Here is a 47,977-nt window from a genome sequence, read left to right as displayed (position 1 = left end):
CATCCCCCCCGGTTAACAAAACATAACGTGGCGTCGATTGTCAGACATTAAAAAACACCGATAGGATAGGCCAGCTTCCGAAGGGGCTCTGGATTGCGGGTTTCAGGACTATGCTCTGAAACAGCCGGTCCAGACACGCACCCTTGCGGCGCCCAGAAAGGTTGAACGACCTAACAATAATAATGGGGGAAGGTTTATGAGTGAGCCTGTCATGGGTGTGGGTATCTGCCGCCCGCCGGCACTACGCAAATTCGCGTTGCTGGCCACAGCGCTCTCGCTGTTGGGCTCTGCCATGCTGTCGGCGCCTGCGCTGGCCGCGTCGGCGCCAGCATCCGACGTTGTTTATTCCATTGAATCTGCCAAGGCTGCCAAAAGCCTGATGCTCGATGTCGTCCACGCCGGCAAGCGCCTGGTGGCGGTCGGGGATCGTGGGCACATCCTGTACTCCGATGACCAGGGCGCTACCTGGGCCCAGGCCAAGGTCCCGACCCGGGCCCTGCTGACGTCGGTGTTTTTCGTCGACGACAAGCATGGCTGGGCCGTCGGCCATGACGCGCAGATCCTCGCCAGCGAGGACGGCGGCGCGACCTGGACCAAGCAATTCGAAGATCTGAAACGCGAATCGCCGCTGCTCGATGTCTGGTTCAAGGACGTCGACAGCGGCTTTGCCGTGGGCGCTTACGGCTCGCTGATGGAAACCACCGACGGTGGCAAGCATTGGGAAGACGCCAGCGACCGCCTGGACAACGAAGACCAGTACCACCTGAACGCGATTGCCGCGGTCAAGGACGCCGGGCTGTTCATCGTCGGCGAGCAGGGCAGCATGTTCCGCTCCGCGGACTGGGGCCAGACCTGGGAGAAGCTCGAAGGTCCGTACGAAGGCTCGCTGTTCGGCGTGATCGGCACGGCGCAGCCCAATACGCTGCTGGCCTACGGACTGCGCGGCAACCTTTACCGTTCCACGGATTTCGGCACCACCTGGGACCAGGTCGAGCTCAAGGCTGAACGTGGCGACCTGGAGTTCGGGCTGTCCGGCGGCACGCTGCTCGATGACGGTTCCATCGTGATCGTCGGCAACGGCGGCTCGGTGATTCGCAGCAGCGACAATGGCGAAACCTTCAAGGTGGTCAACCGTCCGGACCGTATTTCGGTCTCGGCAGTGACGGCGGCAGGCAATGGCAATCTGGTTCTGGCCGGGCAGGGCGGCGTTCGCGTCACTTCGCCGAACGGCACCGAGTCGGGCAAATGAGCCGGGTTAATAATAAGAAGGCGGAGCTATGACTTCCTTGAGTACTCATCACCAGGACAAGGCGACGTTCCTCGAGCGCCTGATCTTCAACAACCGCCCGGCAGTGATCACGATCTGTCTGCTGGTCAGTATTTTCCTGTTCTGGCAGGCGACGCTGATCCGTCCGTCCACCAGCTTCGAAAAAATGATCCCGCTGGAGCACCCCTTCATCCAGAAGATGATGGAGCACCGCAACGATCTAGCGAACCTGGGCAACACCGTGCGGATCTCGGTGGAAGCCACCGATGGCGACATCTTCTCCAAGGAGTACATGGAGACCCTGCGTCAGATCAACGACGAGGTGTTCTACATCTCCGGTGTCGACCGTTCCGGCCTCAAGTCGCTGTGGAGCCCGAGCGTTCGCTGGACCGAAGTGACCGAAGAGGGCTTCGCCGGCGGCGAAGTGATTCCGCAGAGCTACAACGGCTCCCAGGCCAGCCTCGACTTGCTGCGCAACAACGTACTCAAGTCCGGTCAGGTCGGGCGGTTGGTGTCCAACGACTTCAAGTCGAGCATCGTCGACATTCCGTTGCTGGAGTCCTACCCGGACCCGCAGGACCAGGGCAAGCTGCTGGCGCTGGACTATCGCCAGTTCTCCCACGAGCTTGAGGACAAGATCCGCACCAAGTTCGAAGCGCAGAACCCGAACGTGAAGATCCACATCGTCGGTTTCGCCAAGAAAGTCGGTGACCTGATCGATGGCCTGGTGATGGTGGTGATGTTCTTCGGCATCGCCTTCGTCATCACCCTGATCCTCCTGCTGTGGTTCACCAACTGCCTGCGCAGTACCGTCGCCGTGTTGAGCACGACGCTGGTGGCGGTGGTCTGGCAACTGGGCCTGATGCACTTCTTCGGCTTCGGGCTCGACCCCTATTCGATGCTGGTGCCGTTCCTGATCTTCGCCATCGGTATTTCCCACGGCGTGCAAAAGATCAACGGGATCGCCCTGCAATCGAGCGAGGCGGACAACGCCCTGACGGCAGCGCGTCGCACCTTCCGTCAATTGTTCCTGCCGGGGATGATCGCGATCCTCGCGGATGCGGTGGGTTTCATCACGCTGCTGATCATCGATATCGGTGTGATCCGTGAGCTGGCCATCGGCGCGTCCATCGGCGTGGCGGTGATCGTGTTCACCAACCTGATCCTGCTGCCGGTGGCGATTTCCTATGTCGGCATCAGCAAGCGTGCCGTCGACCGCAGCAAGAAAGATGCGGTGCGCGAACACCCGTTCTGGCGCCTGCTGTCGAACTTCGCCAGTGCGAAAGTGGCCCCGGTTTCCGTTCTGCTGGCGCTGATCGCCTTTGGCGGCGGCCTGTGGTACAGCCAGAACCTGAAAATCGGCGACCTCGACCAGGGTGCCCCGGAGCTGCGTCCGGACTCGCGCTACAACAAGGACAACAACTTCATCATCAACAACTACTCCACCAGCTCCGACGTATTGGTGGTGATGGTCAAGACCAAGTCCGAAGGCTGCTCGCGCTACGAAGCCATGGCGCCGATCGACGAGCTGATGTGGAAGATGCAGAACACCGAGGGCGTGCAGTCGGCGATTTCCCTGGTGACCGTGTCCAAGCAAATGATCAAGGGCATGAACGAGGGCAACCTGAAATGGGAAACCCTGTCGCGTAACCCTGACGTGCTGAACAACTCTATTGCCCGCGCTGACGGCCTGTACAACAACAGCTGCTCCCTGGCGCCGGTGCTGGTGTTCCTCAACGATCACAAGGCCGAGACCCTGGATCGCGCGGTGCATGCGGTGCAGGAATTCGCCAAGGAAAACAACAAGGAAGGCCTGGAGTTCATCCTCGCTGCCGGTAACGCCGGGATCGAGGCAGCCACCAACGAGGTGATCAAGAAGTCCGAACTGACCATCCTGATCCTGGTGTACATCTGTGTGGCGGTCATGTGCTTGATCACCTTCCGTTCGTGGGCGGCGACCTTGTGCATCGTGCTGCCGCTGGTGCTGACCTCGGTACTCGGCAATGCCCTGATGGCCTTCATGGGCATCGGCGTGAAGGTCGCGACCCTGCCGGTCGTTGCGCTCGGGGTGGGTATCGGCGTGGACTACGGCATCTACATCTACAGCCGCTTGGAAAGCTTCCTGCGTGCCGGGCTGCCGCTGCAAGAGGCGTACTACCAGACGCTGAAGTCCACCGGCAAGGCGGTGTTGTTCACCGGACTGTGCCTGGCCATCGGCGTGTGCACCTGGATCTTCTCGGCCATCAAGTTCCAGGCCGACATGGGCCTGATGCTGACCTTCATGCTGCTGTGGAACATGTTCGGTGCGCTGTGGCTGTTGCCGGCACTGGCGCGGTTCCTGATCAAACCGGAGAAACTGGCGGGGCAGAAGGGCAACTCGTTGTTCGCCCACTGACCGTTTCGTTGCTCTGACACCGAAAGCCGCGACCTGAAAAGGCGCGGCTTTCGACGTTTCTGGCGGCGTAATTCGCAGCTGTCGACTCGACTAACGAACAGGCAGCAGGTCCAGGAACAGCCTTTGATCCCGTGGTGGGGTAATGGGGCTGTAGAGGTCGCGGATGATCACCTTGTTGTCCGGCCCGGCTTGGGCAATCAGATCCTTGAGGGTCATGAAGCGATGTTCGGGGCGTTTGAGGTGGGCGATGGTGTAGGTCGAGGGCGCGCTGTTCGCCTGGGCGTAGTGGAAATGCGCGTACCACAGCACCGTCTCCGAGTTTTTCTCCCGAATGGCGAATTCCGTCAAATAGTCTTTGGCGGCCGTCCGCTTGAGTGCCTGTACCAGCCCGATGTCCACCGCCTGGCGATCGCGAAGGTACTCGATGCTTTCCTGTCGGGGTCGTTGGGCCTTGTATCCCTCGATGCAATGTTGCTGGCCTTTGAGCCGGGTTTCGCTGGCGGTGTTGCGCAATGATTCAAGCTCGTTGCTGATTTGCGGATTGCCTGGCTGGGCGTGCTCCAGTTCGCTGGCCAGCGTTTCGATCCGTTCGGCCTGGTGTTCCAGCATATCGCTCCAGTCGCGGGGGTTGAGTTCATCCCGCCGTTGCGGATCACTGAGCTTTCTTTTCTGAAATTCGATTGAACGCTCAATGGCGGGGATTTCGTCGATCAGTCGCTGCCCCTCCGTGCGTAGCGCGGCAACAGTACGCGGTTGCGCGGCGTGCACGGGCCGCACCGGCGCGGCTTCGACAATTTCGACCCACCCCTCATTGGGGTGCTCCATGAACCGTCCACTGACCTGGAGGGTGACCGGGTTTCGGGTGACGATTGTCGGAAACGGCATGCCAGTGCTCGCCGGTTCCAGCTCTCCCACCAGGGCGCCGTTATCCCGTGACTTGAACACCCGTTTGGTCTTCGACGGTGCTTTGACGGGTTTGAGGGGGGCGGGCAATACCGGCAGAAATTCGTCCTCGCGCAGCAGATCGGCCAGTTCGCTCTCGGCATTGTCCCTTACGATCTCCAGACGCTCCATCAGCAGCGCCATATAGCGGGGTCGGATCAACGGCGACTCAAGCTCCAGCAGTGAAGTGTTGATCTGCAGGCGTCTTTTGTAGTGCCTGATCAGGTTGATCAGGACGTCCTTGCGCTCCTGGGAGGTAAAACCATCCGTGCTCAGCAGCTCCAGATGGGAGTCTTCGAGCGCTGACATGGCGCCCAGACGGTCTTCATGAACCTTGAGAAAGTACTGCTCCTGCGGGGTTTTCGCCTCGACGGTGGTGTCGATGCTCAAGATATTGAGTACGTCGAGCGACTCGAGGAAGGCGGTGACTCGGTTGGAAAACCTTCGGTCAGGATGGCTTTTGAGGTATTTCAGGCGTTGTGCCGGCCCGGTCTTGAAGTCCTGCGCAAGCTCTGTCAGAACCCCATCCTGCGTGATGATTGCCTGGGTATGTCGCTCGGAGGCGGCAAAAAGGTTTTCCAGAAGGTCGTACATGCGCTGGGCGGTTTCGATGTCATTGCTGTTGTGTTGCAACTCGATCAGCGACTCGCCTTGCTCGGAAACGAAGCTGGCCAGGTAGAGGGTCGCCAGCCGATAGATCCTCAGTCCGTAGGAGGACAGGATCGCGGTGTACTCGCCGATCGCTTTTGCCTCGTATTCGAAGCGCACGTCAACGTCCTTGAGTTGTCGATAGGCCTGGATCAAATCGCGACGGGCCTGGATCAACTGATCGACAATGACCTGATCTCTTTCCTGCAATACCTGGAAATCCAGTCGGCTGCGGGATCGATCAATGGCCTTGAGCCGATGGTCGCCCTGGAGGGCCTGATCCTCGGGCGATGCGCGAAGCCGTATGCGGGCGGTTTGCAGTTCGTTGTCGGCGCTGTCGTACGCGATTCTTGCGGCTTCCAGTTGCCGGTCCATTTCCTTTGCCTGTCTTGCCAGCGTCGATACGGTGCCACCGATTCGGTTGACCTCGACGGTGGCTTGCTCACGTTTCTTGTCTAATTCCGCCAGTTTGGCTTTGAGTCGATTCTTGGGACCACCGCCCTGCAGCTTCAGGCCCGTGTCCAGCGACCATCTGCCTTGTCCGTCGGTCTTGAGCTTGAAGCCGGGATGGAGCGGCTTTTCGGGGTGAATGATGTAAACGTCGCCGAACCCTGGAACGATACTGACCTTGAACAACAATCCGCCCAGCGAGGCATGCCATTGATGGTCGATACGGTACAGCCCCTTGAACATGCCGATTTCAACGGGGGCGGGCACCTGGACGGGCCAGGCGACCTTGAGCTCGAGCAATGCATTCAACAGGCGCTGGCTTGAGGAATCCCTGGCGGTGGAGTGAATGAAATCGATCCGGGTGTGGTCAGAGGCCGGCGGTTCTGCGGGCAAGCCGACCACACCTTGCTCGATGACGGCGGTCGCAGGAGCGACATCCTGGGGGGGACGACGCAGGCGGGCGAGGCGCGCTGGCTGCTCTGCCGGCCGGGGTGCTGGTGTCGAAAGCCCGGGCGGATGGGGTCGGGACGATACATGCAACAGGATCAATCCGACATTGAGCAGCAGATCGACCCAGGCCAGTTCCCTGGCGGTCGGGTCATTGCTGTGCAGCGCCGTCACATCGCTTTTCAGGGCGACGGCCAGCTGCAGCATCCAGCCGGCCAGCATCGCCGGGCCACGAAGCACTGGCAGGAGCAAGGCGTTGAACAGCAACCAGCCGCCCTCGCGCACGATGGCCCAGCGGTTTTCAGCGTTGGAAACCGACTCTCTGTCAGCCAGGTCAATGAGCGCCCGTGCGTTGCTGGCGTAGAGGTACTGCATCAGATTCCCGGTGGCCTGCGCCTGTACCAGCGAACCAGGTTCTTCATCGGTGCTGGAGCCCTGAGCCAACTGTGCGGGCTCCGGTTTTTCCCAACGGACGGTTTCGTCTCCCGGGCCGAAACGAAGGATGTGGGGGCTGTTGAATCCGTCATTGCTGTAGATCGGCCGGGCCCTGTCCGGCAGCCAACTCAGTACACTGTCTTGCAGGGGGCCGACTTGTGCAACGGCGTTGAGCAATGCTTCACGGCTGGAGAATTGCTGCAAGGCGTCCTGGTACACGGGCCGATACAGGATGTGCGGGCCGATGTCGGTGTCGCGCGGCTCAATGATGAACATGTTGTCGACGACATCGGCGGTCGCGCCGGCCTTGCGGGTAAAGGCAAGCGCGCGGACGACGATGTCCTGACCATCGACGACGCGCTCGGGTGCATGGGGGTGCAAGACGGCCTTTACATATCGGTATCCCTCGAAGCTCAGTCCGTGCTCGCCGCGGATCGTGTGTTCCAGCGCCTGAAGCGGCAGGTGTGCTTTGAGCGCCTGGCCAAACCGGATTTCGCGACGTTGCGATTCGCTGTTGTCTTCGAGCAGCAGGGTTTTGAGGGTATGCGGGTAACGTTCGCCGATGTTCACCCGGCTGATCAGCCCTTCGGTGCTGCTGAACAGACCTTTTTCACCCAGGATGTAGTCGGCGCTCAGCCAGGACGGGACGGCTTTGCCGGTCTTGTCCGTGATGGTCATGCTGCCCGAGGGCGTGGCGCTGAGGTTGTGGATGGCCAGTTCAGTCAGCGTCATGGGGACGCGGGTGATGAAACCGCTGCCCAGATCACCGGCCGCCACATGAAAATCGAGCAGCAGATCGCCAGGTTCGCAATCGGAATCTGGATGGTCCAGTCGCATCTGGTCACGCAAGGCGTTGTTGGTGAAATCATGCAGGTTTTCGATGCCGTCGAGGAAGGACTTGCCGCCTGTCTGTCGTTGCAACTGCGCCTGCTCGACCAGCAATTGACGATATTCGGTACGCTCGCTGTCGCTGGCGTCCTTGAGCCGTTGGGGCAGGGTCGCGCGTATTTTTTCGACAGATTGCTGGCCAGGTGCCGGAGCATGGCTGAAGTAAGGGGTCGGGTCGGTACTGGCCGCGAAGCGTTCTTCCAGTGCGCGAACCCCCTGGTCGGCGGGAAGCCGGATGGCGTCCAGGTTCTCCAACTGGCGCTCCAGCAGCAGCGCGGCCTGTGTATCGAAGATATTGCCATCGGGCTCGGAACGCTTGATGACGACTTTGTCGGCGATGAACTGGCGCTCCACCTCACGGCCCCATGCCTGATTGAACGCCTCCATGCTCGGGTACGACTCCAGACGACCTGAAACACGGTACAAAAAGACCCTGCTTTCTTGCACCACGAGCAGGTCCGGCGAGGTGAAGGACGTGCTTTCGCCGTTGCGTATCAAACAGGTTTCCAGGCAATAGGCATGCACAAAACCGTCAGGGTGGGGGATGGCCAGGCGCTCACGACGGTCGGGATATCGAGCCAGTTCGTAAAGTGCGGCCCTGTCATCTTGTTGAGCGGCGGGAAGAAGGCTCGCCGCACTGTTCAGACCGCTTGCCAGCAGGTCACCCAGCCATTGCCAATGGCTGACCCTGGTGTCGGGCGCCTGGTTCCAGTAGGCCGTCAAGGCATCCTGAAACCGGGTGCCCAGGGTCAACGCCAATGACTGGATTTTTTCCTGGATAACGCCCATGTCGGGACGCTTTGGCCCTTGCGCTTCGTAGGTCAGACGCGAAGGCGCGCGGTTGGTGAGGAAGTGTACGCGTCCGTCAATTTCTGCCGTGAGATTCAGCGATGTGTTGTTGCCCAGGTAGTCCAGGGCCACGTCGATCAATAGCTTGAGGTCCCATCCTCCCGTCCGGTTGGGAATGGCGAGCCGGGTGACATCCAGATCCAGGGCCAGAGGCGGGTAGTGCTCCAGGATACTGGCGTGAAGCATTTGTCCGGCGACCTGGCGCAACGTCGGTCGGCTGGCGAATCGACGGGCGACTGCTTGAGTGGGAGCGTCGCTGGTAGCGGGGCGTGTGGGTTGTTCCTGAGTCTCGTCCGGCGGGACGGTGGATTGATTCTGCATTTCGGATACCGTTCTGTAGCGAAAGAAGTGTCGTTTCGCTGCCAGAATGGCGAGTTTGTCGCGGGCGAGTGCGGTATCCGGCTACCACCGGAGTACTCGAATAGTGTGTTGCCTGGTGACCGGCCGAAATATCTCTCAGGGAAGCTCGGAGCCGAGTACGACATTCAGTGCGCTGCGGGCATCGTCCAGTTGCACCAGCGTCGCATGCCGCGCGCCGAGGGCATCGCGGTTTTCGATGGCGGTCAGGATTGCCTTGTGCCGGGGCAGCGCCAGTTCATGCAGGTTCGGCCGCTGGTTGGAATGCTTCAAGGCTTCGGCAATGGCCACCGAGAGCATGTTGCACAGGTTGGCCAGCAGGTCGTTGTGCGTGGCATCGGCGATGCGACTGTGGAAGTCCAGGTCTGGCTGCAACAGAGCCTCTGGCGTCGGCGCGGCTTCCATGCGCTGGTAGGCCTCACCGATGGAGGCAATGTCCGCCTCCGTGGCGAATTGCGCGGCGAGGGCGGCAGCGGCCGGTTCGATGATGCTGCGTACGCTGGTCAGCAGGTCAAAGAACTGATTCTGCGGACTACTCTGCATCAACCAGTGCAGCACGTCCGGATCGAGCATGTGCCAGTCCTTGCGCGGCTTGACCACGGTGCCGACCCGTGGGCGGGAATACACCAGGCCCTTGGCGACCAAGACCCGGGTGGCTTCACGCAGCACCGGCCGGCTGACCGCATATTCTTCGCACAACAGCGCTTCGGCGGGCAGTTTGTCGTCCGGCAGGAAACGTCCCGAGACGATCTGCATGCCCAGTTCCTGGACGATGCGCGAGTGCATGCTTTTGCGGTCGGAGGGTTTGCGGTAATCCATGGGGAGCGACGCGGTCCTGTGCGAATAGGTGTCGCGCATGATAGCAGGCGCGGCGGGATGCATCAGGCCTCAAAATCAGTGAGTATTTTGTGGCGAGGGAGCTTGCTCCCGCTCGGCTGCGCAGCAGTCGAAAAATCGGTGAATGCGGTATTTCTGGAAAAGCGCATGTTCCGGTTTTGGGGCCGCTTCGCAGCCCAGCGGGAGCAAGCTCCCTCGCCACAGTAGTTGATTCACACCTTCACGAGGGTGGTGTCAGTGGGAGTGACGCGGCACTTCAGCCCCGCGGCAACCGACCAGGAAGTCGAAGTCGCAACCCTGGTCCGCTTGCAGCACATGGTCGATGTACAGCTGGCGATACCCACCGACGATCAGGTTCTGCGGCGGTTGCAGGTCAGCCATGCGCGCGGCCAGTTCGGCGTCCGGAATATCCAGGTGCAAACGGCCGCTGGCGCAATCGAGTTCGATCCAGTCGCCTTCTTTCACTGCGGCCAGCGGTCCGCCGGCAGCGGCTTCCGGGGCGACGTGCAGGACAACCGTGCCGTACGCGGTGCCACTCATGCGCGCATCGGAAATGCGCACCATGTCGGTCACACCCTGGGCCAGCAGCTTGGCCGGCAGGCCCATGTTGCCCACTTCGGCCATGCCCGGATAACCCTTCGGCCCGCAGTTCTTCATCACCAGGATCGAGTCGGCATCCACGTCCAGTTCCGGGTCGTTGATCCGCGCCTTGTACATGTCGAAGTTCTCGAACACCACCGCGCGGCCGCGATGCTGCATCAGTTCGGGCGTGGCGGCGGACGGCTTGAGCACGGCGCCCAGCGGTGCCAGGTTGCCGCGCAATACACAGATGCCGCCGTCGGCCCGGATCGGGTTGTCGAGGGTGCGGATCACTTCGTCCTCGCCATAGATCGGCGCGTCCCTGGTGTTCTCGCCGATGGACTTGCCGTTGACGGTCAAGGCATTCGGGTTCGGGATCAGGTTGGCTTCACCGAGGCGACGCAGCACGGCCGGCAAGCCACCGGCGTAATAGAACTCTTCCATCAGGAAGCGCCCGGACGGTTGCAGGTCGACGATGGTCGGCATGCCGCGACCGATACGGGTCCAGTCATCCAGGTCCAACTCGACGCCAATGCGCCCGGCGATGGCTTTCAGGTGGATCACGGCGTTGGTCGAACCGCCGATAGCGGCATTGACGCGAATGGCGTTTTCGAAGGCTTCCTTGGTCAGGATCTTCGACAGCTTCAAGTCTTCACGCACCATCTCCACGGCACGCATGCCGGACATGTGCGCCAGCACATAGCGGCGTGCATCCACGGCCGGGATCGCCGCGTTGTGGGGCAGGGAAGTGCCCAGTGCTTCGGCCATGCAGGCCATGGTCGAGGCGGTGCCCATGGTGTTGCAGGTGCCGGCCGAGCGGGACATGCCGCCCTCGGCCGCGAGGAAATCGTCGATGCTGATGGTGCCGGCCTTGACCTGTTCGCTGAGCTGCCAGACCACCGTGCCGGAGCCGATGTCCTTGCCCTTGTGCTTGCCGTTGAGCATCGGCCCGCCGGTGACGACGATGGCCGGCACGTCGCAACTGGCGGCGCCCATCAGCAAGGCCGGGGTGGTTTTGTCGCAACCGGTCAGCAGCACCACGCCGTCAATCGGGTTACCGCGAATGGCTTCTTCGACGTCCATGCTCGCCAGGTTGCGGGTGAGCATGGCGGTAGGGCGCAGGTTCGATTCGCCGTTGGAGAACACCGGAAACTCCACCGGAAAACCGCCGGCCTCGATCACCCCGCGTTTGACATGCTCGGCAATCTGGCGGAAATGCGCGTTGCACGGGGTCAGTTCCGACCAGGTGTTGCAGATGCCGATGATCGGCTTGCCATGGAACTGGTGGTCGGCGATGCCCTGATTCTTCATCCAGCTGCGGTACATGAAGCCGTTCTTGTCGGCCGTGCCAAACCATTGGGCGGAGCGCAGGGTGGGTTTCTTATCAGACATGATCGGTTCTCTTATTGTATGACTATATTGTTCGAGGTGAGGCGTAACATAGGCGTAAATTGAGCGCTTTGGAAGTGTTGTTGAGTAAATAGTATTACTATATAGTCCGCTCAAACGGAGGAATGGCCCTGGCGAATTTTTCGCGAGAGGCGTCCCCCGAGGTTCTATAACAACAACAATCGGAGACCGATCTCATGAGCCAGGAACTGCGGCTTATCCGTCGCATCACGCTGAAACTGATTCCCTTCCTGATCCTGCTGTACCTGATCGCCTATGTGGACCGCTCCGCGGTGGGCTTCGCCAAATTGCACATGGGCGCAGACATCGGCCTGGGCGATGCCGCCTACGGTCTTGGCGCCGGGCTGTTCTTCATCGGCTACTTCCTGCTGGAAATCCCCAGCAACCTGATGCTCGACCGCTTCGGCGCACGCCGCTGGTTCGCGCGGATCATGATCACCTGGGGCGCCATCACCATCGGCATGGCGTTCGTCCAGGGGCCGAACAGCTTCTATGTGATGCGCTTTCTGCTCGGCGCCGCCGAAGCCGGGTTCTTCCCGGGCGTTCTGTACTACATCACCCAATGGTTCCCGGTGCGCCATCGCGGCAAGATCCTCGGGTTGTTCATCCTGTCGCAACCCATCGCAATGATGATCACCGGCCCGGTGTCCGGTGGCTTGTTGGGCATGGACGGCGTGTTGGGCCTGCACGGCTGGCAGTGGCTGTTCATCGTCATTGGCTGCCCGGCGATCCTGCTGACATGGCCGGTGCTGCGCTACCTGCCGGACGGCCCGCAGCAAGTGAAGTGGATGGACCAGGCGGAAAAGGACTGGCTGAGCGGAGAGCTGAAAAAGGATCTGGATGCCTACGGCCAGACCCGTCACGGCAACCCGTTGCACGCCCTCAAGGACAAGCGTGTCCTGCTGCTGGCGCTGTTCTACCTGCCGGTAACCCTGAGTATCTATGGCCTGGGCTTGTGGCTGCCGACCCTGATCAAGCAGTTCGGTGGCAGCGACCTGGTGACCGGTTTCGTTTCCGCGGTGCCGTACATCTTCGGGATCATCGGCCTGCTGATCATTCCGCGCAGTTCCGACCGCTTGAACGACCGCTACGGCCACCTCGCCGTGCTTTACGTGCTGGGTGCGATTGGCCTGTTCCTCAGCGCCTGGCTGTCGGTGCCGGTGCTGCAACTGGCGGCGCTGTGCCTGGTGGCGTTCGCATTGTTCTCCTGCACGGCGGTGTTCTGGACCTTGCCGGGCCGCTTCTTCGCCGGCGCCAGTGCGGCGGCGGGGATCGCCTTGATCAACTCGGTGGGCAACCTCGGCGGCTACCTTGGCCCATTCGTGATCGGTGCACTCAAGGAATACACCGGCAATCTGGCTTCGGGCCTGTACTTCCTGTCGGGGGTGATGGTGTTCGGGCTGATTCTGACTGGCGTCGTCTATCGCCTGCTGGAACGCAAACACGTCCTGCCAGCCGATCAATTTGCAGCAAGTGCACGCTAATCCAATGTAGGAGTGAGCCTGCTCGCGATAGCGTCGGCACATCCAATGTTGTCGGTGACTGATACATCGCTATCGCGAGCAGGCTCACTCCTACAGGGATCTGCGGTGTTTTGAAGGAATAGGAGAAAATTCATGCGTTTGGTTCAGTTCGAATTGAGTAACGGCGAACGCCGTGTCGGTGTGGTCGAGGCAGGGCTGGTCCGTGAAGTGCAGGATGCGCGCACCGTTCGCGATCTGGCATTGGCGGCGATCGAGGCGGGCGCAAGCCTTGAGCAACAGGTACAAAGCCTGGGGCTGGGCATCAGCCACGACTATACCGAACTGCTTACGCAGCGACGCATCCTGCCGCCGCTGGACCACGCGGACCCGGCGCACATGCTGGTCAGCGGCACGGGCCTGACCCATCTGGGCAGTGCGTCGGCCCGGGACAAGATGCACCAGCAAAGTGGCGACGAAACCGCGATGACCGACACCATGCGCATCTTCAAGTGGGGTGTGGAGGGCGGTAAACCGGTGGCAGATGAAGCCGGTGTGCAGCCGGAATGGTTCTATAAAGGCGATGGCAGCATCGTCGTCCGGCCCGGCCAGCCGTTTCCCCTGCCGCCGTTTGCCGAAGATGCCGGTGAAGAGCCGGAGATCGCCGGCCTGTACGTGATCGGTCACGACGGCAAGCCGTATCGCCTGGGTTTTGCCGTGGGCAACGAGTTCTCCGACCACGTCATGGAGCGCAAGAACTACCTGTACCTGGCCCACTCGAAACTGCGCAGCTGCAGCTATGGTCCGGAGCTGCGGGTCGGCGAACTGCCGCAGCATCTGGCGGGCACCAGCCGCATCCTGCGCGACGGCGAAGTGCTGTGGCAGAACGAGTTTCTCAGTGGCGAGGCGAACATGTGCCACAGCCTCGCCAACCTCGAATTCCATCATTTCAAGTACAGCCAGTTCCTGCGCCCGGGGGACGTGCACATTCACTTCTTCGGCACGGCGACCCTGTCCTTTGCCGACGGCATTCGCACGCAACCGGGTGACGTGTTCGAGATCACCCAGGCTGAATTCGGCGCGCCATTGATCAACGGCATCGCACCCGTCGCAGCGGCTTTCGAACCCGGCACCGTCGGCACACTTTGAGGAGTTACCCATGACCCGGATTCTTGGACACAACTACATCGGCGGCCAACGCAGCGCCGCCGGCAGCGTCAAGTTGCAGAGTGTCGATGCGACGACGGGCGAGGCCTTGCCCGACGATTTTTATCAGGCGACCCCGCAGGAAGTCGATGCGGCGGCCAACGCGGCGGCGGCCGCGTATCCGGCCTTCCGCAGCTTGAGTGCGGAGCGGCGGGCGCAGTTTCTCGAGGCCATTGCCGATGAACTGGATGCCCTCGGTGATGATTTTGTCGCTGTGGTCTGTCGCGAAACGGCGTTGCCCGCAGGCCGAATCCAAGGCGAGCGTGGACGTACCAGCGGGCAGATGCGCCTGTTTGCCAAAGTCCTGCGTCGCGGTGATTTCTACGGCGCACGGATCGACCGGGCATTGCCGGAGCGTCAGCTGCTGCCGCGTCCGGACCTGCGTCAATACCGTATCGGCCTGGGACCTGTGGCCGTGTTCGGTGCCAGCAACTTTCCGCTGGCGTTCTCCACCGCCGGCGGCGATACCGCCTCGGCGCTGGCCGCCGGGTGCCCGGTGGTGTTCAAGGCCCACAGCGGTCACATGGCCACGGCTGAATGGGTGGCGGATGCAATTATCCGTGCCGCCGAGAAAACCGGGATGCCGGCGGGCGTGTTCAACATGATCTACGGTGGTGGCGTCGGCGAGGCACTGGTCAAGCATCCGGCAATTCAGGCCGTGGGCTTCACCGGTTCGCTCAAGGGCGGTCGTGCCTTGTGCGACATGGCGGCAGCCCGTGCGCAACCGATTCCGGTGTTCGCCGAGATGTCCAGCATCAACCCGGTGATCGTGTTGCCCCAGGCGTTGCAGGCGCGGGCCGACACGGTCGCCCGGGACCTCACGGCATCGGTGGTTCAGGGCTGCGGCCAGTTCTGCACCAATCCGGGCCTGGTGATTGGCATTCGCTCAGCGTCATTCAGTGCCTTTGTGCAGCAAGTGGCCGGGATGATGGGTGATCAGCCGGCGCAAACCATGCTCAATGCCGGAACCCTGAGCAGCTATGGCCAGGGCGTGCAAAAGCTCCTCGCGCATCCGGGGATTGAGCATCTGGCCGGCAATCCGCAGCAGGGCAAGCAGGCACAGCCACAGTTGTTCAAGGCCGATGTCAGCCTGCTGCTCGATGGCGATGAAGTGTTGCAAGAGGAAGTGTTCGGCCCGACCACGGTGGTGGTTGAAGTGGCGGATCCTGTGCAACTGATGGCAGCCTTGAACGGCCTGCACGGTCAGCTGACCGCCACCGTCATTGGCGAGCCGGAAGACTTCGAGCAGTTCGTCGGGCTGACGGCGTTGCTGGAACAGAAGGTCGGACGCATCCTGCTCAATGGCTATCCGACCGGTGTGGAAGTCTGCGATTCGATGGTCCACGGCGGGCCTTACCCGGCAACGTCCGATGCGCGCGGTACGTCGGTGGGCACACTGGCCATCGATCGTTTCCTGCGCCCGGTGTGCTTCCAGAACTACCCGGACAGCCTGCTGCCGGATGCGCTGAAGAACGGCAATCCGCTGCGCATCCAGCGACTGGTGGATGGGCAGTCGTCCCGCGAGGCGCTGTAGCAGACAAGCACAATCCCTGTGGGAGCGAGCCTGCTCGCGAATGCGGACTACCCGTCAACATCTACATCGACAGGAATACCGCTATCGCGAGCAGGCTCGGTCCTACATTGGATCGGGACACAATGAGCTATCATTGCGTTTTTCTCATTTAAAGACTGATTGCCATGACTGCCCCAACCGACACCTTGCTCAATGCCCTCGAACACTGCGGAATGGTCGAAATCGACGGGCTGCATGCCTTCGAATTCGCCCTCGACGAGTTTGATAACCTGCACGTTGAATGCATGGATGGCCGTGCGGCCAAACACTGGGAGTTCACCCCGGCACAGATCCAGGCTGCAACCTTCGACACCATGCTGCAAAGCTGGTTGATCACCGGTGACTCGGGTGAACACCGTTTGGTGTGCCTGGCCGATGTCGTCAGCGGTGACAACGAAGATGACGACCAGGACGATGCGTAACCTCTGGCCACTGTTGATGGCCGGCAGCATCGGTGCCATGGGCGTCCAGGTCGCATCCGCCGATGACTATCAACTGCTGGTGGGCTCCTACACCGCCGGTCAAAGCCAGGGCATCTACCGCCTGGCTTTCGACAGCCGCACCGGGCAGATCGATGCCAGCCCCCTGCAAGTGATCAAGAGCGAAAACCCGTCGTGGCTGACCCTGTCGAAGGATCAGCGACACCTGTTCGTGGTCAACGAAAACGGCCCGGGCCAGGCCGATCCGGTAGGGCGCGTCAGCAGTTTTGCGATCGATCCCAAGACCCATGCGCTGAACCTGCTCAGCCAGGTGCAAAGCCTGGGCAACGAGCCGACCCATTCCAGTCTCAGCACCGATGGCAGCCATTTGTTTGTCAGCAATTATTCGGTGGCCGAAGACCCGGGCGGCACCCTCGCGGTATTGCCGGTGGCGGCCGATGGCAAGCTCAAACCGGTGGTACAGATGAGCAGCCACCCGGCGAGCCGGGTCAATCCCGAGCGCCAGGCCTCGGCCCACGTGCATTCGACCATCCCATCGCCGGACGGCAAGTACGTGTTCGTCAATGACCTGGGCGCCGACAAGGTGTTTGCCTACCGCTTCGACCCCAAGGCCAATCCAGAACTGCCGTTGACCCCGGCCACCCCGGCGTTCGTGCAACTGCCGCCGGGCAGCGGGCCGCGCCACCTGCTGTTCAGCGCCGATGGCAAACATGCCTGGCTGACCATGGAAATGAGCGCGCAAGTGGCGGTGTTCGATTACCACGACGGCCAACTCGAACAGACGCAGATGGTCGATCTGGCGGCTGGGCAACCGGTCCCGGACAAGGCTGCGGCGGCGTTGCATGCCTCGGCTGACGGCAAGTTCCTCTACGTCAGCAACCGTGGCACGGCCAATCAACTGTTGGTGTTTGCCATCGATCCGGTGACCGGCCACCTCAGTGAGCTGCAACGGCGGGCGGTGGAGGGCGATCATCCGCGGGAATTCAGCCTCGATCCGAGCGGCAAATTCCTGTTGATCGCCAACCAGAAAAGCAACCAGATTGTCGTCGTCGAACGCGACGCCAGGACCGGTCTGCTGGGCAAGACCGTGCAAAAACTGCCGATGGACGCCCCGAGCGACCTCAGGTTTTTGCTGCGTCAATAAGCCGCAGGCCCCGGTTGATGGGGCCTGCCTGCTTTTATTAATGACGCTGATATCTGGTACTGCTACAAAGCATTTCAAGGCACGAACCCTCGAGGGTTAAGTTTGCTTCACGGCCCCACCGGGCAAGCAAGCCAACTGAATCCGAGGAATACCGCCATGAACTTCAACATCTTCTCTGTCATTGCCGCTTCCGCCATTTCTGCCACCGTTGCGCTGCCAGCCAGTGCCAACGTTGAAATCAGCGACAAAAAAGCCCACACCCAGAGCTACACCCAGAAGTACCTGCAACAGAGCGCCAACTTCTACGCCGCGCTGGATCACAAAACCCAAGCCTGAACGTTCAGCCCTGCCTTTATGCAGGAGCGAAGTCACTGATGATCGAAGACCCTTATGTTGAAACACGGGTGTTGAAAACGATCAGAGTGATGTCGCTCCTGCATAACGCATTTGCGACAGCGTCACTTTGCCATCAATGTCGCGCTTGATATCACATTGCCATGTGTTTAAATTGACGCTGATTTTTTGACTCCTCCTCACGGCAAGGATCGGCAGCATGGTGACGCGTCTGGCATTGGTTCTACTGTTTCTCTATTCCACCCCCATTCTGTCGGCGGCCGACCCTGTTCCGGGTGAGCCGGAGGCTGCGCGCGAGCGCTTGATAAGTTTTATTGAAGGCTGAAATAGTCTGGCTTAATGATCAACGAGGCTGATGGTCACTATGGATAACCCTGAGTGGTTATCCAGGCTTTTTTGATCGATTCTGTGGGCATTGAAACATGCCTGCGGAGAACATCATGGCCAGCGCAATTCTCACTTCTGCCAAACACGGCGCCTATGTGGCGATCGGTCTTTACCTTGCCATGGTGCTGGTGGTCAGCCTTTCAGCCCAGTCGCAATCCACCTTCGAAGCACCGATCCAGGTCGCTCATCCCGGCATCCAGTTTGAACACCGTGGGCAAAACGCGAGCGTTGATCAGGCAGAACTCGCAGGAGTTGTCGGCGCATGAAAGGGCACAGACTCTGGGTCATCGCCTTCCTGGCGTTCATGACCAACGGATCTTCCCTGTTGGGAATCGGCCAGGGCTCGGCGGGCTCGGTGGCACGGGCCATCGAAGCCAATCACAACATTGCCCGCAGCATCGAAAACGCCAATGCCCAAGGCATGCTGGCCGGCAATCCGCCGATCAGGAATGAAGGCGTGGTTTTCGGGTCGTTCCAGGTGGATTGCTCGGCGATCGGGATGTGTGAGGTGTTGGCGTAAACCCACAGCTAACGGGTTCTTCTGTGGCGAGGGAGCTTGCTCCCGCTCGGCTGCGCAGCAGTCGTCAACCGGTTGATGTGGTTTACCTGAAGAGTTGAGTGCACAGGATTTGGGGCCGCTTCGCAGCCCAGCGGGAGCAAGCTCCCTCGCCACAGTGACGGTGTTCTTACTTGCGCATCACGCCCGTAAACAAGTCCGACTCCAAAAAACGCTGCAACCAGCCCTGCAACCGCCGATACGGCGTCTGCGCAAACCATTCGCGGTTTACATGGGCGAACTGGCGTACGAAGGGCATCAGCGCCACATCGGCCAGGCTTGGATGATCGGCGAGCAAGTAGTCGCGTCCCTCCAGCAACGCCTCCAGCCTTTGCAAAAACACCTCGCCCTCGGTGCGATAAACCTCCATCGGCTGCTCGGGATAACGTTCGGCGTATTTGTAGCGATTCAAATGCACCTTGAACACCTGATCGTTGTGTTCGATCAACGGGGCGATTTGCGCCGCTGCCACAGGATCGTCCTTGAGCAGCCAGTCCTGCGGGTCGTTCTGTGCCAGGGCCCAGCGCATGATGTCGAGGCTTTCGTCGATCACCCGGCCATCGGCGCTCAGCACCGGCACCGTGCCTTTGCCCGATAGCGCGAGCATTTCGGCGGGCTTGGCCTTCAGGCTGACTTCGACAATGTCCACGGCCACGCCCGAGTAGCGCAGGGCCATGCGTGCGCGCATGGCGTACGGGCAGCGGCGGAAGGAATACAGGGTGTTCATTTCACCTCCAGGGTGCTCAGGCCGTTGCCCTGGCGCTGGACCTGAATCTGCACCGGAATCCGTTCATGCATTTCCTGTACGTGGGAAATCACCGCGACCTTGCGGCCCTGGGCCTGCAATCCGTCGAGTGCGTCCATGGCCAGTTGCAGGGATTCCGGATCGAGGCTGCCGAAGCCTTCGTCGATGAACAACGACTCGATTTTCAACGTGCTCGACGCCATCGACGCCAGGCCGAGGGCCAGCGCCAGCGAGACCAGGAAGGTCTCGCCACCGGACAGCGAATGCACCGAGCGCAGTTCGTCGCCCATTTCGGTGTCCATCACCAGTAAGCCGAGCATGCTGCCGCCGCGCTTGAGGCGATAGCGGCGCACCAGTTGGCGCAGTTGCACGTTGGCGTGATGCACCAGCAGGTCGAGGTTATAGGCCTGGGCGATCTTGCGGAAGGTGTCGCCGGTGGCGGAGCCGATCAACGCGTTCAGGCGTGCCCAGCGTTGGTACTCGCTATAGGCATCGGCAATCTGCTGCGCCAGGGCCTGATTGGCGTTCTGTCGGCGCTGGTCCTCGGCCTGTTCGGCGCGCAGTTCGGCGCAGTGTTGCTCGCTGGTGGCGGCGAGGTTTTGCAGGTCGACCAGTGCACTGGCCAACTGCTCGACGTCAAGGTTGCCGTTTTGTTGAGCCTGATGATTGAGCAGGTGTTTGTTGCGCTCCTGCACCAGGACGCTGGCCTGTTCGATGGCTTTTTCGCTGTGCTGCAAGCGCTGGCGCAGTTCGCTGACCTGAGTGTCGTCGACGCGCAGCAGGACTTCGAGGCCACCGTCGTCCAGTTCGGGATGACGGGCACGCCAGTCGCCGATCTTGCCGGCGAGCTCACGTTCTTCGCCTTCCAGTGCGTGCAGGCGTTCCTGCTGTGCCTTGAGCTCGGCGGCGATTTGCACAGACTGCGTGAGGACGCTTTGCAGCGACTGCGCGGTGCTGGTTTCGGCGCTGCGCGCCTGTTCCACGGCCTGTTCCAGTTGCTGCTGCCAATGCTCGGCGCTGCTGTGTTCGCCGAGTAATTGCCCGAGCGTGTACTGGCTCGCCTGTTGCTGCTCGGCCAGACCGGTGAACTGCTGTTCGGCGGCGTGCAATTGCTGCACGCGGCTGTGCTGGCGATCCTGTTCTTTCTCCAGGTTTTGCTGGCGCTGTTGCTGCTCGGCCAGTTCTTCCTTTTGTTGCTCGAGTTGCGCCAGGCGCTCGACGATCTGCCGGTCGAGATGCATGAAGGTCGCGGCCGGTTCGACGCGCAGTGCTTGCAGGGTTTCGGCCGGCAGCAGGTTGGCGAATGCGCTGAGTTCTTCGTCCAGGCGCTGGCGGTCGTTGCCCAGTTCGCGCTGTTGATTGCTCAGGTGCTGGGCTGCTTGCTGGTGCGCGGTTTCAGCATGGCGCAGTTGCTGGGTCAGGCGCGCGGCATCCTGTTGCAGGGTGAGCAGCGCGCTCTGCCGTTGCTCGTCCTGGCTGATGCTCTGGTTAAGCTGGCTGTTTTGTTGGATGAGCCAGGCATCGCGTTTGGCGGCATCCTGGTTCAGCAGTTGGGTCGCCAGCGGATGCGCTTCCAGACTTGGGGCGAGGGCCTTTTGCTGGGTTGCCAGTTGCTCTTGCTGTTGCAGCAGTTCCTTTTGCTGGGCGATCAGCCCGCCGACCTCGGCACGCAGATCAGTGAGTTTTTCCTTGAGCAGGTCGACGGCCTTCTGCGCGTTGGCCTGTTCGCTTTCATCAAAGCGACCGAGGCTCTGCAGCAGGGCTTCCGGCTGATGATAGGGATGCTCGTTACTGCCGCAGACTGGGCAAGGCTGATCGTCCTGCAACTGCGCACGCAGCTCTTCGACACTGGCACTGCGCGCCAGACGCTGACGCTCCAGCAGTTCGCGCGTGACGTTGAGGGTCTGTTCGGCAACGCTCAGATCAGCCTTGGCCTTGACCCCGTCCTGGGTCAAACGTTCACGTTCCTGCTGCGCGGTGAGCTGGCGTTGTTGCAGCTCGGCGCTGCGCTTGTCCAGGTCCTGCTGGCTGGCCCACAGGCGTGCAAGGTCTTCGACGGCGCGCAGTTGCTTGCGGTTGTCCTGCAACAGGCTGCCCAGGATGCCGATCTGCTCGGCGACGGCATCCGGTTCGGCGCCGGCCTCCTTGAACAGCACTTCAAGTTGTTGCTTCTGCGCGGTGAGCGCTTGTTCAGTGTTCGCGGCGTTTTGTTCGAGGCTGGCCAGTTCGGCCTGGCCCTGATTCAACCGGTTGCCGATCAACATCAACTGTTGCAGGCGATCACGGTAGGCATTCCAGGCATCGCTTAACGGTGCCAGATGCGTGCTTTGCTCCAGCCCGCTGGCGATGCGCTGTAAGTCCCCGGCGCCACGGGCTTGCTGATCGAGCAAGGTCTGAATCGTGCCCTGGCCCTGGGTGCAGGCCTGTTGCGCCTGTTGCCTGGCTTCGGCGCTGAGGGCGGTGTCCTTGGCCAGGCGGGCGAGGGTGCTTTGTGCTTCGAAGGCCTGACGCAGCAACGGCGTGCTGTCGGCTTGCCGTTGTTGGGTTTCGCTCAAGGCGATCCGGGCGCTGCCGAGCTGTTGCTCAAGCTGCGTCTGACGCTCACCGAGTTCGCCATGCTGCTGCGTGTGCAAGGCAATTTGCGCCGCCAGGGGTGTCAGCAGCGCATCGACCTCGGCCTTACGAGCGAACTGGTGCCGTTGTGGGGCCAGCTGTTCGAGGCGGGTGAGCCTCAAGCGCTCACTGGCCAAGGCCTCCCAGTGGGTCTGTGCCGATTGCAGTTGTTCGCTGGCGGCCAGATGTTCGTCCTGCAAGCGACGCAGGTCCTTGAGCCAGGTGTCCTGCAGTTCAAGCTGTTTGAGCTGCGCTTGTTGGGTCTTGAGTTGCTGCTGCGCCTGGTTGAAGCGCTCATCCAGTTCCGCGCGGGCTTCGGGTGACAGCGGCGTCACACCGCTGGCCTGATCCTGCAGCAGCTTGTGCGCCTCGCGAGCCTCTTTGGTCTTGTCGAAGGCGCGACGACCGAGGCGGGTGTAGAGCGCCGTGTCGGTGAGTTTTTCCAGCAGTTCGCTGCGGTCGTTGTCATCGGCCTTGAGGAATGCGCTGAACTCGCTTTGCGCCAACATCACCGCGCGGGTGAACTGTTCGAAATTCAGCCCCAGCGCGGCTTCGAGCTGAGTCTTGTATTCGCCTTTCTGGCTGGCGAGCAATTGATCCTGATCGATGTCACGCAAGCTCTGGCGGCTGGCCTGCAGCTTGCCGGCGGCCTTGTCCCGGGCGCGATTGGCTTCCCAACGGGCGCGGTAGCGGCGACCGTCGACACCGACGAAATCCACCTCCGCGTAGCCTTCACCCGTGCCGCGACGCAGCAGGGTCCGCGGGTCGCCGGTAGCGATTTCGCCGTCGGCATCCGGTACCTTGGCGTCGCGGCCGGTGTTGTTCAGGCGCGGTACGGCGCCAAACAGCGCCAGGCACAGGGCATCGAGCAAGGTGCTTTTGCCGGCGCCGGTGGGCCCGGTGATGGCGAACAGTCCGGCACTGGCCAGGGGTTCAGCGGTGAAGTCGATTTCAAACGGCCCGGCCAGCGAGGCGAGGTTTTTCAGGCGGATCGCGAGGATTTTCATGGCTGTTCGCTCTCCATCTGCACATCCTGCAACAGCTCGGCAAAGTCCTTGAGGGTCTGCTCGTCGACCTCGCTGCCGTAGTTGTCCTGCCAGGCGCGGCTGAACAGTTCCTGAGGCGTGAGCTGGTCCAGTTCGATCAGCGTGCTGCCTTCGTCGGCACCCTCACGGCCGCCGTTGCCGGCGTATTCGGCGGCGATGCGCACCAGGCGCACGGCCTTGCCTTGCAGGGCGGTTTCCACTTGATTGCGCAGGTCGGGCTGCGGTTCGTCGAGGCGCACCCGTACCTCCAGCCATGGCTGGCGCTGGATGTCGGCCAACAGGTCGATGTTCGGCAGGTCCGCCAGTTGCAGCAGAATCTCGCTCAATGGCGCCGGGCCGATGCGTTGCAGGTTGACCGCGCGGGGGATCAGTTTCGGCTCGACGCTGACCAGGGTCTCGCCGTCGAGCTTGATGTCGAGAATCTGGTGCTGATAGCTGATCTCGGAGAACGACAGCGGAATCGGCGAGCCGCTGTAGCGGATGCGTTCCTCGCCGTTGACCTTCTGCGGCTTGTGCAAGTGGCCGAGGGCGACGTAGCTGATGCTCGGCCCGAACAGGCTGGCGGGCAGGGCTTCGGCGTTGCCGATGATCAGGCTGCGCTCGGAGTCTTCCGACACCGAACCGCCGGCCATGTGTGCGTGGCTGATGGCGATCAGCGCCTGGCCCGGCTGGCGCTTGGCGTTGGCCGCTTCGATCAGCCACTCGTGCACCTGACCAATCCCGCGCAAGTAGTTGTCACCCAAGTGCGCGCCGGTGACTTCCGCCGGGCGCAGGAATGGCAGCGCCAGGCACCAGCCGGCGATTTCACCACTGGCATCCGGCAAGGGCAGCAACAGGCGCTCGGCATCCAGTTGCCCGTCATCCAGCCACAACACACGACCGAGGGCATGGGTGCGCAAACGGCGCATCAAGGGCGCGGGCAGTTCGATCCGCGAGCCGGAATCGTGGTTGCCGGCGATCATCACGATGGTCAGCAACGGCTGCTGTTCGTGGGCGCTGACGATGAAGTCGTAGAGGCGTTCCTGGGCTTTGACCGGCGGATTGACCGTGTCGAAGATATCGCCGGCGATCAACAGCACATCCGGTTGATCCAGTTTCAACTGGCGCAACAGCCAGTCGAGAAAACAGCCGTGTTCGAAATCGCGATCCTGGCCGTGCAGGTTCTGCCCGAGGTGCCAGTCGGAGGTGTGAAACAAGCGCAAGGCGGACTCCGCTACGAAATAGGTAATGGCCGCGGGAAAAATGAAGGCGGCGAAAGGGGAGAGAGTTTACTGGTTTAAATGGCCGATCGCGCGATGGAATGTTTTGTGGCGAGGGAGCTTGCCTGTGGCGAGGGGGCTTGCCCCCGTTCGGTTGCGAAGCGGCCGTAAATCCTGACAGCTCGGTATGCCTGAAGGAATTAGGGGACCGCTTCGCGGCCCAACGGGGGCAAGCCCCCTCGCCACAAATGCATCTTTGTCTCTAGGTCGGTGTTTACTTGGGATAAAGCGGCGGCAGCCCACTGTCACCAACCGGGTCCTGCACCCGTTCAGCCATCGGGATCGCCTTGATCGCCCGCCACAACTCGTCACCTTGCCAGTACTGGCCGGTTTCGCTGTACAGCGCGCCGTTCAGGCCGTCGAGAGCGTTGGACAGTGGCACGAAGCGGGCGGCCATGTCGGCCAGGGTCTCCGGCTGCTGGCGGGCCCAGGCGTCGAGGGCCTGGCGGGTGGCGTGGGAGTCGTTGGCCTGGCAGGCGCGCTTGAGGTCGTCGAGCACGGTGCGCGGGCTGGGGCCGGTTTGAGCGACACGCGCCACCGCCGGTTGCCAGCGGCCACGCCACCAGAGGCCGAAGCCGAGCAGGGTGGTGCAGGCGAGGATCAGGGTGCTGATCTTCCAGCGCCAGAGTGCTTCGCTATCGGCATTGGCATCGATCGGTGCACCGGACGGGGTGTCGACCACCAGGCTCTGATTGGCCGCCACGTGCAGCGTGCGAGCGGGCAGGCTGCTGTGTTCCAGATGGTCCTCGAAGGTGTTCCACCAGATCACGTCGACAGTAGGCAATTCGATGGCGCCGGTCCGTGTCGGCACCAGGGCTTCGCGGTCTTCACGGCTGCCGACCAGGCCGCGTTCGCTGTTCTGGTTACCGAGTACCGGTTGATCCGGGTAGCGACGCAGGCCGCCGACATCGGTGCCGGGCAGCGGTGGCAGTTGAGTGCTGGACAAGCCTTCGGCGTTCACCGTCAGGCTGCGGGTCAGTGAATCGCCGACCTGGGAGTGATCCGGCTCCGGGTTCCAGCTTTCGCTCAGGGTCAGGCTGCGTGCAGGCAGCCAGGGGGCATCGGCTGGATAAGTGATGGGCTTGGCCTTGACCGTCAACAGCAGTTCGGCCGAGGTGACGCGCATCAGCTTGCCGGCTTTCGGCCCCTGGGCGGCGTTCTGTACGGGTTGCGGGTCGACCAGCGCGGCGTTGAAGACCTGCGCCGGAATGATCAGTTCGCCGCTGTGTTGCGGGTAGATCGCGTAGCGCATTTCGATCACGCCATGGCGCAGGCCGTCGATGTCCTTTTCGTAGGTGCGTGAGTCGCCCAATTGTTCGATGCGTGTGTCAGGTATCTGCAAGGGTGGCAGGCTGCTGTCGTCGTACAGCGACACCGAATGGTAGATGCGCAGGGTCAGGACCGCCTGAGCCTGTACGTACACGCTGGTTTGATCGAGGCTGGCATCAATGAACACTGCGGCCCGCTTGTTCGGGTTGTCCGGTGTTTCGCTCTCGACCACTTGCAGGGTGATCGGCTGGCTCTGCAGTTCGCCCAGTTGCAGTGACGGAATCACCACGCTGCCGTTTTGCCGGGGCAGAAGGGTGACGATCCAGCGGGTGGTGGCCTGGTTTTCACCGCTCAGGGTGTTCAACTGGTTGACCTGGCGTGTGCCGCGCACTTCGAACAAGGGCTCCAGCGCTGTCAGGTCAGGTTTGCCGAACTGAGTGACATCGCTGGATTCCAGGGTGAGCTCGACCGTCTCGCCCGAGCTCAGGCGACTGCGATCAACACTGGCGACCAGTTCTGCTGCCTGTGCCTGAACCGTGCAGAACAACAGGCCATGCAGCAGCGCGAGCAATAATACGGTGAAGCGGGTCATCGAGTTTCTTCCTGATCCTGATGTTGTTGCTGTTCGTACCAGAATTTGCGCCTGAGCAGTTCACCGGGGTCATCCGGGATCTGCCGCAGCCACTGCTCCAGTGCCTGGCGCTGTTCACCTTCGATGCTGTCGGTGGCCGGGCGCAAGGGCGGTGTGGTGTGTTGTTCGTCACCCAGTTCGCTGCCTGGTACCTCGTTGGTCCCCGGTTTCGGCCGTGTGGTGGGCGATTGTTCCTCACCCGGGCGAGGCGGTTGCCCTTCGGTTTTCGGTTCGCCGCTGCTCGAGGGCTGGGCGGCGGCACCGGGCGGTGGCTCCTGGGATTCGGTTTCGGGCCGGGCGTTGTCGGCTTCGTCTGGCTCGGGAGCGGGTGGCGTATTTTTCTCCTTGAGCAGACGTTCGACCAGCGCTTTGTTGGTCAGTGCCGGACGCAAATCCGGTTGACGTTCCAGAGCCTGTTCGTAAGCGTCCAGGGCTGCCTCCAGCTCACCGCTTTTTGCCAGGGCATTGCCTCGATTGTAGTGGGCGTGGGCGTCGTCGCCTTCGGCAAACCGCTCGGCGGCGCCTGCGTAGTCGCCGGCCTCATAGAGCGCCACGCCTTGCCACTGGTGGTTTTCGAAGCGTCGGGAGGCCTCCGCAGGGCGCTTCTGCTTGAGTAAATGCACGCCTTGTTGATCAGGGCGCAGCCATAGGTCTGCGAGGTCGAAGGCGTAGCTCGGTTGAGGCAGCGCCAATAGCAGCGGCAGGCATAGCAGCCAACCGCGACGTCCCGCGCAGGCCGCGAGCAGCAACAGTGGCAGCAGCAGCCAGTAACCCTGATCGGCCCAGGTGTCCAGGCGCAAGGTCTGACCGTCGTTGCGCAAGTTGCGTGGACCGTCGAGCAGGCCAAGGGCGTGCAGGTCGCTATCGTCCAGGCGCGCCTGGCGATAGCGGCCATCCAGGTCGTTGGCAAAACTTTTCAAACCAGGCTCGTCGAGGCGCGGCACGAGAATGGCGCCTTGTTCATCCTTGAGGAAGCTGCCGTCTTCCTGGGTGATGGGCGAGCCTTCGGCGGTGCCGATGCCGAGCATCAGGAATTGAGTCGATTTGCCGCTCAGCGCGCGACGGATGCCAAGCCGCTCCTGGTCGGTCAGGGACGAACCGATCAGCAGGATCCGGCCGTCGCCCAAAGCAGCCTGTTCGAGCAACGCCAGGGCCTTGAGCACCGCCAGATCGGCGCGGTGACCGGCCTCTGGCATCAACGACGGTTTCAGTGCATCCAACAGATTGCGGCTGGTGGAAAGATCATCTGATAGCGGTACCAGCGTGTGGGCACTGCCGGCGTAGACGACGATGGCGGTTTGCGCGTCGCTGCGAATCTGCAGCAGATCAAGCAGCTTGCGTCGTGCCTGTTCCAGTCGGTTGGGCGTGACGTCGGTGGCGAGCATTTCCGGGGTCAGCTCAAGTATCACCACCAGCGGGTCGGCGGGCTTTTGACTGGTCTGCTCGACACGCTGCCAGCTCGGTCCCAGCAGGGCGAGCACGGTCAACAGCCAAGCGAGGCCGAGGGCGATCCAGGGCAATTTACTGTCGCGACCACTGCCACCGCTGAGCAGTGCCGTATGAAAGGCTGGAGGCAGGATCATCTGCCAGCGCCCGGCGCGCTTCTTGCGGTGCCAGAGTTGCCAGAGCAGCCAGCCAAGCACCGGCAGCAACAACAGCCACCAGGGGCGGAACCAGTAAGGCCACAGCGCGCTCATCGGCGTCTCCGCAGACGCAGGCGTTTGAGGCGCTGGCGCCAGTCGGGCAGCAATTGCGTTTGCAAAAACAGATCCTTGGTAAACAGACGCTGCAACGGGTTGTCCGGCCAGAGTACGGGGGCCAGCAGCAGCATGCTCAACCACAGCGCCAGGGCTAGTGGCCAGTGGTACAGCGCTTGGACCGGGCGGGCCTGCGTCGGTTGCTGGGCCACGGGCTCCAGTTGGTCAAGGGTGTCCTTGATCGATTGCAGTTCCTTGCCATCGTGGGCGCGGAAATATTGGCCGCCGGTGGCTTCGGCGATGGCTTTGAGGGACGGTTCGTCGAGGTCCAGGCTCGGATTGAGGCCGAGAAAGCCGACCGTGCCACTTTGCTCCGGATCGGCGCCGATGCCGATCGGGTAGATTTTCACGCCTTCCTTGGCCGCCAGCCGTGCAGCGGTGAGCGGGTCGATCTCACCGCCATTGTTGGCGCCGTCGGTGACCAGAATCAGCACGCGGCTTGTTGCCGGACGCAAGCGCAGGCGCTTGAGGGCCAGGCCGATGGCATCGCCGATGGCGGTGTTTTTGCCGGCAATACCGATGCGCGCTTCGTCGAGCCAGACGCGCACGGTGTGGCGGTCGAAGGTCAGCGGGGCTTGCAGGTAGGCCTGGCTACCGAACAGGATCAGGCCGACCCGGTCACCTTCGCGGCTTTCGAGGAAATCGCCGAGCAGGTGCTGGACCAACGCCAGCCGGCTGACATCTTCGTCCTGCCACTGCATGTCAGGGAAGTCCATGGAGCCGGAAACGTCCACCGCCACCAGCAAGTCGCGGCCACTGGCGGCAATCGGCAAGGGTTCGCCGAGCCACTGCGGGCGCGCCGCCGCGACCAGCAGCAACAGCCATAGCAGTATGAAGGGTGCCTGCTGGCGCCATGCCGGCAGGTTGGCCCGGGCGCGACGCCCGGCGAGGCCTTCCAGATCGCTGAGGAAACTGACCTTGAGTGCCGGTTCACCACTGTCGGCCACCGGCAATACGATGCGCATCAGCCACGGCAGCGGCAGAAGGGCAAAAATCCACGGCCAGGCGAACTCAAACATGCTTGCGAATCCATGTGTCGACGGCCTGGGTCAGGCCGGCGATGGCCTTGTCGTCGAGTTTGCATTCGGGTTTGTAGGCGCCTTCGACCAGCACCATCCAGCGGGTCAGCCCGGCGGCCGGACAGCGGTTGTCGAGGAACGCCAGCCACTTGCGACCGTTGAGGGTATGGCTCTGGCTGTAGGGGTAATGGTTGCGGCACAGGCGCTTGAGCAAGCCGTTGAGTTGCTGCAGCCAGGCACCGGCCGGCGCGCCGTCGTAGGGTTTGGGCATCATTGCCAATTCGGCCAGTGCGGCCAGTCGCACCGGGTCAAGCGGCTGTTCCGCACGTACCACGGGGCGTTTGCGTGGAATGAAGCGCCGCAGCTTCCACAGGCCCAAACCGATCAGTGGCACCAACAGAACCAGCAACCACCAGCCCGGTGCCGGAGGCCAGAATTCCACCGGTGGCGGAGATATCAGTGGTTGCAGTTGATCAATGCCGCTCATCGACCTTTCCCCGGTTTCTGTGGGTTCAGGTATTCGCGCAATTGCTCTACCATCTCGCTCTGGGTGCTCAACGGCATCATCAGCACCCGCAGTTTCTGCGCGAGCAACTCCCAGCGCGCGATGCGTGCCTCGGCCTGGGCCCGGTAAGCCTGGCGCAGGTCGAAATTCAGCGTATCGAGTTCCAATTTCGCTCCACGCTCGGCGAAACGTAAAAGGCCAGCAGCGGGCAGGGCATGATCCAGCGGATCGGACACCGGCAGCAGCAACAGGTCGCAATGGCGCGACAACAGGCTCAACTGTTGCTCGGCGCTTTCCGATAGCGCGCGTTCATCGCAAATCACAATGACAAGGCTGCCCGGACGTGACACTTCCCGCGCTCGGCGCAAGGCAATGCCAAAGGCGTCGCGGTCCGGCTCGCCTTCGGTGGTCAGCGACTGGTTGACCCGCACCAGCCGGTTGAGTAACTGCAGCAGGCTTTGCTTGCTGCGCCGAGGCTTGATTTCGTAGTGCACATTGTCGCCATACACCAGGCCGCCGACCCGGTCGTTGTGCCCCAGGGCCGCCCAACCGATCAGGCTCGCGGCCTGGGCGGCGAGCACCGACTTGAACATCAGGCCCGAGCCGAAAAACAGCCGGCGGCTTTGTTCGACCATGATGAAAATCGGCCGCTCACGTTCTTCGTGGAACAGCTTGGTGTGAGGCTCCTGGGTGCGCGCGGTGACACGCCAGTCAATGGTGCGCACATCGTCGCCGGCCTGATAGACCCGCACCTGATCGAAGTCGACGCCACGCCCGCGCAATTTGGAATGGTGCAGGCCGATCAGCGGGCTGCGTTGGCTCGGCGTGGAAAACAGCTGTACTTCGCGCACGCGATGGCGCATCTCGATCAGGTCGGCGAGGCTGACACGGATGCCCGGTTCGGGCGGCAGGCTGGCGTTCATCAGGGTCAAGCGACGGCTACGACGTCGAGAATCCGCTGGACCACACGGTCCTGATCGATGCCAGCGGCTTCGGCTTCAAAGGAAAGAATGATGCGATGGCGCAGCACGTCGAACAGCACGGCCTGGATATCTTCCGGGCTGACGAAATCACGCCCGGCCAGCCAGGCGTGGGCGCGGGCGCAGCGGTCCAAGGCAATCGAGCCACGCGGGCTGGCGCCGTAGGCGATCCACTCGGCCATCTCCGGATCGAACTTGGCCGGGGTGCGGGTGGCCATGACCAGTTGCACCAGGTATTCCTCCACGGCGTCGGCCATGTACAGACCGAGGATTTCCTTGCGTGCGACAAATATCGTCTGTTGAGTCACCCGACGCTCAGGCTTCGTTTCACCGTTCAGGGCTTCTCCACGGGCTTGCTGCAGAATCCGGCGCTCAACGGTGGCATCGGGAAAGCCGATTTTCACGTGCATCAGGAACCGGTCGAGTTGGGCTTCCGGCAGCGGATAGGTACCTTCCTGCTCGATGGGGTTTTGCGTGGCCATCACCAGGAACAGCGGCGACAGCTCATAGGTGCTGCGCCCGACACTGACTTGCCGCTCGCCCATGGCTTCGAGCAAGGCCGACTGGACCTTGGCCGGGGCGCGGTTGATTTCGTCCGCCAGTACCAGGTTGTGGAAGATCGGACCTTGCTGGAACACGAAACTGCCGGTTTCCGGGCGGTAGATTTCCGTACCGGTAATGTCGGCCGGCAACAGGTCGGGGGTGAACTGGATGCGGTGGAACTGGGCCTCGATGCCTTCGGCAAGTTCTTTGATGGCCTTGGTCTTGGCCAGGCCAGGAGCCCCCTCGACCAGCATGTGGCCGTCGGCGAGCAGGGCGATGAGCAACCGCTCGATGAGTTTTTCCTGGCCGAGAATCTGCGTTGAAAGAAAGGTTCGCAGCGCCAGCAGCGCTTCACGATGTTCCATCGATGACTGTTCCTGCAAAAGGGTGGCCGAGAACGTTTGAAATACGCCAGGGCTGGGGGCGTTACTTTAATCCATCGCGGGCGCCGCCGACTAACGGCATTTTGCGCAAAGTGCGGGAAATGATTGGGGCAATTGGCGGTTTTTTATAGCGGGGGTGTGATTGGGTAGCTTTGCTGGCCCCATCGCGAGCAGGCTCGCTCCTACATTGACGGGGTACGACGATCAATTGTAGGAGTGAGCCTGCTCGCGATGAGGGCCGATCAACCATCTCAAATCTGGCTGATAAAGGTGCCAGTGCCTTTCAGAATGTTCTGCAAGGTTTCTTCCACTTCGGCCAGATCCACCATGTCCGGATCAAAAGTGATCTCCAGCACATCATCCCCATTCAGCGCATCGGCATCCGCCGCCGCAATTTCGATCTTCAGCAGGGAAGGGCTCAGGGTGACTTTCACACCGTCCAGGGTCGAGGGTTCGCCGTCGAGGGTGATTTCCAGCTCGTCTTCATCCGGGTAGCGGCTCATCAGGAACATTTCGCCCTGGTCGCTATGGCAGCAGAGCATGGCCATGTTGTCTTCTTCGTCGTCGCAAGGGTTGACGATCAAGAGGGCGGTGGTCATTTGCATATGAGAAGTCCTGGCGCTGGGAGCGGAGTTGGCGGGCGAAACGTGATTTTGCCAGTCTCGACGAAATTTTGCTGGACTGAGTTAAACCTAGCAGTTCTGCTAGTTGTTGTTTTCGTCACAACGATCGACAGTAGTGGGCGTTTGCTGATCCCGGTTTCGGAGGCTCGCCATGTCCAATACGTGGAAAACGCATTTGATCCATTATCGATACGACGCACTGGATCGCTTGGCCAGTCATGTTGAACTGAATAATCCAGAGTGTCAGCGCTTCTACTGCGACAGCCGTCTGGTCACCGAAATAGAAGGGAGTGAGCGACTTTCGATTGTTCAGCACGGCGATCAACTGTTGGCGCAGCAACAACGTCAGAGCAGTGACATCTCTAGCACGTTACTGGCCACCGATCTGCAGCGCTCTGTCTTTAATGCGCTTCAAGCGAGCTTACAGCAAACCACCGCCTACTCGCCCTACGGTCATCGCTCCTCCGCAAATGGATTGCTCAGTTTATTGGGTTTCAATGGTCAAAAACTGGATCCAGTGACCGGGCATTATTTGTTGGGAAATGGCTATCGATCTTTTAACCCTGTACTGATGCGATTTAACAGTCCAGATAATTTAAGCCCTTTTGATAAAGGCGGGTTGAATGCGTATGCGTATTGCGCAGGAGATCCGGTTAATAGGAACGATTCTACGGGGCATTTTTTTTCAGCGGTCGCGACTGCATTCACTAAAGTTAAAGCCCGATATCTATCGTTTGTATCCGGTGAACATGTAAAGCCGGTAAAAAATTTCACAAGGATTTCCGAAGGGTTGGTTGTTTTTGTAGATAGATACAAGGGTGGCCCTAGGCTCAATATCTATGGTCACGGGGCAGAAATAGGAGGAGTTCTGAAGGAGAAAAACATCCTCTTAGGTCCCAAAGGCCTTTCTGATCATATAAAAAGTACCGGTTTTCAGTTTGAGTCGTTTGATAGTGCTCGCCTGTTGACCTGTCATTCAGGCAACGGGTTTATACATGAACTGAATCCGTCGGCAGCACCATTCGGCCAACTGTTCTCTGACTATTCAGGGCTCCCCGTAAAAGCCTATAAGGGGACGTTTTTAGGGGGAGGGGTCACGTCTCGGATTCATCAATTAAAAGTCGGTGAGACCTCTGCCCGTATCGAGTATTTCAGAATCGATAAGAACCCTGAATCCAAGCCATCTAAATTGTTTGATGTGGTTTACGATCCCGTCAGCTTTCAACCTACAAAACACAAACAAAATCTTCGAACTAAATGATTTTAACGATGCAACTCGGATCGTCGTCGAGTCGTGGGATGTTGATGCAGCTCCCGCTAAGGAAGGTCTGAAGTAGTCACGCTTTTCTGGCTGACTTCAGCCTCCGCTGATTTTGAAAACGGCGAATCGACCAAAACGATCAGATCATCCGCTTATTTCTGAGCTTTTAGCCGCCGCGAGCACCTCGCAACGGTCATTTCCCACATTACAGGCGCACCTCTCCTGTACTGGTCAGTAAATGTCGGCGTGCCATCCACAGATTCGACAGAGCGAATAGCGTCACCAGTTGCGCGGTGTTTTTGGCCAGGCCACGGAAGCGCGTTTTCACAAAACCGAACTGGCGCTTGACCACCCGAAACGGGTGCTCGACTTTGGCGCGTACCTGGGCCTTGGCCTTCTCGATCTTGCGCTTGGCTTTGTATAGAGCGCTACGCTTACCCAGCTTCTTGTAAGTACTGCGGCGTGCCGCGATCTGCCAGATCACCTCGCGCCCATCATGCTCGGTACGTTTCTCGACGCCGGTATAACCGGCATCGGCGCAGACCACGTTCTCCGCACCGTGTAGCAGTTTGTCGACCTGAGTGACATCCGCCACGTTGGCGGCTGTGCCCACCACGCTGTGCACCAGACCTGACTCGTCATCCACACCGATGTGCGCTTTCATGCCGAAATAGTACTGGTTGCCCTTCTTGGTTTGGTGCATTTCTGGATCGCGTTTACCGTCCTTGTTCTTGGTCGAGCTGGGCGCATTGATCAGCGTGGCATCGACAATGGTGCCTTGGCGCAACGACAACCCTCGGTCACCCAAATAGCCATTGATCACGGCCAGGATGCCGGCAGCTAGCTCGTGTTTCTCCAGCAGTCGGCGGAAGTTGAGGATGGTGGTTTCGTCGGGAATACGCTCCAGATTCAGCCCGGCGAACTGCCGCAGGATGGTGGTCTCGTACAGCGCTTCCTCCATCGCTGGATCGCTGTAACCGAACCAATTCTGCATCAAATGTACACGCAGCATCGTCATCAACGGATAAGCCGGACGACCGCCTTCACCCTTCGGGTGGAACGGCTCGATCAGTTTGATCAAGCCGTTCCACGGCACCACCTGATCCATCTCGATCAAGAACAACTCTTTGCGGGTCTGCTTACGCTTGCCTGCGTACTCGGCGTCAGCGAAGGTCATCTGTTTCATCGGAAAACTCGGCGGGTGGAGTCCTGGTATTTTGCCAAAATCAGGAAGTCTTCTTCAGAATTTCCCTAAGAATTCGCCAGCCCAAGAACTGTATAAACCCAGGTCTGGATTTCTGGCACATCCGTGCCATAAGACGGACAAAAATCGCCAAATTTTTCGAGCGACTGCTAGTGTTGTTCGATGCGCATGCCTTGAACTGCGTACCGTTGACCGAATATGTCGCAGCATCGCAAGCACGGGCCTTGCCGCACTGGTTAAGCTGCGCAACGGATGAGCACCCGTAAAGACATTGCGCTGCACGCAGTCCAGTCGTTTTTGCAGATGCCCATTCACGGAAGGTGAATGTGACCCGAGTGTCCCGTCCAGCTTCACCCACCTGTCACCCTGTTTCCTCTGCCCGAGAATCAGGAACGGGGTGACGGGTAGCCCCGAACAGGGGTTTTGCACGCGACGCTTCCATCAATAACAAGCCCAAGCGGAGTACCACAGATGGCGTTCTTCACCGCAGCCAGCAAAGCCGACTTCCAGCACCAACTGCAAGCGGCACTGGCGCAGCACATCAGTGAACAGGCACTGCCACAAGTGGCGCTGTTCGCTGAACAATTCTTCGGCATCATTTCCCTTGACGAGCTGACCCAGCGTCGGTTGTCCGACCTCGCTGGCTGCACCCTTTCTGCATGGCGCTTGCTTGAGCGCTTTGATCACGCGCAGCCGCAAGTGCGCGTCTACAACCCCGATTACGAACGCCACGGCTGGCAGTCGACCCACACCGCGGTCGAAGTGCTGCACCACGACTTGCCTTTCCTGGTCGACTCGGTGCGTACCGAGCTGAACCGCCGCGGCTATAGCATCCATACCCTGCAAACCACCGTGCTGAGCGTTCGTCGTGGCAGCAAGGGCGAGTTGCTGGAAATCCTGCCTAAAGGCTCCCAGGGCGACGACATTCTGCAAGAGTCGCTGATGTACCTGGAAATCGACCGCTGCGCCAACACCGCCGAGCTCAATGTGCTGAGCAAAGAGCTGGAGCAGGTGCTCGGTGAAGTCCGTGTGGCCGTCGGCGATTTCGAGCCGATGAAGGCCAAGGTCCAGGAAATCCTGACCAAGCTGGACAACAGCCAGTTCGCCGTCGATGGCGACGAGAAGAGCGAAATCAAGAGCTTCCTGGAATGGCTGGTGGGCAACCACTTCACCTTCCTCGGTTATGAAGAGTTCGTGGTCAGCGATGAAGCTGATGGCGGCCATATCGTCTACGACAAGGACTCCTTCCTCGGCCTGACCAAGCTGCTGCGTGCCGGCCTGACCTACGATGACCTGCGCATCGAAGACTACGCCGTGAACTACCTGCGCGAACCGACCCTGCTGTCGTTTGCCAAGGCTTCGCACCCAAGCCGTGTCCACCGTCCGGCTTACCCGGATTTCGTGTCGATCCGTGAAGTTGACGCCGACGGCAAGGTCGTCAAGGAATGCCGTTTCATGGGCCTGTACACCTCGTCGGTGTATGGCGAGAGCGTGCGGGTGATCCCGTACATCCGCCGCAAGGTCGAGGAAATCGAACACCGTTCAGGCTTCCAGGCCAAGGCTCACTTGGGCAAGGAACTGGCACAGGTGCTCGAAGTGCTGCCGCGCGACGATCTGTTCCAGACCCCGGTGGACGAGCTGTTCAGCACCGTGATGTCGATCGTGCAGATCCAGGAACGCAACAAGATTCGCGTGTTCCTGCGCAAAGACCCGTACGGCCGTTTCTGCTACTGCCTGGCCTACGTGCCGCGTGACATCTATTCCACCGAAGTGCGCCAGAAGATCCAGCAAGTGCTGATGGATCGCCTGAAAGCCTCGGACTGCGAGTTCTGGACCTTCTTCTCCGAGTCCGTGCTGGCCCGCGTGCAGCTGATCCTGCGCGTCGACCCGAAAAACCGCCTCGACATCGACCCGCTGCTGCTGGAAAAAGAAGTGGTGCAGGCCTGCCGCAGCTGGCAGGACGACTACGCCGCGCTGACCGTTGAAAGCTTCGGTGAAGCCCACGGCACCAACGTGCTGGCCGATTTCCCGAAAGGCTTCCCGGCTGGTTACCGCGAGCGTTTCGCAGCCCACTCGGCTGTGGTCGACATGCAGCACCTGCTGAGCCTCAACGAAAAAAATCCGCTGGTGATGAGCTTCTATCAGCCGCTGGGCCAGGTGTCCGGCCAGCGCATGCTGCATTGCAAGCTGTACCACGCTGACACCCCGCTGGCGCTGTCCGACGTCCTGCCGATCCTGGAAAACCTCGGCCTGCGTGTGCTGGGTGAGTTCCCGTATCGCCTGCGCCACAACAGTGGCCGCGAGTTCTGGATTCACGATTTCGCGTTCACCGCTGCCGAAGGCCTGGAGCTCGACATCCAGCAACTCAACGACACGCTGCAGGACGCCTTTGTCCACATCGTGCGTGGCGAAGCCGAGAACGACGCGTTCAACCGTCTGGTACTGACCGCCGGTCTGCCATGGCGCGACGTTGCACTGCTGCGTGCCTACGCCCGCTACATGAAGCAGATTCGTCTGGGCTTCGATCTGGGCTACATCGCCAGCACCCTGAACAACCACACCGACATCGCTCGCGAGTTGACCCGGTTGTTCAAGACTCGCTTCTACCTGGCGCGCAAGCTGACCGGCGACGATCTGGACGACATGCAGCAACGCCTGGAACACGCGATCCTCAGCGCCCTGGACGACGTCCAGGTACTGAACGAAGACCGCATCCTGCGTCGCTACCTGGACCTGATCAAGGCCACCCTGCGCACCAACTTCTACCAGACCGACGCCAACGGCCATAACAAGTCGTACTTCAGCTTCAAGTTCAACCCGCACTTGATCCCTGAACTGCCGAAGCCGGTACCGAAGTTCGAAATCTTCGTTTACTCGCCGCGCGTCGAAGGTGTGCACCTGCGTTTCGGCAACGTGGCTCGTGGCGGCCTGCGCTGGTCCGACCGTGAAGAAGACTTCCGTACCGAAGTCCTGGGCCTGGTAAAAGCCCAGCAAGTGAAGAACTCGGTGATCGTGCCGGTGGGTGCGAAGGGCGGTTTCCTGCCGCGCCGCCTGCCACTGGGCGGCAGTCGTGACGAGATCGCGGCCGAGGGCATCGCTTGCTACCGCATCTTCATTTCGGGCCTGTTGGACATCACCGACAACCTGAAAGACGGCGCCCTGGTGCCACCGGCCAACGTCGTGCGTCATGACCACGATGACCCGTACCTGGTAGTGGCCGCGGACAAGGGCACTGCGACCTTCTCCGACATCGCCAACGGCATCGCCATCGAGTACGGCTTCTGGCTGGGTGACGCGTTTGCGTCCGGTGGTTCGGCCGGTTACGACCACAAGAAGATGGGCATCACCGCCAAGGGCGCGTGGGTCGGCGTACAGCGCCACTTCCGCGAGCGCGGCATCAATGTCCAGGAAGACAACATCACTGTGGTGGGTGTCGGCGACATGGCCGGTGACGTGTTCGGTAACGGCTTGCTGATGTCCGACAAGCTGCAACTGGTCGCAGCGTTCAACCACCTGCACATCTTCATCGACCCGAACCCTGAGCCGGCGTCGAGCTTCGCCGAGCGTCAGCGCCTGTTCGACCTGCCGCGTTCAGCCTGGTCGGACTACGACACCAGCCTGATGTCCGAAGGTGGCGGCATCTTCTCCCGTAGCGCGAAAAGCATTGCGATTTCCCCGCAAATGCAGGAACGCTTCGACATCTCGGCCGACAAGCTGACCCCGACCGAACTGCTGAACGCCTTGCTCAAGGCACCGGTGGATCTGCTGTGGAACGGCGGTATCGGTACTTACGTCAAGGCCAGCACTGAAAGCCACACCGATGTCGGCGACAAGGCCAACGATGCACTGCGCGTGAACGGCAACGAACTGCGCTGCAAAGTCGTGGGCGAGGGCGGTAACCTGGGCATGACCCAACTGGGTCGCGTCGAGTTCGGTCTCAATGGCGGTGGTTCCAACACCGACTTCATCGACAACGCCGGCGGCGTTGACTGTTCCGACCACGAAGTGAACATCAAGATCCTGCTGAACGAAGTGGTTCAGGCCGGCGACATGACTGACAAGCAACGTAACCAGTTGCTGGCGAGCATGACCGACGAAGTCGGTGGTCTGGTGCTGGGCAACAACTACAAGCAGACTCAGGCCCTGTCCCTGGCAGCCCGTCGCGCCTTGCCGCGGATTGCCGAATACAAGCGCCTGATGAACGACCTGGAAGGCCGTGGCAAGCTGGATCGCGCCATCGAGTTCCTGCCGGCCGAAGATGCAATCAACGAGCGCATCGCGGCAGGCCATGGCCTGACCCGTGCCGAGCTGTCGGTGCTGATCTCGTACAGCAAGATCGACCTCAAGGAGCAATTGCTGGGCTCCCTGGTGCCGGACGACGACTACCTGACCCGCGACATGGAAACCGCTTTCCCGCCAACGCTGGTGAGCAAGTTCTCCGCGGCCATGCGTCGTCACCGTCTGAAGCGCGAAATCGTCAGCACCCAGATCGCCAACGATCTGGTCAACCACATGGGCATCACTTTCGTTCAACGACTCAAAGAGTCGACCGGCATGAGCCCGGCGAACGTAGCCGGCGCTTATGTGATCGTTCGCGACATTTTCCATCTCCCGCACTGGTTCCGTCAGATCGAGAACCTGGACTACCAGGTCTCCGCCGACGTGCAACTGGAGCTGATGGATGAGCTGATGCGTCTGGGGCGTCGCGCCACGCGCTGGTTCCTGCGTGCCCGTCGCAACGAGCAGAACGCTGCCCGTGACGTCGCGCACTTCGGTCCGCATCTGAAGGAGTTGGGCCTCAAGCTCGACGAACTGCTGATCGGCCCGATCCGCGAAACCTGGCAGGCGCGTTACCAGGCCTACGTCGAAGCCGGTGTGCCGGAGCTGCTGGCGCGCATGGTGGCTGGCACCTCGCACCTGTACACCCTGTTGCCGATCATCGAGGCCTCCGACGTGACCGGCCAGGACCCGGCGGACGTGGCCAAGGCGTACTTCGCCGTGGGCAGCGCGCTGGACATCACCTGGTACCTGGCGCAGATCAGCGCTCTGCCGGTTGAAAACAACTGGCAGGCCCTGGCCCGTGAAGCGTTCCGCGATGACGTCGACTGGCAGCAACGCGCGATCACCATCTCGGTCCTGCAACAGGGCGACGGCACCCAGGACGTGGAAGCACGGCTCTCCCTGTGGATGGCGCAGAACGAAAGCATGATCGAGCGCTGGCGTGCCATGCTGGTGGAAATCCGTGCCGCCAGCGGCACTGACTACGCCATGTACGCGGTGGCCAACCGCGAACTGCTTGACCTGGCGTTGAGCGGTCAATCGGTAGTGCCTGCCGCTGTCGCCGTCGAGCTGGAACCAGCTGCCTGATCAGGCGTTGAATGAAAAAGCCCCGCATTGAAAGATGCGGGGCTTTTTTTTGTTCAAGAGGTAGCGATTGGTTTGAATACACGTCGATACATCAAGGATAAGGTGTCGAGAGTCTCGGTGAGACTGTATGCCTCTCGAGGATATTTAACTGGAATTTCACAATGTCTCCTGCACGGTCAGTAAAAGTAGAGTAGCGGTGGGTGTAGCTGTCCGTGCCCCCGTTTATTTGTTTCCTGATTATTCCTGCATTGCGAGCTTTCAAGTAAACAGTCGATGTGTCAGAGCTCAAATCATCGAGGGTGATGATGTTGTGATCAGCATCCAGCAAGTTGAATGACGCGGTGTTCGCTCCAGCGGGCGGAAGGGCAAGCAGACAACCCTCGTCGTTTCTGCTGATGTATTGTTGATAATAAGGGTTGCTGACTATTTTCATATTGTAATGGTCGTCGTAGCACTCGAAATGTACAACCACGGTGTTTTTGGTTCGGATGGAATACGCAACGCGAACCATTTTGTTAGTGGATGGGTCAAGAACGAATACGGGTGGACGATAGTCGCTTTGAGCTGTAAGGATTTGTTTCAGTATCGGTTCTCTATTGAAAAGCTTGTGTGGCTTGAATTCCTGAAGAAAAGTAATGGGGCTGCCACCGCAAGTAAGGCGTGCGATAAATGAGCGTTTTTCACCTGTGTTCATAAATAGTCCTTTATTTAATGTGTTGCATTCCCTAGGTGGACGCCCAGAATATCGCCAGTCAGATCGATCGCGCTGTAGTTAATTGTTTCGTGTGTTTTCGCAGCGCTATTTCGTGAACCTGCAATTACATTGATGTGGTCAGCCCCGTCGTTTGAAGAACAAGGCTGATCACCATAAATGTGCGCTCAGAAGGTCTTGCGGTTTGTTGCGGTTTCGGTTGACGAAAGGTTGTTTGTCGGGTGGGTCATCATACTGTTGAGCGACTGGTCAAACTTCTGCAATGCCCGTACCTGCACATTCTGTTGCTCGTTGATATCGGCAACGATCTCTTCGCTGCGCTTGTAGTCGGCCCATACCGGACTCAGCGCTTTGCCGTCATGACCTTGTGCAGTCCCGATGTAGTTGAAGTTGCGATCATAGAAGTCCGCGCTGACTTTGGACTCGACATCCGAACTGCGTGAGGTGATCAATTGGCTGCGGCTGTCGACGATGGCCACCACATCCGGTTTAGCGGCCTTGAGGCTTTGCATGTCCGGGTAAACCGTCACTGAACCAAACTGGCGTTGCAGCGAGGCCTTGACCCAGTCCACCGCCAGGTCGGGTTTCGAGGTGGCGACATAGGCATCGTGAATCGGTTGTACCAGCAGGCTCTGGCCGAAACCGGTGCCGGCGTTGGCCTGGTAGTCCTGAAGATAGGCACGGTTGGCCTGGGTGTTGCGGCTGTACACGACGCCCAGCGACACCTGGCTGCCGTTGGGGATGCGGGTCGCGTTGCTGCGGCCCACCGGTTCGGTGAAGACTCCGTCCAGTGAAGACACCGCGGTAGGTGCGGTAGGAATCGAACAGCCAGCCAGGAGAGCGGTCATCGTCAACGTACTGACAAGCGCAAGTTTCATGGTGTTTCTCCAGTGAAACAACTTGGTCGAAAGTTGAAGTTGCCGGCGATGTGCCGACGGAGACTCAAGACTAAACCCTGGATGATTTATTTAAATAGCCAATGTCCGCACTTGTCAGGCGACCAATAGTTTTGTTTGGTTTAAACGTCTTCGGTTAATTGCGTGAGGAAATAAAAAGGCCCGAATTCGCGATTTGAGCCTTTTTATTTATAGCTGTACGTTCAGCCATCAGTGTTCCAGTGGGATCAACACCTTCTGGTCGGGGGCCAATACCATGAACACCAGCAACTTTGCCGGCTGGGTCGCGCTGGCGTTTTTCGACACCATGTGCTCCGAACCCGCCGGCTCATACCAGAACTCTCCGGGCTTGTAGGTTTTCGCTGGCTGGCCCTTCACCTGGGAGGTGATTTCTCCGGAAAGGACATAGGCCATGGTGGTGCCGTCGTGTTTGTGGGCGATGGAAGACTGACCGGGTTGGTAGTCGACTTCGATCATCATCGCTTTTTGGCCAGGGATGTTCTTCAGCATTTCGTCCTGCAAAACGGTGACCTTTTCCGAAGGATCATGGGCAAAGGCCGATGTCGACACAGTCAGGGCCAGGGCAGCGAGGGGGGCAGCACAGAAACGCAACACGTTCATGGTTCTTTACCTGCGGTGGGTTAGTTGTCGAAAACAACAGTAGTCCGCAAGCAGTAGAGGTTAAACAGCCAATATTCTGGAAGGCGAGGGGACCAATTGCAGAAGGGCCAATGGAGAAAAAAAGATGGTGAGGGAGCAAGCTCCCTCGCCACAGGAAATGGTTAAACGATCGGAAAACTGTTGAAGTCCACGGCATTGGCCAACTGGCTATCGATCAGGCTGATAAAGCCCTGGACTTCCGGGCAGTTGAAATGCGATCGCATGGCCGCTTCCGATTGCCAGTGGGCGCTGACGGTCCAGCGATTGGTGTCCTCGGGGCAGCGGTCGACCATATAGGATTCACAGCCAGGAAGTTCACGCAGGGTTTCGACAATCTTCTGCAGTTGCTTACCCAGTTCATCCGAGCGGCCGGCGGCGGCCTGCACCTGTACGGTATTGATCACTTCATGGGACATTGCTCACACTCCTGAATCAGGTCGGACGAATCCTGCTCATTGAGGGATAACGCCTATGCAGGATAGGCCCGGCCCCCGGGACCGCCAATAGCCAATTGCCAGATAAAACCGCAGGCCAATCCGTCAGGCCACCTGCTGCAGGATGTCGCGCAAACGGTCCAGGGCGATGTCGATGTCGAGGGTTTCGATGGCGCCAAAACCGAAGAAAAGCCCGGCCTTTGGCGCTTGCTGATAGAAAAAGCTGTCGATGGCATAGAGCCCGACTTCGACTTTTTTCGCCAGTTCGATCACCAATGGAATATCCATCGGCACTTTGCACATCACCACCATGTGGAATCCGGCGGTGGACGGCACCGCCTCCAGCCAGGGCGAAAGATCGCCCGCCATCCGCATCAGGATCCGTTCGCGGCGCCCGGCATAGACCGTATGGCAGCGCCGGATGTGCTTGAGCAGGCAGCCTTCGGCGATGAACTTGGCCAGCGCCCATTGTGGCAGGGTCGAAGTGTGCAGGTCGGTGAGCTGTTTGGCGCGTACCACGGCCTCGAGGATCGCTGGCGGCAGGATCCCATAGCCGAGCCGCAGTTCCGGCAACAGGGTTTTGGAGAACGTCCCGACGTAGGCAACGATCCCCCGTTCATCCATGCTCTGCAGGGAATCGGTGGGGCGGCCTTCATAGCGGAACTCGCTGTCGTAGTCGTCCTCGATGATGATCGCACCCAGCTCATGGGCCTTGGCCAGCAGCGCTTCCCGGCGCGCCTGGCTCATGGGCATGCCCAGCGGGAACTGGTGCGACGGGGTGACATAGATCAGGCGAGTGCCGCGAGGAATCTGGTCCACCACAATGCCTTCGGCGTCCACTGGCACGCCAATCACCGTGGCGCCGTGGGTGCCGAACAGCAGGCGCGCCGGCGGGTAGCCGGGGTCTTCCATGGCGACCAGGCTGCCCGGACTGATCAGCACCCGGGCAATCAGGTCCAGCGCCTGTTGCGCGCCGTTGCACACCACCACATCCTCATCCTGACAATTGACCCCGCGGGAGAACGCGATGTGCTGCGCAATGGCGTTACGCAGCGCCGGCAAGCCCTCGGGCAAGCTGTATAAGCCCTTGGAACTGGAAATCTGGCGCAGTGCATGGGAGGTGCAGCGCCGCCAGTCATCCTGGGGAAACTGGCCCTTGCTGGTGGCGCCACCAATGAAGTCGTAGCGCAGCGAGCCTTCCAGGGTCGGATGACGCAGAAACACCGGAAGGTTGCGCCAGGACTCGATCACCTCGAAGCCGCCCAGCTCGGTATGGCTCTGTTTACGCTGCACCTTCGACGAGCGCGCGTTGACGTAGGTACCTTTGCCGACCACCCCGGTGAGGAAGTTTTCGTAGGTCAGCTGGGCGTAGGTGTCGGAAATGGTCTTGCGCGAAATACCCAGTTGTTCGGCCAGCAAGCGGCTGGGCGGCAGTTGCGTTCCGGCGGTCAGGCGACCGGACTCGATGGCGCTGCGCAGTTGGTTGTACAGCTGGCCGGCCAGGTCCTTGCGGCCGTTGATGACAACATGTAGTTCCATACCGGCGAGGCTCCGGGGTTGTTGAGGCGCGTGTGCGTCGCGCAAGATTACCCTTATCCGCTCGTGGTACAGAAGTTGTGCAGTGGAAAAACCGTCGATTGGTCTGGTGGCGGTGGTCCCCGGGGAAATCGCCCGATTGGATCTGTCATGCCTGCACGCCAGCGACTACCGTGAAGTTCACCTAACGGTTGCACGAGATCGATCCATGAACCCCCGTCTGGATTACTACAGCGCGTCCCCCAAGGCGATGAAAGCCATGATCGCCATGGAGGCCCTGACCAGCAGCCTGAGCATCGAGCAGGGCCTGCTGCATCTGATCAAGATTCGTGCTTCGCAGCTCAATGGCTGCGCCTTTTGCACCGACATGCACTCGGTGGATGCACGGCGCCTGGGCGAAAGCGACCGGCGTCTGTATTCCATTGTGGTTTGGCGCGACAGCAACTTTTTCAATCCCCGGGAAAGAGCAGCGCTGGCCTGGACCGAGGCGGTCACGTTGCTCTCCGAAGGCCATGTGCCGGACGATGTCTACGCGCAAACCCGGGAGCAGTTCAACGCAAGCGAAATGGTCGACCTGACCATCGCCGTCACCACCATCAATAGCTGGAATCGCCTGGCCGTGAGCTTCCGGCAGACACCCAGCGCCTGAGTCATTGTCACAGCAGCTTCATGAACGATCCGCAGGATGCACCTGTCAGTGTCAGATCGACAGGGAGTCCTCAATGTCATTCATGGAAGCCAGCACCCACCAGGGGGCTGCGGAGTATCGTGTCGCTTTCGATAAAAACGCGTCCTGGCGCCAGTTGGCGGCGGCTATCGACCCCGAACTGGCGCTGTGTTTCACCGTCAGCGCCCGTTGCGGTTGCTTCATGCAGGCCGCCCGCAGTCTCAACATCAAGGCCACCCGCCTGCGCAGGCAACTGGTACTGCTTGAAACGCAACTCCAGTGTTCGCTGTTCAACCATTCTGACAATGGTTTCAGCCTCAGCCGCGACGGCTTGCGCTTGCACGCCCAATTGATCGCCCTGGCCCATGAGCGCAATTTTCCGGTGATCCAGCAGCCGTTGATTCGCCTGGCCGTGGCGGATTCGATCCTGCATGACATTCTCGGACGTGACCTGGTTGCATTGCTGCGGCGCAACGCCAGCGTGCGCCTGGACATCATGACCCTCGACAGCGAATTGGCATTGCAGGCGGTCAGCGCCGACGTGGTGGTGTGGCTGGGCGAGAGCGGATCGCCGTTACCGGGGCCTAGCTTTGTCACCACAGAACCCCGGCACCTGGCGCAACTGGAATACCTGCCGCATATTGCCAAGCGCTACTCGCGGGTTGCTTCCAGGCCGGAATGCCTGGATGAACTGGCCGATTTTCTCCTGGTGCAATGGCGGCAGGACTGTCAGGTTGAGAGCTTCCGGCCATGGAATGCACTGGTGGACCAGCGCTTGGCCGGGGCGGTGCAACTGCAATCCAAGGAACTGATGCTGGAGATGATCCGTTGCAGTGCCTGCATCGGCCTGTTGCCGCACTACATGAGCCATTTCGACCGTGGGCTGATTGCCTTGCCGGGGCTGTTTGAACAGCCAATGCGGCGTCAGGTGTGGATGGCGGTCAACGCCCATTCCGGGGACGACGTGCAGGTACGGATGATCGTCGAGTTGATTGAAAACACCTTCAGCGAGCGCCGGGAATGGTTCGAAAGCTGAGCGCGATCAAAATGTGGTTCTCGCCACACTGGAAGGTAGCGTTATAGAGTGAACGGCCATGTCTGCTTCAAGGATGATTCACCCATGCCAGCCACCGAACCCGTTATCACCCTCGAACGCTTCAACGAATCCCACATCGAAGGCATTACGGCGCTGTACAACGATCCCGCAATCGCCCGTCAAACCCTGCAAATGCCGTTTCAGTCCACCGAACTCTGGCGAAATCGCCTGGCGCTGGATAACGAACGCCTGGTGAAAGTGGTGGCCCTGCATCAAGGCACGGTCGTCGGCAATATTGGCCTGGAGCAGTTCTCACGCATTCGTCGCAGCCATGCCGGCAGTTTCGGCATGGGCGTTGCGGTGGCGTGGCAGGGTAAGGGCGTGGGCTCGAAGTTGCTTGCGACGGCGCTGGATATCGCCGACAACTGGATGAATCTGCAGCGCATCGAGCTGTCGGTGTATGCCGACAACGAAGCGGCCATTGCCCTGTACCGCAAGTTCGGCTTCGAAACCGAGGGCCTGTTCCGTGATTACGCCGTGCGTGACGGCGTATTGGTGGACACCTTGAGCATGGCGCGCCTGCGTCGCCCGCCCAAGGGCAGGGTGCTGTGATCAGGCGAGTGTCCCGTGGATCCGCATTTCGATCTCTCAGAAAATGTCGAATGCATCTCTCTGACCCCCAGCCAGTACCGTTCGCGCTTTTAGTCGTACGTTGGCAACGCGCATCTGCCATTCTGAAACTCCGCAGTACTGCTTCAACCAAAGGACCACCGCAATGGACGACGTACAGCAACTGGGCGAGATGCTTCGTCACTACGCAGAAAGCGAAGCGCACAAGAAACAGCTGTTCGAGTCGCAATCGGCACAATGGGTAGCGCGCATCGCTGGACTGTTCGATCAAATCCAGCAGTGGCTGGAACCGGTCAAGGCGCCTAACCTGCTCGAAGTGAACCGCGAAGTGTATGTCGCGTTGGGGCCGAGTGTTCCGGTGGAGACCTCTCCATTCAAGACCGAAAAGCTCAGCATCCTGATCGCTGGCAAACCGGTGGAGTTCGTGCCGGAGGTGATGGGTGTCGGCGGGCAGATTTCCGTGTCGGTGATGGGCTTTACAGCAGCACGTTATGGCAGCGTGTCACTGGTGTGCCTGCCGCCATCCACTAGCTGGCAGTGGCGCAAGACCAATGGCTTGAAAGACCCGGACACTTTTGAGTTCGATGCAAACTTCCTGGCGCAACAACTGCAAAGCCTGATTCCCCGGGAGCGTACCTGAAATCTCGACATACAACCCTGTGGGAGCGAGCTTGCTCCCACAGTCATCGGTGCTACATCAAATATCGAGGGTTCCCCAATCCGGATTCGCCTCTTCCGGCGGCAGTGTTCTAACGGTTTTCCCGGTCGCCAATTCCACCCGTCGCGCCACTTCCGGGTCATCCGCAAACGGGATCAGGCTCGCATCGTCCAGGCTCTCGGCGGTCTGGTGGTGCAGACAATACTCGATGGCGAACCACAAAAATGCCACACCCAGAATGTTCAATATGACTTCAATCATCAGGCTAACCGCGCCTCGCGTTCGGCCATCGCCACGTCCGTTACCTGCACCGTGCGCCACACGTTGTAGGCCATCAGCAGCATGCCGCTGAGGAAGAACACCCCGCCGGCAAAGCGCACGACGAATCCCGGATGGCTGGCCTGCAAGGCTTCGACGAAGGAGTAGGTCAGCGTGCCGTCATCGTTGATCGCGCGCCACATCAGACCCTGGGTGATGCCGTTGACCCACATCGAGGCGATGTACAGCACGGTGCCGATGGTCGCCAGCCAAAAGTGCAGGTTGATCAGCGGCGTGCTGTGCATCTGATCGCGTCCGAATACCTTCGGCACCATGTGATAGGTCGCACCGAAGGTAATCATCGCCACCCAGCCCAGCGCCCCGGCGTGCACGTGGCCGATGGTCCAGTCGGTATAGTGGGAGAGGGCGTTGACGGTCTTGATCGCCATCATCGGCCCTTCGAAGGTCGACATGCCGTAGAAGGCCAGGGACAGCACTAGGAAACGCAGGATCGGGTCGGTGCGCAACTTATGCCAGGCACCGGACAGGGTCATCATACCGTTGATCATCCCGCCCCAACTCGGCGCCAGCAGGATCAGCGACATGGCCATGCCCAGCGACTGCGCCCAGTCCGGCAGCGCGGTGTAGTGCAAGTGGTGCG

38 protein-coding genes (1 of these 38 only partly in view) are annotated in these 47,977 nt (G+C 60.5%); 17 read left to right on the top strand and 21 right to left on the bottom strand.

Annotated elements, in window-relative coordinates; translation table 11 throughout:
• The first annotated feature begins 196 nt into the window (after nucleotides 1–196).
• Together KGA96_RS10140 and KGA96_RS10135 are read left to right on the top strand one after the other, a co-directional pair.
• Nucleotides 197–1,249, top strand: coding sequence for a WD40/YVTN/BNR-like repeat-containing protein (locus KGA96_RS10140; protein ID WP_046037186.1), 1,053 nt, complete (start codon nucleotides 197–199; stop codon nucleotides 1,247–1,249).
• Between the two features lie 28 nt (nucleotides 1,250–1,277).
• Nucleotides 1,278–3,662, top strand: a complete 2,385-nt coding sequence (locus KGA96_RS10135) for an efflux RND transporter permease subunit (RefSeq protein WP_046037185.1) — start codon at nucleotides 1,278–1,280, stop codon at nucleotides 3,660–3,662.
• A gap of 90 nt (nucleotides 3,663–3,752) precedes the next feature.
• Here the strand turns inward: KGA96_RS10135 and KGA96_RS10130 are convergent, their stop codons facing one another.
• From KGA96_RS10130 to KGA96_RS10120, 3 genes are all read right to left on the bottom strand, one after another.
• Nucleotides 3,753–8,642: a dermonecrotic toxin domain-containing protein gene (locus KGA96_RS10130; protein WP_223512687.1), complete on the bottom strand. Its 4,890-nt coding sequence runs from the start codon at nucleotides 8,640–8,642 to the stop codon at nucleotides 3,753–3,755.
• Nucleotides 8,643–8,777: 135 nt separating this feature from the next.
• Nucleotides 8,778–9,497 carry a FadR/GntR family transcriptional regulator gene (locus KGA96_RS10125; protein ID WP_046037183.1) on the bottom strand — a complete coding sequence of 240 codons (720 nt, stop codon included), beginning with the start codon at nucleotides 9,495–9,497 and terminating at the stop codon, nucleotides 8,778–8,780.
• Nucleotides 9,498–9,749: 252 nt separating this feature from the next.
• Nucleotides 9,750–11,486 (bottom strand): IlvD/Edd family dehydratase, encoded by a 1,737-nt coding sequence (locus KGA96_RS10120; protein ID WP_046037182.1) that lies wholly within the window; start codon nucleotides 11,484–11,486, stop codon nucleotides 9,750–9,752.
• 194 nt (nucleotides 11,487–11,680) lie between these two features.
• Here KGA96_RS10120 and KGA96_RS10115 point away from each other — a divergent pair, with 194 nt between their 5' ends.
• The 9 genes from KGA96_RS10115 (at nucleotide 11,681) to KGA96_RS10080 (ending at nucleotide 18,588) form a co-directional block, all read left to right on the top strand.
• The gene (locus tag KGA96_RS10115; protein ID WP_046037181.1) at nucleotides 11,681–12,988 is read left to right on the top strand and encodes an MFS transporter; all 1,308 of its coding nucleotides are present in this window, start codon (nucleotides 11,681–11,683) and stop codon (nucleotides 12,986–12,988) included.
• A gap of 132 nt (nucleotides 12,989–13,120) precedes the next feature.
• On the top strand, nucleotides 13,121–14,113 hold the full coding sequence (gene araD1, locus KGA96_RS10110) for an AraD1 family protein (RefSeq protein WP_046037180.1): 993 nt from the start codon (nucleotides 13,121–13,123) through the stop codon (nucleotides 14,111–14,113).
• A gap of 10 nt (nucleotides 14,114–14,123) precedes the next feature.
• A complete protein-coding gene (locus tag KGA96_RS10105; protein WP_223512686.1) occupies nucleotides 14,124–15,704 on the top strand; it encodes an aldehyde dehydrogenase (NADP(+)) in 1,581 nt (526 codons plus the stop codon).
• A gap of 164 nt (nucleotides 15,705–15,868) precedes the next feature.
• Complete coding sequence (locus KGA96_RS10100; RefSeq protein ID WP_223512685.1) at nucleotides 15,869–16,165, top strand: DUF5629 family protein; 297 nt, start codon at nucleotides 15,869–15,871, stop codon at nucleotides 16,163–16,165.
• Nucleotides 16,158–17,327 (top strand): lactonase family protein, encoded by a 1,170-nt coding sequence (locus KGA96_RS10095; protein ID WP_223512684.1) that lies wholly within the window; start codon nucleotides 16,158–16,160, stop codon nucleotides 17,325–17,327. Before KGA96_RS10100 ends, KGA96_RS10095 begins: the two co-directional genes overlap by 8 nt.
• Before the next feature lie 156 nt (nucleotides 17,328–17,483).
• Entirely contained in the window at nucleotides 17,484–17,663 is a 180-nt protein-coding gene (locus KGA96_RS10090; RefSeq protein WP_007979950.1) for a hypothetical protein, read from the top strand.
• Nucleotides 17,664–17,880: 217 nt separating this feature from the next.
• Nucleotides 17,881–18,006, top strand: a complete 126-nt coding sequence (locus KGA96_RS29630; protein WP_263286949.1) for a hypothetical protein — start codon at nucleotides 17,881–17,883, stop codon at nucleotides 18,004–18,006.
• Between the two features lie 115 nt (nucleotides 18,007–18,121).
• Entirely contained in the window at nucleotides 18,122–18,334 is a 213-nt protein-coding gene (locus tag KGA96_RS10085; protein WP_223512683.1) for a hypothetical protein, read from the top strand.
• Nucleotides 18,331–18,588: a hypothetical protein gene (locus KGA96_RS10080; RefSeq protein ID WP_223512681.1), complete on the top strand. Its 258-nt coding sequence runs from the start codon at nucleotides 18,331–18,333 to the stop codon at nucleotides 18,586–18,588. Before KGA96_RS10085 ends, KGA96_RS10080 begins: the two co-directional genes overlap by 4 nt.
• 166 nt (nucleotides 18,589–18,754) lie before the next feature.
• Here the strand turns inward: KGA96_RS10080 and KGA96_RS10075 are convergent, their stop codons facing one another.
• The 10 genes from KGA96_RS10075 to KGA96_RS10030 form a co-directional block, all read right to left on the bottom strand.
• Nucleotides 18,755–19,351: a glutathione S-transferase gene (locus tag KGA96_RS10075; protein WP_223512679.1), complete on the bottom strand. Its 597-nt coding sequence runs from the start codon at nucleotides 19,349–19,351 to the stop codon at nucleotides 18,755–18,757.
• Nucleotides 19,348–22,989, bottom strand: a complete 3,642-nt coding sequence (locus tag KGA96_RS10070) for an AAA family ATPase (RefSeq protein WP_223512677.1) — start codon at nucleotides 22,987–22,989, stop codon at nucleotides 19,348–19,350. Before KGA96_RS10070 ends, KGA96_RS10075 begins: the two co-directional genes overlap by 4 nt.
• Nucleotides 22,986–24,230 (bottom strand): exonuclease SbcCD subunit D C-terminal domain-containing protein, encoded by a 1,245-nt coding sequence (locus KGA96_RS10065; RefSeq protein ID WP_223512674.1) that lies wholly within the window; start codon nucleotides 24,228–24,230, stop codon nucleotides 22,986–22,988. The genes KGA96_RS10070 and KGA96_RS10065 overlap by 4 nt, the downstream gene beginning before the upstream one ends.
• Nucleotides 24,231–24,501: 271 nt before the next feature.
• Complete coding sequence (locus KGA96_RS10060; protein WP_223512671.1) at nucleotides 24,502–26,148, bottom strand: BatD family protein; 1,647 nt, start codon at nucleotides 26,146–26,148, stop codon at nucleotides 24,502–24,504.
• Nucleotides 26,145–27,884, bottom strand: coding sequence for a VWA domain-containing protein (locus KGA96_RS10055; RefSeq protein WP_223512668.1), 1,740 nt, complete (start codon nucleotides 27,882–27,884; stop codon nucleotides 26,145–26,147). The genes KGA96_RS10060 and KGA96_RS10055 overlap by 4 nt, the downstream gene beginning before the upstream one ends.
• On the bottom strand, nucleotides 27,881–28,963 hold the full coding sequence (locus tag KGA96_RS10050) for a vWA domain-containing protein (protein WP_223466940.1): 1,083 nt from the start codon (nucleotides 28,961–28,963) through the stop codon (nucleotides 27,881–27,883). Before KGA96_RS10050 ends, KGA96_RS10055 begins: the two co-directional genes overlap by 4 nt.
• Complete coding sequence (locus KGA96_RS10045; RefSeq protein ID WP_046037169.1) at nucleotides 28,956–29,450, bottom strand: DUF4381 domain-containing protein; 495 nt, start codon at nucleotides 29,448–29,450, stop codon at nucleotides 28,956–28,958. The genes KGA96_RS10050 and KGA96_RS10045 overlap by 8 nt, the downstream gene beginning before the upstream one ends.
• Nucleotides 29,447–30,391, bottom strand: a complete 945-nt coding sequence (locus KGA96_RS10040; RefSeq protein ID WP_046037168.1) for a DUF58 domain-containing protein — start codon at nucleotides 30,389–30,391, stop codon at nucleotides 29,447–29,449. Before KGA96_RS10040 ends, KGA96_RS10045 begins: the two co-directional genes overlap by 4 nt.
• A 5-nt stretch (nucleotides 30,392–30,396) precedes the next feature.
• The gene (locus KGA96_RS10035; protein WP_046037167.1) at nucleotides 30,397–31,356 is read right to left on the bottom strand and encodes an AAA family ATPase; all 960 of its coding nucleotides are present in this window, start codon (nucleotides 31,354–31,356) and stop codon (nucleotides 30,397–30,399) included.
• Between the two features lie 269 nt (nucleotides 31,357–31,625).
• Nucleotides 31,626–31,979 carry a hypothetical protein gene (locus KGA96_RS10030; RefSeq protein WP_223466941.1) on the bottom strand — a complete coding sequence of 118 codons (354 nt, stop codon included), beginning with the start codon at nucleotides 31,977–31,979 and terminating at the stop codon, nucleotides 31,626–31,628.
• 169 nt (nucleotides 31,980–32,148) lie between these two features.
• Between KGA96_RS10030 and KGA96_RS10025 the strand changes: the two genes are divergently transcribed.
• Entirely contained in the window at nucleotides 32,149–33,258 is a 1,110-nt protein-coding gene (locus KGA96_RS10025) for an RHS repeat-associated core domain-containing protein (RefSeq protein WP_223466942.1), read from the top strand.
• A gap of 205 nt (nucleotides 33,259–33,463) precedes the next feature.
• On the opposite strand, the gene KGA96_RS10020 is transcribed toward KGA96_RS10025, so the two are convergent.
• On the bottom strand, nucleotides 33,464–34,444 hold the full coding sequence (locus KGA96_RS10020; RefSeq protein ID WP_223466943.1) for an IS5 family transposase: 981 nt from the start codon (nucleotides 34,442–34,444) through the stop codon (nucleotides 33,464–33,466).
• 489 nt (nucleotides 34,445–34,933) lie between these two features.
• Here KGA96_RS10020 and KGA96_RS10015 point away from each other — a divergent pair, with 489 nt between their 5' ends.
• On the top strand, nucleotides 34,934–39,829 hold the full coding sequence (locus KGA96_RS10015; RefSeq protein ID WP_223512665.1) for an NAD-glutamate dehydrogenase: 4,896 nt from the start codon (nucleotides 34,934–34,936) through the stop codon (nucleotides 39,827–39,829).
• Between the two features lie 91 nt (nucleotides 39,830–39,920).
• Here the strand turns inward: KGA96_RS10015 and KGA96_RS10010 are convergent, their stop codons facing one another.
• From KGA96_RS10010 to KGA96_RS09990, 5 genes are all read right to left on the bottom strand, one after another.
• The gene (locus tag KGA96_RS10010; protein ID WP_223466947.1) at nucleotides 39,921–40,523 is read right to left on the bottom strand and encodes a hypothetical protein; all 603 of its coding nucleotides are present in this window, start codon (nucleotides 40,521–40,523) and stop codon (nucleotides 39,921–39,923) included.
• A gap of 185 nt (nucleotides 40,524–40,708) precedes the next feature.
• Nucleotides 40,709–41,419, bottom strand: coding sequence for a hypothetical protein (locus tag KGA96_RS10005; RefSeq protein WP_046037163.1), 711 nt, complete (start codon nucleotides 41,417–41,419; stop codon nucleotides 40,709–40,711).
• Between the two features lie 228 nt (nucleotides 41,420–41,647).
• Entirely contained in the window at nucleotides 41,648–42,058 is a 411-nt protein-coding gene (locus KGA96_RS10000; protein WP_046037162.1) for a cupin domain-containing protein, read from the bottom strand.
• A 161-nt stretch (nucleotides 42,059–42,219) separates the two neighbouring features.
• Nucleotides 42,220–42,513 carry a putative quinol monooxygenase gene (locus KGA96_RS09995; RefSeq protein WP_046037161.1) on the bottom strand — a complete coding sequence of 98 codons (294 nt, stop codon included), beginning with the start codon at nucleotides 42,511–42,513 and terminating at the stop codon, nucleotides 42,220–42,222.
• A gap of 123 nt (nucleotides 42,514–42,636) precedes the next feature.
• On the bottom strand, nucleotides 42,637–44,070 hold the full coding sequence (locus KGA96_RS09990) for a PLP-dependent aminotransferase family protein (RefSeq protein WP_223466949.1): 1,434 nt from the start codon (nucleotides 44,068–44,070) through the stop codon (nucleotides 42,637–42,639).
• 205 nt (nucleotides 44,071–44,275) lie between these two features.
• On the opposite strand from KGA96_RS09990, the gene KGA96_RS09985 reads away from it, so the two are divergent.
• The 4 genes from KGA96_RS09985 to KGA96_RS09970 all read left to right on the top strand — a co-directional run bounded on the left by KGA96_RS09985 (nucleotide 44,276) and on the right by KGA96_RS09970 (nucleotide 47,040).
• Nucleotides 44,276–44,716 carry a carboxymuconolactone decarboxylase family protein gene (locus KGA96_RS09985; RefSeq protein WP_223466950.1) on the top strand — a complete coding sequence of 147 codons (441 nt, stop codon included), beginning with the start codon at nucleotides 44,276–44,278 and terminating at the stop codon, nucleotides 44,714–44,716.
• Between the two features lie 73 nt (nucleotides 44,717–44,789).
• Nucleotides 44,790–45,770 (top strand): LysR family transcriptional regulator, encoded by a 981-nt coding sequence (locus tag KGA96_RS09980; RefSeq protein ID WP_223512662.1) that lies wholly within the window; start codon nucleotides 44,790–44,792, stop codon nucleotides 45,768–45,770.
• A gap of 84 nt (nucleotides 45,771–45,854) precedes the next feature.
• On the top strand, nucleotides 45,855–46,382 hold the full coding sequence (locus tag KGA96_RS09975) for a GNAT family N-acetyltransferase (RefSeq protein ID WP_046037157.1): 528 nt from the start codon (nucleotides 45,855–45,857) through the stop codon (nucleotides 46,380–46,382).
• A gap of 163 nt (nucleotides 46,383–46,545) precedes the next feature.
• On the top strand, nucleotides 46,546–47,040 hold the full coding sequence (locus KGA96_RS09970; RefSeq protein ID WP_046037156.1) for a hypothetical protein: 495 nt from the start codon (nucleotides 46,546–46,548) through the stop codon (nucleotides 47,038–47,040).
• Between the two features lie 57 nt (nucleotides 47,041–47,097).
• On the opposite strand, the gene KGA96_RS09965 is transcribed toward KGA96_RS09970, so the two are convergent.
• Both KGA96_RS09965 and ccoN read right to left on the bottom strand, forming a co-directional pair.
• The gene (locus KGA96_RS09965; RefSeq protein WP_046037155.1) at nucleotides 47,098–47,319 is read right to left on the bottom strand and encodes a hypothetical protein; all 222 of its coding nucleotides are present in this window, start codon (nucleotides 47,317–47,319) and stop codon (nucleotides 47,098–47,100) included.
• A protein-coding gene (gene ccoN / locus KGA96_RS09960; RefSeq protein ID WP_223512659.1) for a cytochrome-c oxidase, cbb3-type subunit I crosses the window boundary here: on the bottom strand, nucleotides 47,319–47,977 show its 3' end. It continues 769 nt past the right edge of the window; the window shows 659 of its 1,428 coding nt (coding positions 770–1,428); its start codon lies beyond the right edge, outside the window; the stop codon is at nucleotides 47,319–47,321. Before ccoN ends, KGA96_RS09965 begins: the two co-directional genes overlap by 1 nt.

Source organism: Pseudomonas sp. GL-R-26, assembly GCF_019947365.1.
Classification (GTDB): Bacteria; Pseudomonadota; Gammaproteobacteria; order Pseudomonadales; family Pseudomonadaceae; genus Aquipseudomonas.
Note: the sequence above shows the minus strand (reverse complement) of the source record. Positions and strands in the feature narration are given on the sequence as shown.

What these genes read in the sequence shown, in the direction of transcription:
- KGA96_RS10040 (WP_046037168.1), bottom strand. Translation starts at nt 30,391, where the DNA reads ATGAACGCCAGCCTGCCGCCCGAACCGGGCATCCGTGTCAGCCTCGCC.
- araD1 (WP_046037180.1), top strand. Translation starts at nt 13,121, where the DNA reads ATGCGTTTGGTTCAGTTCGAATTGAGTAACGGCGAACGCCGTGTCGGT.
- KGA96_RS10115 (WP_046037181.1), top strand. Translation starts at nt 11,681, where the DNA reads ATGAGCCAGGAACTGCGGCTTATCCGTCGCATCACGCTGAAACTGATT.
- KGA96_RS10130 (WP_223512687.1), bottom strand. Translation starts at nt 8,642, where the DNA reads ATGCAGAATCAATCCACCGTCCCGCCGGACGAGACTCAGGAACAACCC.
- KGA96_RS10080 (WP_223512681.1), top strand. Translation starts at nt 18,331, where the DNA reads ATGAAAGGGCACAGACTCTGGGTCATCGCCTTCCTGGCGTTCATGACC.
- KGA96_RS10070 (WP_223512677.1), bottom strand. Translation starts at nt 22,989, where the DNA reads ATGAAAATCCTCGCGATCCGCCTGAAAAACCTCGCCTCGCTGGCCGGG.
- KGA96_RS10055 (WP_223512668.1), bottom strand. Translation starts at nt 27,884, where the DNA reads ATGAGCGCGCTGTGGCCTTACTGGTTCCGCCCCTGGTGGCTGTTGTTG.
- KGA96_RS09965 (WP_046037155.1), bottom strand. Translation starts at nt 47,319, where the DNA reads ATGATTGAAGTCATATTGAACATTCTGGGTGTGGCATTTTTGTGGTTC.
- KGA96_RS09995 (WP_046037161.1), bottom strand. Translation starts at nt 42,513, where the DNA reads ATGTCCCATGAAGTGATCAATACCGTACAGGTGCAGGCCGCCGCCGGC.
- KGA96_RS29630 (WP_263286949.1), top strand. Translation starts at nt 17,881, where the DNA reads ATGGTGACGCGTCTGGCATTGGTTCTACTGTTTCTCTATTCCACCCCC.
- KGA96_RS09970 (WP_046037156.1), top strand. Translation starts at nt 46,546, where the DNA reads ATGGACGACGTACAGCAACTGGGCGAGATGCTTCGTCACTACGCAGAA.
- KGA96_RS10060 (WP_223512671.1), bottom strand. Translation starts at nt 26,148, where the DNA reads ATGACCCGCTTCACCGTATTATTGCTCGCGCTGCTGCATGGCCTGTTG.
- KGA96_RS10135 (WP_046037185.1), top strand. Translation starts at nt 1,278, where the DNA reads ATGACTTCCTTGAGTACTCATCACCAGGACAAGGCGACGTTCCTCGAG.
- KGA96_RS10095 (WP_223512684.1), top strand. Translation starts at nt 16,158, where the DNA reads ATGCGTAACCTCTGGCCACTGTTGATGGCCGGCAGCATCGGTGCCATG.
- KGA96_RS09975 (WP_046037157.1), top strand. Translation starts at nt 45,855, where the DNA reads ATGCCAGCCACCGAACCCGTTATCACCCTCGAACGCTTCAACGAATCC.
- KGA96_RS10075 (WP_223512679.1), bottom strand. Translation starts at nt 19,351, where the DNA reads ATGAACACCCTGTATTCCTTCCGCCGCTGCCCGTACGCCATGCGCGCA.
- KGA96_RS09990 (WP_223466949.1), bottom strand. Translation starts at nt 44,070, where the DNA reads ATGGAACTACATGTTGTCATCAACGGCCGCAAGGACCTGGCCGGCCAG.
- KGA96_RS10125 (WP_046037183.1), bottom strand. Translation starts at nt 9,497, where the DNA reads ATGGATTACCGCAAACCCTCCGACCGCAAAAGCATGCACTCGCGCATC.
- KGA96_RS10025 (WP_223466942.1), top strand. Translation starts at nt 32,149, where the DNA reads ATGTCCAATACGTGGAAAACGCATTTGATCCATTATCGATACGACGCA.
- KGA96_RS10035 (WP_046037167.1), bottom strand. Translation starts at nt 31,356, where the DNA reads ATGGAACATCGTGAAGCGCTGCTGGCGCTGCGAACCTTTCTTTCAACG.
- KGA96_RS10085 (WP_223512683.1), top strand. Translation starts at nt 18,122, where the DNA reads ATGGCCAGCGCAATTCTCACTTCTGCCAAACACGGCGCCTATGTGGCG.
- KGA96_RS10140 (WP_046037186.1), top strand. Translation starts at nt 197, where the DNA reads ATGAGTGAGCCTGTCATGGGTGTGGGTATCTGCCGCCCGCCGGCACTA.
- KGA96_RS10105 (WP_223512686.1), top strand. Translation starts at nt 14,124, where the DNA reads ATGACCCGGATTCTTGGACACAACTACATCGGCGGCCAACGCAGCGCC.
- KGA96_RS10000 (WP_046037162.1), bottom strand. Translation starts at nt 42,058, where the DNA reads ATGAACGTGTTGCGTTTCTGTGCTGCCCCCCTCGCTGCCCTGGCCCTG.
- KGA96_RS10045 (WP_046037169.1), bottom strand. Translation starts at nt 29,450, where the DNA reads ATGAGCGGCATTGATCAACTGCAACCACTGATATCTCCGCCACCGGTG.
- KGA96_RS10030 (WP_223466941.1), bottom strand. Translation starts at nt 31,979, where the DNA reads ATGCAAATGACCACCGCCCTCTTGATCGTCAACCCTTGCGACGACGAA.
- KGA96_RS09980 (WP_223512662.1), top strand. Translation starts at nt 44,790, where the DNA reads ATGTCATTCATGGAAGCCAGCACCCACCAGGGGGCTGCGGAGTATCGT.
- KGA96_RS10010 (WP_223466947.1), bottom strand. Translation starts at nt 40,523, where the DNA reads ATGAACACAGGTGAAAAACGCTCATTTATCGCACGCCTTACTTGCGGT.
- KGA96_RS10005 (WP_046037163.1), bottom strand. Translation starts at nt 41,419, where the DNA reads ATGAAACTTGCGCTTGTCAGTACGTTGACGATGACCGCTCTCCTGGCT.
- KGA96_RS10020 (WP_223466943.1), bottom strand. Translation starts at nt 34,444, where the DNA reads ATGAAACAGATGACCTTCGCTGACGCCGAGTACGCAGGCAAGCGTAAG.
- KGA96_RS10120 (WP_046037182.1), bottom strand. Translation starts at nt 11,486, where the DNA reads ATGTCTGATAAGAAACCCACCCTGCGCTCCGCCCAATGGTTTGGCACG.
- KGA96_RS10050 (WP_223466940.1), bottom strand. Translation starts at nt 28,963, where the DNA reads ATGTTTGAGTTCGCCTGGCCGTGGATTTTTGCCCTTCTGCCGCTGCCG.
- KGA96_RS10015 (WP_223512665.1), top strand. Translation starts at nt 34,934, where the DNA reads ATGGCGTTCTTCACCGCAGCCAGCAAAGCCGACTTCCAGCACCAACTG.
- KGA96_RS10090 (WP_007979950.1), top strand. Translation starts at nt 17,484, where the DNA reads ATGAACTTCAACATCTTCTCTGTCATTGCCGCTTCCGCCATTTCTGCC.
- KGA96_RS09985 (WP_223466950.1), top strand. Translation starts at nt 44,276, where the DNA reads ATGAACCCCCGTCTGGATTACTACAGCGCGTCCCCCAAGGCGATGAAA.
- KGA96_RS10100 (WP_223512685.1), top strand. Translation starts at nt 15,869, where the DNA reads ATGACTGCCCCAACCGACACCTTGCTCAATGCCCTCGAACACTGCGGA.